Origin of the sequence: uncultured Veillonella sp., assembly GCF_963551295.1 — a bacterium.
GTDB lineage: Bacteria > Bacillota > Negativicutes > Veillonellales > Veillonellaceae > Veillonella.
The window spans coordinates 1-49,433 of record NZ_CAUVFT010000016.1 but is presented as its reverse complement, the minus strand read 5'-3'; the positions used below and the strand labels follow the sequence as shown (position 1 = coordinate 49,433).

General features: G+C 40.6%; 41 protein-coding genes, 1 rRNA gene and 1 other annotated feature. Of the genes, 40 read left to right on the top strand and 2 right to left on the bottom strand.

Annotated features, from left to right (window positions below):
• Positions 1-255 precede the first annotated feature (255 nt).
• The 23 genes from rrf to RYO55_RS05830 all read left to right on the top strand — a co-directional run bounded on the left by rrf (position 256) and on the right by RYO55_RS05830 (position 30,533).
• Positions 256-372 (top strand): 5S ribosomal RNA (gene rrf, locus RYO55_RS05940).
• Between the two features lie 478 nt (positions 373-850).
• On the top strand, positions 851-1,990 hold the full coding sequence (locus RYO55_RS05935; RefSeq protein ID WP_314984614.1) for an ATP-binding protein: 1,140 nt from the start codon (positions 851-853) through the stop codon (positions 1,988-1,990).
• Between the two features lie 4 nt (positions 1,991-1,994).
• Positions 1,995-2,594: a hypothetical protein gene (locus RYO55_RS05930; protein ID WP_314984613.1), complete on the top strand. Its 600-nt coding sequence runs from the start codon at positions 1,995-1,997 to the stop codon at positions 2,592-2,594.
• Between the two features lie 224 nt (positions 2,595-2,818).
• Positions 2,819-3,190 carry a CGGC domain-containing protein gene (locus RYO55_RS05925; RefSeq protein ID WP_303929361.1) on the top strand — a complete coding sequence of 124 codons (372 nt, stop codon included), beginning with the start codon at positions 2,819-2,821 and terminating at the stop codon, positions 3,188-3,190.
• Positions 3,191-3,374: 184 nt separating this feature from the next.
• Positions 3,375-4,547 carry a M48 family metallopeptidase gene (locus RYO55_RS05920; protein ID WP_314984611.1) on the top strand — a complete coding sequence of 391 codons (1,173 nt, stop codon included), beginning with the start codon at positions 3,375-3,377 and terminating at the stop codon, positions 4,545-4,547.
• Positions 4,548-5,186: 639 nt separating this feature from the next.
• Positions 5,187-5,798, top strand: a complete 612-nt coding sequence (locus tag RYO55_RS05915; protein WP_004694376.1) for a MotA/TolQ/ExbB proton channel family protein — start codon at positions 5,187-5,189, stop codon at positions 5,796-5,798.
• Positions 5,795-6,199, top strand: coding sequence for a biopolymer transporter ExbD (locus RYO55_RS05910; protein WP_105086776.1), 405 nt, complete (start codon positions 5,795-5,797; stop codon positions 6,197-6,199). Before RYO55_RS05915 ends, RYO55_RS05910 begins: the two co-directional genes overlap by 4 nt.
• A gap of 4 nt (positions 6,200-6,203) precedes the next feature.
• Positions 6,204-6,953 carry a TonB family protein gene (locus RYO55_RS05905; protein ID WP_314984610.1) on the top strand — a complete coding sequence of 250 codons (750 nt, stop codon included), beginning with the start codon at positions 6,204-6,206 and terminating at the stop codon, positions 6,951-6,953.
• Between the two features lie 130 nt (positions 6,954-7,083).
• Positions 7,084-9,534, top strand: coding sequence for a TonB-dependent receptor (locus RYO55_RS05900; protein ID WP_314984609.1), 2,451 nt, complete (start codon positions 7,084-7,086; stop codon positions 9,532-9,534).
• The gene (locus tag RYO55_RS05895; protein ID WP_314984606.1) at positions 9,534-10,556 is read left to right on the top strand and encodes an ABC transporter substrate-binding protein; all 1,023 of its coding nucleotides are present in this window, start codon (positions 9,534-9,536) and stop codon (positions 10,554-10,556) included. The genes RYO55_RS05900 and RYO55_RS05895 overlap by 1 nt, the downstream gene beginning before the upstream one ends.
• A 12-nt stretch (positions 10,557-10,568) precedes the next feature.
• On the top strand, positions 10,569-11,615 hold the full coding sequence (locus RYO55_RS05890) for an iron ABC transporter permease (RefSeq protein ID WP_314984604.1): 1,047 nt from the start codon (positions 10,569-10,571) through the stop codon (positions 11,613-11,615).
• Positions 11,615-12,376, top strand: coding sequence for an ABC transporter ATP-binding protein (locus RYO55_RS05885; RefSeq protein ID WP_314984603.1), 762 nt, complete (start codon positions 11,615-11,617; stop codon positions 12,374-12,376). Before RYO55_RS05890 ends, RYO55_RS05885 begins: the two co-directional genes overlap by 1 nt.
• An 18-nt stretch (positions 12,377-12,394) precedes the next feature.
• The gene (locus tag RYO55_RS05880; protein WP_314984601.1) at positions 12,395-14,338 is read left to right on the top strand and encodes a TonB-dependent receptor; all 1,944 of its coding nucleotides are present in this window, start codon (positions 12,395-12,397) and stop codon (positions 14,336-14,338) included.
• A 143-nt stretch (positions 14,339-14,481) separates the two neighbouring features.
• Positions 14,482-16,464 carry a TonB-dependent receptor gene (locus RYO55_RS05875; RefSeq protein WP_314984598.1) on the top strand — a complete coding sequence of 661 codons (1,983 nt, stop codon included), beginning with the start codon at positions 14,482-14,484 and terminating at the stop codon, positions 16,462-16,464.
• A 43-nt stretch (positions 16,465-16,507) separates the two neighbouring features.
• Positions 16,508-17,461, top strand: coding sequence for an ABC transporter substrate-binding protein (locus tag RYO55_RS05870; protein ID WP_314984596.1), 954 nt, complete (start codon positions 16,508-16,510; stop codon positions 17,459-17,461).
• Positions 17,454-18,491, top strand: coding sequence for an iron ABC transporter permease (locus RYO55_RS05865; RefSeq protein ID WP_295817566.1), 1,038 nt, complete (start codon positions 17,454-17,456; stop codon positions 18,489-18,491). Before RYO55_RS05870 ends, RYO55_RS05865 begins: the two co-directional genes overlap by 8 nt.
• Complete coding sequence (locus tag RYO55_RS05860) at positions 18,491-19,336, top strand: ABC transporter ATP-binding protein (protein WP_314984593.1); 846 nt, start codon at positions 18,491-18,493, stop codon at positions 19,334-19,336. Before RYO55_RS05865 ends, RYO55_RS05860 begins: the two co-directional genes overlap by 1 nt.
• Positions 19,337-19,420: 84 nt before the next feature.
• The gene (locus RYO55_RS05855) at positions 19,421-20,350 is read left to right on the top strand and encodes an AAA family ATPase (RefSeq protein WP_314984591.1); all 930 of its coding nucleotides are present in this window, start codon (positions 19,421-19,423) and stop codon (positions 20,348-20,350) included.
• Positions 20,351-20,352: 2 nt separating this feature from the next.
• Positions 20,353-22,368, top strand: a complete 2,016-nt coding sequence (locus RYO55_RS05850; RefSeq protein WP_314984589.1) for a VWA domain-containing protein — start codon at positions 20,353-20,355, stop codon at positions 22,366-22,368.
• Between the two features lie 3 nt (positions 22,369-22,371).
• On the top strand, positions 22,372-25,995 hold the full coding sequence (cobN, locus tag RYO55_RS05845; protein ID WP_314984587.1) for a cobaltochelatase subunit CobN: 3,624 nt from the start codon (positions 22,372-22,374) through the stop codon (positions 25,993-25,995).
• A 1-nt stretch (position 25,996) separates the two neighbouring features.
• Complete coding sequence (locus RYO55_RS05840) at positions 25,997-26,908, top strand: ABC transporter substrate-binding protein (RefSeq protein ID WP_314984585.1); 912 nt, start codon at positions 25,997-25,999, stop codon at positions 26,906-26,908.
• Positions 26,909-26,930: 22 nt separating this feature from the next.
• Positions 26,931-28,799: a TonB-dependent receptor gene (locus RYO55_RS05835; RefSeq protein WP_314984583.1), complete on the top strand. Its 1,869-nt coding sequence runs from the start codon at positions 26,931-26,933 to the stop codon at positions 28,797-28,799.
• 411 nt (positions 28,800-29,210) lie between these two features.
• A complete protein-coding gene (locus tag RYO55_RS05830) occupies positions 29,211-30,533 on the top strand; it encodes a pyridoxal phosphate-dependent aminotransferase (RefSeq protein WP_287517516.1) in 1,323 nt (440 codons plus the stop codon).
• A gap of 157 nt (positions 30,534-30,690) precedes the next feature.
• Here RYO55_RS05830 and RYO55_RS05825 read toward each other — a convergent pair whose 3' ends face one another.
• Positions 30,691-31,152, bottom strand: a complete 462-nt coding sequence (locus RYO55_RS05825) for a helix-turn-helix domain-containing protein (protein ID WP_314984582.1) — start codon at positions 31,150-31,152, stop codon at positions 30,691-30,693.
• Between the two features lie 388 nt (positions 31,153-31,540).
• Here RYO55_RS05825 and RYO55_RS05820 point away from each other — a divergent pair, with 388 nt between their 5' ends.
• The 14 genes from RYO55_RS05820 (at position 31,541) to RYO55_RS05755 (ending at position 45,146) form a co-directional block, all read left to right on the top strand.
• Complete coding sequence (locus RYO55_RS05820; protein ID WP_314984581.1) at positions 31,541-32,848, top strand: FAD-dependent oxidoreductase; 1,308 nt, start codon at positions 31,541-31,543, stop codon at positions 32,846-32,848.
• Positions 32,845-33,123: a ferredoxin family protein gene (locus RYO55_RS05815; protein WP_004694335.1), complete on the top strand. Its 279-nt coding sequence runs from the start codon at positions 32,845-32,847 to the stop codon at positions 33,121-33,123. Before RYO55_RS05820 ends, RYO55_RS05815 begins: the two co-directional genes overlap by 4 nt.
• 4 nt (positions 33,124-33,127) lie before the next feature.
• Positions 33,128-34,117, top strand: coding sequence for an electron transfer flavoprotein subunit beta/FixA family protein (locus tag RYO55_RS05810; RefSeq protein WP_314984580.1), 990 nt, complete (start codon positions 33,128-33,130; stop codon positions 34,115-34,117).
• Complete coding sequence (locus tag RYO55_RS05805; RefSeq protein ID WP_314984578.1) at positions 34,117-35,118, top strand: electron transfer flavoprotein subunit alpha/FixB family protein; 1,002 nt, start codon at positions 34,117-34,119, stop codon at positions 35,116-35,118. The genes RYO55_RS05810 and RYO55_RS05805 overlap by 1 nt, the downstream gene beginning before the upstream one ends.
• Before the next feature lie 270 nt (positions 35,119-35,388).
• Complete coding sequence (locus tag RYO55_RS05800) at positions 35,389-36,147, top strand: SDR family NAD(P)-dependent oxidoreductase (protein ID WP_314984575.1); 759 nt, start codon at positions 35,389-35,391, stop codon at positions 36,145-36,147.
• A gap of 114 nt (positions 36,148-36,261) precedes the next feature.
• Positions 36,262-37,023, top strand: coding sequence for an SDR family NAD(P)-dependent oxidoreductase (locus tag RYO55_RS05795; protein WP_314984573.1), 762 nt, complete (start codon positions 36,262-36,264; stop codon positions 37,021-37,023).
• Between the two features lie 268 nt (positions 37,024-37,291).
• On the top strand, positions 37,292-37,882 hold the full coding sequence (locus RYO55_RS05790) for a hypothetical protein (protein ID WP_314984571.1): 591 nt from the start codon (positions 37,292-37,294) through the stop codon (positions 37,880-37,882).
• A 232-nt stretch (positions 37,883-38,114) separates the two neighbouring features.
• The gene (locus RYO55_RS05785; RefSeq protein ID WP_314984569.1) at positions 38,115-39,065 is read left to right on the top strand and encodes an ABC transporter permease; all 951 of its coding nucleotides are present in this window, start codon (positions 38,115-38,117) and stop codon (positions 39,063-39,065) included.
• Entirely contained in the window at positions 39,058-39,867 is an 810-nt protein-coding gene (locus RYO55_RS05780) for an ABC transporter permease (RefSeq protein WP_008603309.1), read from the top strand. Before RYO55_RS05785 ends, RYO55_RS05780 begins: the two co-directional genes overlap by 8 nt.
• 66 nt (positions 39,868-39,933) lie before the next feature.
• Entirely contained in the window at positions 39,934-41,457 is a 1,524-nt protein-coding gene (locus RYO55_RS05775; RefSeq protein WP_311574665.1) for an ABC transporter substrate-binding protein, read from the top strand.
• Positions 41,450-42,217, top strand: a complete 768-nt coding sequence (locus RYO55_RS05770) for an ABC transporter ATP-binding protein (RefSeq protein WP_314984565.1) — start codon at positions 41,450-41,452, stop codon at positions 42,215-42,217. Before RYO55_RS05775 ends, RYO55_RS05770 begins: the two co-directional genes overlap by 8 nt.
• Position 42,218: 1 nt before the next feature.
• Positions 42,219-42,959, top strand: coding sequence for a dipeptide/oligopeptide/nickel ABC transporter ATP-binding protein (locus tag RYO55_RS05765; protein WP_314984563.1), 741 nt, complete (start codon positions 42,219-42,221; stop codon positions 42,957-42,959).
• A gap of 296 nt (positions 42,960-43,255) precedes the next feature.
• The gene (locus tag RYO55_RS05760; RefSeq protein WP_314984561.1) at positions 43,256-43,507 is read left to right on the top strand and encodes a hypothetical protein; all 252 of its coding nucleotides are present in this window, start codon (positions 43,256-43,258) and stop codon (positions 43,505-43,507) included.
• 358 nt (positions 43,508-43,865) lie between these two features.
• Positions 43,866-45,146 (top strand): hypothetical protein, encoded by a 1,281-nt coding sequence (locus tag RYO55_RS05755; RefSeq protein ID WP_314984559.1) that lies wholly within the window; start codon positions 43,866-43,868, stop codon positions 45,144-45,146.
• A gap of 107 nt (positions 45,147-45,253) precedes the next feature.
• Here RYO55_RS05755 and RYO55_RS05750 read toward each other — a convergent pair whose 3' ends face one another.
• The gene (locus RYO55_RS05750; protein WP_314984557.1) at positions 45,254-45,601 is read right to left on the bottom strand and encodes a hypothetical protein; all 348 of its coding nucleotides are present in this window, start codon (positions 45,599-45,601) and stop codon (positions 45,254-45,256) included.
• Positions 45,602-45,975: 374 nt separating this feature from the next.
• Between RYO55_RS05750 and RYO55_RS05745 the strand changes: the two genes are divergently transcribed.
• The 3 genes from RYO55_RS05745 to RYO55_RS05735 form a co-directional block, all read left to right on the top strand.
• A complete protein-coding gene (locus RYO55_RS05745; RefSeq protein ID WP_314984555.1) occupies positions 45,976-46,605 on the top strand; it encodes a hypothetical protein in 630 nt (209 codons plus the stop codon).
• Between the two features lie 495 nt (positions 46,606-47,100).
• Positions 47,101-47,508 carry a hypothetical protein gene (locus tag RYO55_RS05740; RefSeq protein WP_314984553.1) on the top strand — a complete coding sequence of 136 codons (408 nt, stop codon included), beginning with the start codon at positions 47,101-47,103 and terminating at the stop codon, positions 47,506-47,508.
• Positions 47,509-47,589: 81 nt separating this feature from the next.
• Positions 47,590-47,793, top strand: a binding site (T-box leader).
• Between the two features lie 154 nt (positions 47,794-47,947).
• Positions 47,948-49,433 (top strand): 2-isopropylmalate synthase (locus RYO55_RS05735; RefSeq protein ID WP_314984551.1); only part of this gene is annotated, 1,486 nt, incomplete at its 3' end.

Sequence of the window (49,433 nt, the reverse complement as noted above, 5' to 3'; positions counted from 1 at the left end):
AGCTGACTGGTACTAATCGATCGAGGGCTTTACTTAAGCAGCGTAACCAACTTGAAGGAGCAACGCGACGCACAAGTTGCGTGGAGTCGCTTACGTCGAAACGTCAGATTTCACGATGTGAAATCTACAGGCTTCGACGCAATCCTCCAGACGTGTACTTTGAGTATGGGACGCAACATACAACAAAACATTAAGCAGAATGTGCAACAAATATATATACTTCTATGTGGTTTTCAGAGTACAAACTCTGACAGATTCAGTGGCGATGGCTATGAGGATCCACCTGTTCCCATCTCGAACACAGTAGTTAAGCTCATAAACGCCGAAAGTACTTGGCTGGAGACGGCCTGGGAGGATAGGAAGCCGCTGATTGACGTAAAGGCACACCTGAGGGTGTGTCTTTTTTTGTGTATGGCTTTCTATCCTCCCAGGGTACCTGGTGAGCAGGGCAGTAGAAGATGGAGAAGCGAAGCGACGACAGATTCACTGCATCGCTTAGTTCGGAGCGTAAGATGGCCATGTAGCTATGCTACATAAGGCCATCCACAGCGACGAACACCCAGTATCCTGGAGGGAAGAGCCGTACATAAGAACTTGCTGATTGACTAAAAGAAAAAGGTCTACCTAAAGGTAGGCCTTTTTCTTTTTGCTAGTCTTCGACTAGCATACCTGCTAGAACCGTCTTCAGCCAAGGTTGTATTGTAGTACCTATGGTAGAGTCTGTATAGAAAACATAGAAAAGTTAGAGGGTATTATAGCAAAATATTTTTATAACATTGTTTAAAGATAAACCAATATTTTGCTTATCAGAATAATTAAATGGTATAATAAATAAAATGGAGGTAGTAATATGTTAATTAATTTTACTGTTTCAGGATTTTCATCCATAAAAGAAAAGCAAGAGTTAACTTTATGTGCTTTTAATAAGCAACGTATTAAAAATACTCGTTATGAGGATAATTATATTCTGGATAGTTTTAATCGAGCTACTAAATCTACCGTGATTTTTGGTAATAATGCAGTTGGTAAAACTAATATTTTATATGCAATTCATAGTTTGTTGGAAATGATTTGTACGGGGCGTTTACTTTCGAATTTAAAACTATTTAATTTTCAATCTGAATATATTTCGTATGAGATTGTTATAGAGACTAATGAAAAAATTATGTATACTTACGCTCTTGCTATTAATAGGGGAGAAGAAGTTGTATCTGAACAATTAAAACGAAATAATACAATTATATATGATTATAAAGAGTCTAAGTTAAGAAGCACTTTTCTTGATGAAAAAATTCTTGATATATATTCAATAACTTCTACATCTACAATTTTGTCAAAGATAAAAGATTTTATTAAGGATATTTATGATGAGTTTCTTACAAGTGTTATAGATATTATAGTAGTTCATGATTCATTTATTAATGTTGCCCTTAAAAATTTTGAACTTAACTATAATAAAAATGATAAATTAATAATTGAAAAAAATAAAAAATTAGTTCAATTAATTTTAGCTCAAGTTGATTCGACTATTACTGATATTGAATTTGTTGAGCGAACTAATGAAGAAGGAGAATTAAGATATGGCTTAATTATTTGCAGAAATATTGGAAATAATGAAGTAGCTAAATATTCTTTTGCATTTGAATCTAATGGTGTAAAGAAGATTAGTGCGATTATTATATCGTTATTAAAAGTATATATGGGGAAAACAATTATTATTGATGAGTTAGATTCCTCTATTAGTACTCGATCATTAATTCTTTTATTCAATAAAATAATTAATACATCACAAAATAAAAATGGACAATTAATAGTTACTACACATAACCTTAATCTTTTTGACCTAACTTTTTTTGCTCCTGAACAGTTATATGTAGTTTATAAGGATGAAAATTTAACAACAAAAATTAATTCTCTTGCAGATTTTAAATTGCGTAGTAATAAAAAAAATTTGGCAAGTGAATTTCTTAAGGGACAATTTGAGGGATAAAAATATGAGTAGAGTTAGACGTGCGCCAAAACAGTTAAGAAGTAGTGTAAAAATTCATATACTATGTGAAGGTGAAACAGAAGAAGCTCATCTTGGAAAAATATTATCTTCATATAGAAATGTTTCTATTGAATGTTTCGGCGGTGGGGGATATGGCCGTGCAGAATCAGAATTTGATAGGAATAGTCCTTTATATAGTGTTATTCTTATAGTAATGGATTTAGATAAAGCTCAACAAAAGACTGCTAATAGGCGTTTATTAAATCATCTAATCGATAAAATTCAAAAAAATGATAAGCGTCACTGTCTCTTCTTAACTGCACCTGATATTGAATATTGGGTGGCCTGTTGTATTAATAAACCTGATAAGTATCGGTTAGAAGATTTGGAGAGTATGGGATATAGAAAAGGATCTACTGTGAATGATTTTTTTAGGCAACAACATGGTTCATATGAGAATGCTTTAGCTATTGTAAATTCAACAAATGTATATTATTGCAAACCTTATCCAGGTGCTAATGTTTCATTAAAACCTGAGTACTTAATGCATAATCAAAGTAATCTAGCATCATTAATAAATTATATAAACTTATTAAATCAATAGTATTATAATATATAAATTTTCTGAAAGTCCCTATAATGGTGGATTTATTTTAATCTACTATTATAGGGGCAATTTTTATGTTTAATTCTATTTATAAGTATACTATTTCTGTAAATTTGAGGTTACCTATCTATAATTAGCATTTATCAACGTGCTTTGAGATACGTAATGTTCTTATAGATATGGTATACTTAAGTTTATACTATATTTTCATAGGAGGTCTTATGACTAAAAAAATTGCAGTCCTTGTGAATGAGGATACAATGCAGCGCTGTTCTTGCGGTGGTTGCTTAAAAGCATTTATGAATAAAGCAGATTCTTTTGAGCGTTATGCTGATGAGGATATTGAGTTGGTGGGGTTCACACATAGTGGTGGGGATCTTGCTAAGAAGATTGAGTCTTTTAAGAAAAAAGGCGTTACTACGGTACATCTTTCTACATGTACGCGTGGTAAGAATGAAAATTATGAAAGCATCGCAGAGCAGTGTGCTGAGGCAGGCTTTGATGTAGTAGGCTATACACATGGTGGCGCTGTTTCTAAAGATGGTAAAGAAGCGGTAGTACTTTCAGCTAAACCAGTAACGACAGATCAATAGTTAGCAATATTTGAATTAACCATAATAGATTGCACCATCTTATGATAGATGAATGATTGTTCCATTATTCATTCTATATTTATCATGAAGTAATATTATATAGGTAGTGTGGAAATTCTGGCGTTTTTTTACATTCTATATTGTTTTATTATATAGCTATATCATTGTTTAAGAGGTTGAGAGAATGAATAAGAAAATTACAGCGGCTACTTTATCTATTGCTATGGCAGTGACAATGGCACCTACTATGATGCAAACGGCTTCTGTTAATGCTGCGTCTGCTGCGGTACAATCTTTAGCTGGTGGTGCTATTGCTATGGCTTACGTATCTACTGCATTAAATAAAATGGATAATTCTGCAGAGGGGCAACAGGAGAGTTTGGCACGCACAAAAGAGAAAACTGGTTACTTAAACGATAGTGCAGCCCAAGAGCGTGTAAATCGTATTATGAAGACATTAGAGGCTACACCTAGTGTAAAGCGTTCTTATGTTGTATATGCGAATCCTGATGAGGAGTTTAATGCGTTTGCCACGCTTGGTCGTGTTATGTCCATTAACAAGGGTGCTCTAGATACACTGGATGATGATCAATTAGCCTATGTAATGGCTCATGAAATCTCTCATGGCGAGCATAAAGATATTATTAATGGTGCTAAGAAGCAAATCGGTCTTTCTACAGCGGTTGGCATTGCTGCTGGCGGTAGTGAAGGTGCGGCTATTTTATCTAATGTGGCAGGCAACTACTTATCCAATCAAGTGTTTACGATGAGTCAAGAAAAAGCCGCTGATGAGTTAGGCTTTAAGATTTTAAGTGAATCTCCATATAATGTAGGTGGTGCAGCTGGTTCTATGGCAGTACTACGCAACAAAGTAGGGGAACACTACCGTGAAGGGCTTTCACAAGTGGTAGCACCTAATAATCATCCAAAGTTGTCCGATCGGGTGAACAATAATATTTCTCGTATGTACACATATTCTGGGAATCATGTAAACGTATCGAATGGTACTGTGTACGTAAACGGTGATAATATCTATACTCCAGCAGGTAGTGGCCGCTACACAGGCGAAGAGCGTGCTTATTACATGGCTGGTAAATTAGCACGATTGTATCATAACAATCAAATTACGCCAGGTTCTGCATCCTATAGTGGTGACACTGTAACGGTAGCTGGTCAATCCATTGTTTCTACGCCAAATGCAGATGTAGCATTACAAGTGGCAACAAATCTTAACAATGCATTTGTAAAGCCTGCAGGTTCTGCTGTTAATGCGAAAAAACCAGTGAAGGTTAAACAAGAAAAACCTAAAAAGGTAAAAGAAAATAAAAATGTAAAAGCTGATAAAGCTAAAAAATAAATGAGAGTTATAAATGGCATATAATTTGCTTTAAGGATTTATGTTATTATAATCAGAATAATCAGAGGACTGAGCCCATGAAGGCTTAGTCCTCTTTTTATATGGATTGTAATTTTTATAGTTTGAGTATAAGTTTATATGTTAATAAGTTTATAAGATGTATTGAGGGATATACGAGTAAGAAATAGACCGTAAAGATATTGATAACCTTAGAGTATGAATATTGTTCATGTGTAAATAAATTATAGTCATAAAGCAATAATAGATTCATAAAAATACAGAGAATCTTTTGAGAATGGAAAGTGAATTGTAATGGGTTTATACCATAAAATATAAGAAATTATCTTGTTAAATATAGTTGTTATAGAAGGTTTTATTATATTTCTTGTAATATTTATGAATTGTTTATGCGATAACTTAGTGTTGTCTATATATGGTGGATAGATGTATATTTAAGGTGGATGAAATATGTGCTTAGAATAGAATCCTATAGAAATACCATAACGGTAGGGGGTATAGGGTTATTGTACTTATACATGCTTTATAGGATAATGTCAATGTTGGTGGTTAATCTAATAATATAGATGACCATTTTTTTGTTAAATAATACGTAATTTTATACATTATATGGAGGCTATGATGGAGTATACAATTCACCTATTTAATGCAGGTGGTTTCGTTATGTATCCACTTGTACTATTCATGTTAGCAGCATGTACTATTTTATTTGAACGTATTCGTACGTACAGAAACATCAATCATGAGTTACAACAGTTGTCCGATAGCATTGATGCAGGTCGTAATAGTAATAATTGGTCTACTCTAGAAAATTCTATAAAAAATAGTGATGACGCATTGAGTAGATTCGTGTCTCCTATCGTGGAGTCTGTATATAGTGCGGAAGGTTTAGAGAACCGTTTACATGATGTGGTAGGTTACATGGATGAACGTTTAAAACGTGGTCTTAACTGGCTTAGCATGATGGTAACAATGGCTCCATTACTTGGACTTTTGGGGACTGTTGTTGGTATGATTCGATCCTTCGCAGCCGTTGGAGGCGATATTGGTGCGCCTACTGTTATTACAGGCGGCGTATCTGAAGCATTGGTTGCCACTGCAACGGGGCTTTCAGTAGCTATCGTAGCATTAGCCATCCATAGTTGGTGTACAGATAAAGTAAATTCTGATATTGCAAAGTTAGAGCAAAAATTAGGTTCTATTATGGATTTATATATTAGGAGTCAACGATGAAACGTAGTTCAGTAGGCATACAAAAAGAACCTACCATCATGATTATACCTATGATTGATATCGTTTTCTTCTTGCTCGTATTTTTCATGATGAGTACGTTGTACATGAATACAGAGGAACAAATTCCTCTTAACTTACCGAAGGCTTCATCTTCTTCTGCTAAGACGATTGAGCCTATCACAATTTCATTAACAGCTACACATAAGATGTATCTTAATGAACGTGAGATTGTCCCTGATCAACTGGGCAATGAAATTCAAGATATTGTTGCAAAAGAACCTCAACAGGCATTTATTGTACGTGCCTCTGAGGATATTGCGTATAAGGATGTTATCAATATTTTAGATAATCTTAAAATTAGTGGTGCTCGGTTTGTTAGCGTAGCTACAGAACGGAAGTGATTCTATGGTAGACAAACGATATGGAATTCCTTTCGTAGCTGCATTGGTTATCAATATTGCGTACTGGGGGGTTGTAGGGAATTGGTTCGGCCATTTAAAACCGCCAGAAACACCGCATAAGGATCTGGTTATCAACCTCGATATGGGGCAGCAAGAACTTTCTCAAGAGAAGAAAGAGCCTGAGAAACTAAAGATTCATCCTGACGACAAACCCGTCGCAGGGGGCGGTAAAGCAGGAAGTGTGTTGCCTGATTTATCGGGAAAGCCTACAGAAGGCTTAAAAAATCTGAATCCTTACTTAGGTGGCAATGAGACGGCATCAGTCAATTTGAATGGTAATACTGATAATCCTGTTGGTAATCCAGGAAGTGGCAATGTACCAGGCCCTGGTGGTGGTAATGCTGGCAATGGTGGGCTTAGTGAAGAAGGTAATGGATCTAAAGGTGGTGACCCAGGTCCTGGCGATGTAGAACGTCGTGGGGGCTCTTACGATAGTTCAGGTTATATCGCTCGCGTTGAGAGTAATAAAGTGATGCCGCAACAGGCGGTGCGCCGTGGACTCAGTGGACGAGTTTCCTTTGAAATCACTTTTGATGCCGATGGCAACTTTGCTGGTGCGAATATGATCGGTAGTAGTGGCTCTAGCATTCTCGATAATGCTGCTGCTAGCCTCGTAGAGAGCTCTGGAGGTATAGAGAATACAACAGGTGAGCCAGTTACGATTGTGGTTAATGTAGATTATGGTTATAATTAATCTTCTATAGCTGATAATGTATGAATTATGTTTGTGTGTAGTTGTAATTCAGAAAATACAAGAAACGCATTTGTTAGAGGATTAGTTTTAATATTATTTTTATTGTGTATTTATTGTGTGTGGAGGGTTTATGACAAGTCATCGTATTTTATCTGCTGCTATTGCAGTAACGTTAGCGTTAGGTACGTATCAAGCATATGCGTATGATGAGAACTTCAAAGGCTATGAGGTTCATAATGTTTCGGTGAAAGCCGATGCGGCTAAGGATGAGTATGGTAATACTATTACTGAGCAATCTTATTACCGTACTGGTGGTGATGTAAAGGTTATCACTCGTGAAGAGATTGAAAAACGTCATTATCGCGATGTAACTGAAGCGATTAAACGCGTTCCAGGTGTTACATTCCAAAATCCTGGTTACCGTGGTGGTGAGTATGGCTACCAATTCTACAATAATGGTGTATCCATCAATGGTGACTCCCGCGTTGTAGTTTTGGTGGATGGTCGTCGTGTAGATAATATTACATCTGGTCGTTTAGGTGATAGCTCTGAAAGAGGATCTAAATCTACGGGTGTTAATATCGATGAAGTAACCAATATGGATGCTATTGATAAAATCGAAGTTATCAAAGGCCCTGGTGCTTCTCAATATGGTTCTGACGCTACAGGTGGTGTAATCAATATCATTACACGCCGTGGTAAAGGCAATTTCAGTGGTTCCGTTGATTTGGCCACAGGCAGCTGGAATAAGCATAGCTATAACTTGACTGTACAAGGTGCGGCAGGTAAGAATGCGTCCACTGGTTACTTTGTAACAGCTACTCGCACTATGTCTCAAGACTCAAAATACAAAGATGGTGATACTGGTGAAGTAGCTACACTTACTGGTTCTAAGTGGAAAGAAGAAGGCTTTAATGCGCGTATTGACCATGAGTTCAATAAGAAACAAAGCTTACAGTTTTCTATGAACTTCAAAAAAGGTCGCGATGGATATCCAATTTCTACGCCTAGTCGTAAATACTGGAACCAAGACGATTGGCGTCGTATCATTTCCAATGCTACTATTGGTCAATTTGATGCGAACAATAAATTGATTACAGATCCTAAATATATAACACCAAATAACCCTAAAGGGTATGCGCCAACTTTGTACGGCGATTCTAGAAATCCTGGCTACCATAATTTATTCGCTTTAGACGGTCATTATGGTTCTTATAGTAAGTTCAAAAACTTGGATACAGACTTAAAATTTACTTTTGATCGCCAAGGCCATATGGAAAGCTTTGTAAGATTGTATCGTTTAGATCATCGTTATGAAGGTCGCGATAAATTCTCCTGGTATCGTGGTACAAAAGCAGAAGCTCGTGAAGCTTATGCGAAGGCATTCCCTAATGGCGCAACTGTAGAGCAATTTAATGCTTGGGTTGATGCTAACTTGGCTCCATTCCCAGATCGTCGTGATGCATTGCGCCAATGGATTGCAGAGACTGGCGGTATGGCTGGTAGTCCAACTAGTTGGTACAAAGAAAATAAAACAGGTGCAGAGCTTCAATGGACTCGCCAACTTGATAAGCACGATATTATCGCTAACATCGATTATAGCCGTTCTAAGTTGAACTCCCGTTCTATTAAAAGTGCTGGTAATGTAGTATCCTCTGATATTCGCCGTGATACGTTATATGCGTACTTACAAGATAAAATCTACATTGGTAACAATGTGGAGTTAACACCAGCATTACGTTATGTACATTACAGTAGCATTCAAGGTAGTGGCAGTGGTGACTCCCAAGGGAAAGGTAGTGTAAGCGCCTTAACACCTAGCTTGCATGGTCAAGTTAAGTTTAACAAAAAGACTAGCATGTACGCTGGTTGGACTCGCATCTTGAGACCGCTTAAAACAGGCGACTACAGTGCGGTTGATGGGGTATTTAATACACCATTAGATGATGAAAAAGGTGATGCTTTCACATGGGGCCTATTACATACGTTTGGTAAAGGTAATAATACTACTGTAGCAGTTCATTATGATTACACGCGTATGAAAAATGCCATCGCTACATTGCCAATTTTGAACAATAGAACCGGCGACTTTGAAAAAACAGCAGTTAATGCAAAAGAAAACAAACAATCTTTCAATATTACAGTAGACCACAGATTAAATGAACATGTAACAATGAGTGCGTCTTATTCTCATATGAAAGATAAATGGTTATCTAAAGGTGGTTGGGTTCTTGATCCAAACTGGGGCTATAGCAATAGCGATGATATCAACGTGGCTATTAACAGCTTGCGTCCGCAAAACCACTATGCATTGAACATTTCCTATGATAACAAGCGTCTATATTCTGGTTTGTTGATTAACTGGTACACTGGCAATAGTGACTATGCATTCACTCATAGACGCTTCCTCATCGTGGACTGGAACCTTAACTATGATGTAACAAAAGATTTAACTGCGTACATCGTGGTCAATAACGTTCTTAACCGCGCTTATGAAACAAGCTATAGCGCTTATAATGGTCGTGGTAGTGCGGCTATGCCAGCACGTTCCTTCATGATTGGGGCGAAATATAAATTCTAATGATTAGATTCAGCGTATTAATACTATGTCTATTAATATGTGTAGGTTGTGGTCCTCAGCAGGTAACTGTTGAGGACCATCAGTCTACACCAGCACATATCGAATTGCAGCCACCGGTGACAATTGAATCCTTTGTACGTCGAGGTGAACCTTTTGAAAGTACCTATACGGCAGTGCCCGAGCGTGTGGTGGCGATGTGGCAAAACTCCATAGAAACTATCATTGCTCTTGGTGAAGGGGATCGTATCGTAGCGGGCATGGGGATTCCGGATCGCAAATACGTGCGACCAGAATACCGTGAGGCGTACGATACAATTCCATACAAGGATCTGAAATACGCCAATTTAGAAAGCGTATTGATGATGAAGCCTGATTTGTTGGTAGGTTGGAAGTCTACTTTCACAAATAAAATGTTACAAACACCTACATTTTGGCAGGCGAGACAAGCGAATGTATATATTGCAGAGTCCTCATTAGGTGCTCAATCGGCGCTCACCATGGATATGGAGTATAAATATATTCGAGATTTGGGGCGTATTTTTAATCGCAATATGGAAGCAGAGCGTCTCATTCAAGAGATGCAACAATCTGTGTCGTACACGGTAGCCCAAACGGCTAACGAAAAGTCACCAAAGGCACTGTTTATCGAGGTGGAAGGCAAGCATTTTCGATTGTATGGACATAAGACATTAGCCGGTAATATAGGAGATTCCTTGCATGCCGATGTAATTGACACGGAAACACCGACTATTAGTATGGAGGATGTAATTGAACAGAATCCGGACGTTATATTCTTGATTGTATCTGATGGTGAATATAGCCAAGCAGATGTGATTATGAACTATGTATTAATGCAGCCAGGTTTACAAGGGGTAAATGCGCTACGTAATAAGCGCGTTCATTTCTTGCCTCTGCTTGCTGTATATAGTCCTGGTATTCGTTTATCCGATGGTATCGACATAGTATCACGTGGGTTGTACCCTAATCTATATCCAGAAGGGGTACCAGATTTAATTCATTAATAAAGGAGCAGTATGCTAAAACGAATTGGATATACTGCTGGCGGATTTGTCCTCATAGGGGTGCTAGCAGTAGCCATTCTATGGGGACTTTCTGTTGGTACAGTACAGTTTTCACTTTCTCAAATTTTCAATATTGTCATAGATCAATTTTCTAGCCCATTGGCTATCGATGATCCTATGAATGGCCCAGAGCAGACCATTATTTGGTTACTACGTATGCCGCGGTTGTTGATGGCTGCCATTATTGGGGCAGGTCTTGCCGTATCTGGCGTTATCATGCAGGCCATCGTTAAGAATCCACTGGCAGATCCTTACATCCTGGGGATTTCCTCTGGCGCATCTCTCGGTGCTACGGTAGCTATTTTATTTGGTATAGGCGTTATGTTCGGTGAGAACTTCGTCGGCGTTATGGCCTTTATCGGGGCCATGGCGATTTCCTTCGGCGTGTTGTTTATCTCAAATTTAGGGGGCCGACCAAATTCGGTGAAATTGATTTTAGGGGGCTTGGCATTAAGCGCCGTATGTAGCTCCTTCTCTAGTTTTGTGGTTTATTTAGCGGACGATAAGGAAGGCATCCAAACCATTACATATTGGTTGATGGGTAGTTTTGCGGGCGCTAAATGGGATATGTTGCCCTTTATTGCCGTCGTTGTCCTCGTGAGCATCATCTTTTTCTGGTCTCAAAGCAGAATTTTAAACATGATGCTGCTTGGTGATGAGGTGGCTATTACCTTAGGTCGCGATTTGCATAGATATCGACAAGTTTACTTGATTATTAGCTCTCTTATCATTGGCTTTGTGGTGTACGCGGCGGGCATGATTGGCTTTGTAGGCCTCTTGATTCCTCACCTCGTGCGCATGACAATCGGGACGAATCACTGGACTTTGATTCCGTTCAGCGCATTAGGGGGCAGTATTTTCCTCGTCATTGCTGATGGCTTGTGCCGATGTATTATTCCTCACGCAGAATTGCCAATCGGCATTCTCATTTCTCTCATTGGGGCACCAACCTTTGTATACATGTTGGTGCGTAAGAACTACGGATTTGGAGGGGAATAATGAATATTCAAACAGATAATATCCAAGTCTCATTTGGTCCGAAAACGATCCTTTATGATATTTCCCTAGATATACGAAATAAGGAATTCGTTGGAATTATAGGTCCTAATGGGAGTGGTAAAAGTACGTTTTTAAAATGCTTATACCGAGTACTTCAACCTAACAATGGCAAGATTTTCTTTGATGGCACTGAAATGAGTTCTTTAAGCCATCGTGATACAGCCTTAAAAATAGCTGTAGTAGCGCAGCATAGTACGGTTAACTTTGATTTTTCCGTCCTTGAAATGGTTCTCATGGGCCGTTCCCCTTATAAAGGGCTACTCGATAGAGATCAAATTGATGACTATGAAATCGCCCGACATGCATTAGCTCAAGTAGGGCTTAGTGATTTTGAAAGTCGCAATTTTAATACCTTATCTGGTGGTGAGCAGCAGCGCGTTATCTTAGCACGTGCCTTGGCACAACGCACAGAATGCCTAGTGCTAGACGAGCCGACAAACCATCTAGATATTAAGTATCAGCTGGAATTGATGACGATTGTAAAACGCCTTGATGCAACCGTAGTGGCTGCTATTCACGATTTGAATCTAGCAGCCATCTATTGTGATCGTCTCATTGCGTTAAAAGACGGTTCCGTAGTGTGTACAGGGACCCCTCACAAAGTATTGACAGAGGAGACCATCCGACACATCTACGGCGTGTCCGCCACGGTACAAACATTACCAAATGGACGATTAAATATTATATATAATATGGAATAATTGAAAAAAGAGGCGTGGATGATGAAACGAATGAATAAACAAGTCTATGTAGCAGTGCTTATGGCATTAACTACTATGTCAATTAATAGTTATGCTGCAGATGTAACAATGAACAATAATGAGGAAGAAGTTACCATAAATGTTACCGCTAATCGTACATCGTTATTAGATTTAGATACACCAGTATCGACTTCTGTTATTACTCAAGAGGATATACAAAATAGCGGTGCTAAGACGGCTTTTGATGCGGTCGCTAATGTACCGGGTGTAACCATTAACTCCTTTAGTGCGTCTGGCGCAGATTTTGGTGGCATGGATAGCCGTACGAATATTCGTGGTCTCGATCGCGGTGCACTTGTTCTTGTAAACGGTGTACCTATGAACTTAAATGGTAAGAGCGGAATTGGCTCTATACCTACCAGTGCCATTGAGCGCATCGAAGTTGTAAAGGGGGCGGCCTCTACCTTATATGGCGCAGAAGCTTTAGGTGGCGTTATAAATATTATTACAAAAACGCCGTCAAAAGAGGGCGGTTCTGCTACGGTAGCTGTAGGTAATCGAGGCTCCAAGAGATTTGATATTTCTTATGGTACTGATCGATTCCTCGTTGGTATCGATAGAAAATACTGGGGGACTCAAGATCCATCTACACCGGTGCGGTATGACTATACAGGCCGCAAGGGTTATGATTACTACACTACGCGCAATAAAGGTAACTCCTTAGGTGTGTTCATGAGCGGTAAGCTTTCAGATAAGATAACCTTAAATTATACTCGTGCTGAAAGCCGGTCCTCCTTTGGTTTGATTAGTACAGAAAAAAATCCTGTGAGACAGGCTCGTCATTCTACGACATATCATTACAAGGATGACCGTAATAATGCATCTTTGATTTATAAGGATGATAATACGACGGGAACATTGTTTTATAATGACCGTACTATGCGTGGTGAAAGCCGTGTTCATAGTGCTAAACAGTTCAAGCCGACCGAAACCAGTTATGTAGCTCGTCAATATGGTATAGATGTACAACATGAATGGGACTTTAGAGGCGGTAAGGATTATTTGATTGCCGGTGTTACAGGTAAGCAAGAAACCTATCGTGCCACACAGGCCCCTGTGTATACACGGCCTCATCGTAATACCTATGCGGTGTACAGTAGTTATTCTCGTGAAATCAATCCCAAATGGACTGCCATTTTGGGCTTGCGTTATACAGCCATTAGTGATCCTATTAAGGACCAATATGTGTTAACGCCTCAGTTCCAATTGTTGCACACCATCAATAAAGCTTCCTCCATGTACTTAAATATAGGGAAAGCTTACACGATGCCTAGCTTGAGTGATTCATTCCGTAGCGTGAACCGCCAATACACAGCAGTAAGTGGTAAAAATCTTAAGCCTGAAGAGGGTTGGAATTATGAATTAGGTTATAAACGTCTTAATAAGAAGGATAGCTGGAAGGTGGACGTGTTCTATATGGACTTCAAGAACTTCTTCCAATGGCAACCTGATGTAAATGGTCGCCCAACCGTTCGCGTAAACGGTGGTAAATTCCACAATGTTGGGATTGAAGCTGAGTATAGTAGACATTTGTCAGATCGACTCAAAATGAGTGTAAGTGGTTCTTATTCTAATCCAAAACAAAAGGAAATGAATGAAACCTATTGGAAACAAGCGGCTCCTAAGTTACAGTTTACAACCGGCATTCATTATAAAAGCCCAACCTGGGAAGCTGGTACATCCTTTAGCTTTGTTACCAAACGTTTGCGCAATCGTGATGGCGGCTTGAATCCTAACATTGCTCTTTGGAATGCTTACGTTGGGTATCACTTTAACAAAGATGCTACATTACGCCTCGATGCACGCAATCTTTTGAATCGTCATAATGTGGTATCCAATGGAGATTATGAATACTGGGATGCACCATTCAATTATGAATTAAGTTATACACAAAAATTTTAATATGTATTAACGATACAATCCCCCGAGAATGCAGTAGCGGTAGGGGTATGGGTTTTGTGCGGGCCAAATAAATGTGTAATAATACAAATATGTAGTTTATATAATTGTGTGAATGTATATATGTGTTAAGTGAGGCATTTGGTATGAGACAACAAATTAAGCATCGTATATCTATACTTGTGGGTTTAGCATTGATAGGATTGTCTGTGAATGGATATGCAGCAGAGGTAAGTGCTGATAAGACTCCCACTATAGCTGCATCGAGTGAAACTAATGGAGTATCTGAAATCCATACTATCAATGTAACAGCAAATCGCATGGCTCTTTTAGATTTAGATACGCCGGCTGCGATGGATGTTATTACTCAAAAGGACTTAGCTAATAGCGGTGCTAAAAATGCATTTGATGCAGTTAATATGGTACCAGGCATTACGTCTTTTTCCTATGGTGCATCCGGTCTTGAATATGGGGCTATGGATAGCCGTGTGAATATCCGTGGCCTTGAACGGGGATCCTTGATTCTCATGAATGGGGTACCGATGAACCTCAATGGCAAGGGTGGCCTTAGTTCTATTCCGACTAGCTCTATTGAACGCATTGAAGTATTAAAAGGTGCAGCCTCTGCTTTATATGGCGCTGATGCTATGAGTGGTGTTATCAATGTAATTACTAAGACTCCAAGTAAAGAAGGGGGCTCTGCTACGGTAGGTTTTGGTAATATGGGTCGCCAAACTTATAAAATTAACTATGGCACGCCTCGCTTCTTAATTGGTGTGGAACGTAACTTCTTTGGTGCTCAAGATCCAGAAACCCCTATCCGCTCCGATATCGGTGCTTATGCTAGAGGTTATGAATATTATACAGCTCGTAACAAAGGGAATTCCTTAGGCGTATTTATGAGCGGTAAATTAAATGATAAGTTGACTTTGAACTTTAGTCGCTTTGAAGGTAATTCTTCTTTTGGACAGTTGAGTACAGAAACGAATCCTATTAAGCAAAAGCTTCACTCTACAACATATGCTTATAAAGATACTAAAAATAATGCGTCTTTAGTTTATAAAGATGGCAATACTACAGGTACAATCTTCTACAATGATAGAGATTTGTATGGTAAAAGTCGCATACATAGCAAAAAGACATATACGTTGAGTGATAACAACTATATTGCTCGACAATATGGTTTCGATGTGCAACATGAATGGGACTTCCGCGATGGCAAGGACTATTTCATTGCAGGTGTACTTGGTAAACGAGAAACATATCGCACTACATCTGGTCCATACTATGGAAATCCACATCGCAATAGTTATGCCATTTATGGTACATACTCCTATCAAATCAATCCTAAATGGACTAGTATTTTAGGCTTGCGTTATTCGGATATTAAAGACCCTGTGAAAAATCAACGCGTATTAATTCCTCAGTTCCAATTACAACATCGTATTAACAAGGAATCATCCATGTACATAAATATTGGTAAAGCCTTTAGAATGCCGAACTTAAGCGATACTTTCAAGAAAATTAATAAAGGCTATGCCTCTGTTAGTGGACGTAATTTGAAACCTGAAGAAGGTTGGAATTACGAATTAGGCTATAAACACATTACTAACAAAGATAGCTGGAAAGTAGCGCTCTTCTATATGGACTTCAAAAACTTCTTCTCCTGGAAACCGGATAGCAACGGCAAAAATACGATTCGCGTAAATGGTGGTCGCTATAGAAATGTCGGTATCGAAGCCCAATATGGTCGTAAATTAACAGATCACTTAAAAATGACTGTGGGTGCATCGTATTCTAATCCAAAACAACGAGAAATCGATAAGACCTATTGGAAACAAGCTAACCCTAAATTGCAATTTACAGGGGGTATCCATTATAATAGCTCAACCTGGACTGCAGGTACTAGCATCAACTTTGTCACAAAACGGATGAAGAACCGCGATGGCGGTACAAACCCAAATCTTATAGCTTGGAATGCATACGTAGGCTATCAGTTCAATGAAAACTCATCCTTGCGGCTAGATGCACGTAACTTGTTAAACCGTCATAATGTTATTTCCAACGGCGACTGGGAATACTGGGATGAACCATTTAATTACCAACTCAGCTATACTCAAAAATTCTAGTCTTTATGTAATCACTAATTAGAACTATACAAGGAGTATCATCATGAACAAGAAAATTGGATTTTTCATATGTTTGATGATACTCCTTTGTGTATGTATAGCGGGTTGTGGACCTCAATCGGAGGCAAATGTAACGCCATATACTCGTTATGTTGACAGTCATGATGGCGTTCAAGTTGCTGTTCCAGAGCATCCAAAACGGATTTTATCACTGTCTTCTGCGGTCGACACAATTTTATTAGGACTTATAGAACCAGAACGTTTAGTAGGCATTAATAAATTGTCTACCTATGAGGAATATTCGCTAGAGGCAAAGCGCGCAAAGCTGGTAAAACCAGTGTTGAGTTCGTATCCTTTGGAGAAAATCATAGCCTTGAAACCGGATCTCGTTATAGCGCCAGATTATATATCGGCTGATGTTATCTATGGCTTACGGCACATGGGTATAGCCACTGTTGTGGTACCTACCCCTTCTACGGTGGACGGAGTGATTCAGAATGTGATGGATATTGCTCATATTATCGGCGAAGATGAAAAGGGTAGCTTTTACATTCGGAAGATTCATCGTGAAATAGATGAAATAAAGCACCTAGCAGAATCTATTCCAATTGAGCAGCGCAAGACGGTTCTCTTTGTATCATCTATGGACGGATATACGGGAACAGGAAGCCTTTTTGATGATATGTGTCACTATATGAGTATCTATAATGCACCTGATCGGATTGGCTTACCACCGCACATACCCTTCGGGGAGGAGCGGGTATTAGCCATGAATCCAGACTATATCTTTATTCCTTCCTATAAGGGAATGGATAAGAATTTGGCGGATAGATATTTAAAAAATCCAGCCTTTCAAAATCTACCTGCTATCAAGGAAAATCACGTTAAGCCCTTACCGGCAGCGTACTTATATACTATGAATCAGCATATTGGCGAAGCGATGCTAGCCATTATGTATACTGTGTATCCTCAATTAGAAAGGAATTCTCATGACTAAACAGACACAACGCATCATGGCGATCACTCTGATTGGGGTATTGCTATGTATCGTGAGCTTATTGGCACTCCATGTAGGGACCATTATGATTCCTATTGGAGGGGGCGTCCAAAGTATTTTGAATGGTATGGGCATACCAGTGAGTTTTACTGAACCTATTTCTGCTGAACAAGAGGCGGTACTGTGGTTTATCCGCATGCCGCGCCTCATCATTGGACTGCTCGTAGGCGGTGCCTTGGCAATCGCTGGCGCCGTTATGCAAGGCGTTTTCTCAAACCCTTTGGCGGATCCAGGTATTATGGGCGTATCCGCAGGGGCATCTCTCGGCGCCGTTATTGCCATTGCTCTTGGCGTGACATCTCTCGGGATGTTTTACATGCCTGCTTTTGCCTTTGTAGGGGCCTTTGTATCCGTTGGGATTACGATTCTCTTAACGTGGCGTAATAACAAACTCGACACGACTACATTGTTGCTAGCAGGGGTTGCTGTTAGTATGCTTCTCGGTGCTTTTACATCGGGCATTTTGACTATGATTAATGAATACCGCTTGCGTGAATTCCTATTTTGGATGGTGGGTGGCCTCGATTATCGTCGATGGGACCACGTTCTACTAGCGGTGGGTCCTATCATGACGGGCAGCGTTATATTAATGATGCTCGGTCGTCACCTGAATGTACTCGTTCTCGGCGATACAGAGGCGCGTGCCTTGGGGTTGCCTGTTATGGTGTACCGCATGTTATTCCTGTTTTTGGCATCTGTCGTTACTGCTACTGCGGTGTGCGTCAGTGGTTCTATTGGCTTTGTAGGTCTTGTGGTACCACATATTGTGCGTATCTTAGTAGGGCCAGATCATCGAATACTATTGCCTATGGCGGCCGTTGGAGGCGCATTATTCCTCGTATTCTGTGATACATTAGGTCGCGTTATTGCTCAGCCAGTTGAAATTCGCGTAGGTATCATGACGGCTCTCTTAGGGGCACCGTATTTTCTATATTTACTTCATCGCTTGCGTCGTAAAGGAGGAGCCTAATGAAACTAGATGTTCAATCTCTATCTGTCACATTAGGAGATATAACTATTGTAAAAGAGGCATCCTTTGCTATTGACCGAGGCGAGTTCGTAGGCATTATCGGCCCTAATGGCTCTGGTAAGACAACAATGTTAAAAGCATTGCGTGGCCTTTATCCTACATCTGGTGGAGATATTTTCTGGGATGGTAAAAGCATCACTTCTTTGAGCGACAAGGAAATCGCTCATCATGTGGCGTATATGCAGCAGTCCGTCAATGTTTCCTTTGATTATGAAGCCATCGATATTGTGATGACTGCCCGCTATCCGTATTTGAAATGGTGGCAACAAGAGGGCCCTGAAGATAAGGTCATTGTAGAAAATGCCATGAAAGAGGTGGGCGTGTATCACTTGCGGCATCGGTCCGTACAATCTTTGAGCGGCGGTGAGCGACAACGGGTATTCTTGGCTAAGGCATTAGCACAACAAACAGAGGTGTTGTTACTCGATGAACCGACGGCGGCGCTCGATTTAGTGTACGCCGATGATATTTTCCATGAAGGTCGCCGGTTATGTGACGAAGGAAAAACGATTCTAATCGTCGTTCATGACTTAGAATTAGCTGCTAAATATTGCACTAAGCTCGTCTTGATAAGCGATGGTCGCATCGTTGATGTAGGAACGCCGCGAGAGGTGCTCACTGCAGATAATTTGAAAGCTGCTTTCCATCTGTCCGCAGCGGTTTACGACGATCCATATTTCAAGCAACAACGTATCTTTGTGTTCCCAAAAGGAACTACAGATATTGGGGACTATAAACAAACAGAGACTAGTGGGGAAATGTCAATTGACCCTCAACTGAAATAGACATATAGTTACCTATGTATAGGTCAGTAAATTTCCAGTTTATCTTGATATATTTGTATTGCTATTCCTAGCGAGGTCAGGCTTATGTTATATCCATTTACTGCTATTGTTGGTCAAGATGAAATGAAATTGGCTCTTTTGCTAAATGCCATCAATCCGTCCATTGGCGGTGTGTTAATTGAGGGCGAAAAGGGCACTGCAAAGTCTACGGCTGTACGTGCATTGCCAAGCCTGTTACCTCCGATGGAAACAGGGGCTGATGCGATGACCGTAGTAGAATTACCTATAAATGCTACGGAAGATCGCGTTGTAGGGTCTATTAATTTAGAAAAGGCCTTGCAAGAGGGGGTAAAAGCTTTTGAACCGGGGATTTTACACGCAGCACATCAAAATATTCTCTATGTAGATGAGGTGAATCTATTAGATGACCACATTGTAGATATTTTGCTAGACGTGGCCGCTATGGGGGTAAACACCGTAGAGCGGGAAGGGGTAAGCCATTCTCATCCTTCTCGATTCATCCTCGTTGGAACTATGAACCCTGAAGAGGGGGACCTCAGACCCCAGCTATTAGATCGATTTGGGTTGTCCGTCATGGTCTATGGTGAACAGGATCCAGCACAACGGATGGAGGTGATTAAGCGACGTCTTGCATTTGGCGATGCTCCAGAAACGTTTATAGCGTCTTATGAGGCATCGGAGCGAGCATTACATGAGCGTCTGCTACAAGCTCGCAACTTATTGCCAACCATTATTCCCTCCGATGATATTCTCCTTAAGATAGCAAGCATCAGTGTCGGCGTTGGCGTTGATGGCCATCGTTCAGATATTACGATGATGCACACCGCTCGCGCTCATGCAGCCTTTCACGGTCGCTCACAAATCGTAGATGACGACATTAAGGTGGCTGCAAGATTGACGTTAAAACATCGCATGCGGAGATTGCCTTTTGAAGAACAAGGTCACGACGAAGACCGCATCGATACAGCAGTATCTGCGGTAATCGAGGGCTAGCTATGGATACATCTGTACAAGAGGCGCTCAAAATAGGCCTTGTAAACGACCAGATACATAGCATCGTCATTTCTGGGGGGACTGGTGTCGGTAAAAGTTTTATGGTTCGCCAGTGCCTCGAGATATGGCATATTCCCTATCGTGTTATACCGGTTTATATAGATAGCTCGCAACTTCAAGAAAGCATCGATTTTGAAGCCTCTCTCGAGCAAGGCCAGATAATCATGTCCTCTAGTCTATTAGATGACGATAATACGCGATGCTGGCTCATCGATGATGGTCATGTGCTATCCCCAGAAGTGCGTCATGCCGTATTAACAGAGGTAAAACGCCGACAAATCTTGCTGATTATGACTGTAAATCATGAGGATAGAGCCTTAACTGATGCGGAATGGGAACTTGTAGACGTACATGTATCTATGGAACCAGCTTCATTGGAGTCTAGGGTGGCGGTATTACAACAAACTCGAGATGGAATCTCTTGCGCTGATACTGTGTCAGCCTCCATAGAAGAGGACTCACCTGAGGATGTAGTCAGTTTAATCGATCATAAGCGGATTTCATCTATTGCCGTTCCTGATGCAATGATTTCATTAGCCATTTCCTATGCACTCCAAGCTCGTACTGTAGGTCATGGTGCAGAGTTTGTATTGCTTCAAGTTATGAAATCACTGGCGCTTCTTGATGGTGTTTCTTACTGTAAGCCCATTCATGCAGAGAGGGCCGCTCTTTATGTACTGCCTCATCGGATGAAGCGTGATGACACAACCACATCACAGCCTTCACAAGGGGAGAATGGAAATAGTAAAACGGATAGAAATCAACTGGAAAATAGGGCCGAACATGCATCGGACCAAGCTGATGAAGATGCACAATATGAAGCGGACCAAAATGATTCTATGGGCAATGAAGCAGCTCCTAAGGATTCAAACGCTAATGATGGGGACACTCATTCTGCTATGAATAGTGCAGAAGATGCATCTTCTCAGCAAGACGATTCAAGTGAAGCTGATGGGGCTAATGAGTCCAATGACTTAGCTACGACACAGAAGAAATCCAGTGATTCCGATCCTATGAACGTAGGTGGAGACGACTCACAACACTTATCCTCTTTATGTTTGCCCGATACGGTTGCCCGTATAGCTAACCAATTATTCCAATGGAAACTAGAATCCTCTAAAACAGTAGACCGTCAGTATCGCAAGGGCTCAGGTCGTCGCCTCATGACCAAAACAAAGGACACTAGAGGGCGTATGATTCGAGCTTACCAAGATGAACATGCGCTACAGGACTTAGCGCTGGTCGATACATTGCGTGCAGCAGCACCATACCAACGATTGCGGACTGCTACTAAAACGGAACAAGAAAAACTATCTAGTCAGTCCCAGCAATTAAAGCATCAAGGCGGCAAGGGATTATCTATAGTGATAAAACCTCAGGATTATCGCCGAAAAGCCCGTGAAATGCGCATTGGCGCATACCAGCTCTTCGTAGTAGATGCCAGTGGGTCTATGGCGGCGCGTCATCGCATGGAGGCCACTAAAGCGGCTATTCTCAGTCTCTTGCGAGATTCTTATATCCACCGTGATTCGGTAGGGCTCATTGCATTCCGCAAGGAGTCGGCAGAGGTGTTATTGCCTTTCACGCGCAGCGTAGAGCGAGCAGAACGACTGTTAGCCTCTATGCCTACAGGTGGTAAGACGCCATTAGCTCAAGGTTTACGGATGGCCTATATCCTGTGCGATAGATTGTTGCGTGCCCATCGGGCGGAACGAATTCAGATTATATGTATCACCGATGGTCGAGCTACGTCGGGTGATTCTGAGGACCCTGTAGCAGAGTCCAAGCAATGGGCTCGTATCCTTGGTACTTTGCCTGTAGATTGTATCGTTATCGATACGGAAACAGGCTTTATCAAACTTGGATTGGCTAAGGAATTATGTAAATTGATGAATGGCAGTTATTATGCCATGGATACTATTACGGCAGAGCGTATTTTGCGAGTATCTCGGAGGTAGATCATGAGTCGACTCATGTATATTTCTAACTTAGGAAAACAAATCCAATATATAGAAAAGGCTGTTGCTACCTACCCTGAATTGATACAAGGCGAGGTGGATATTTGCAATATGAAAAAGCCGCCTCGCTGGGACAGTGATTTTGAAAGTCGCCTTCGTGCTGCCGATGTAGTACTCGTAACAAACATGGGGGTTGGCTTAGACTCGCCATTCTTAGAACGCCTTGAACGATGGCTATATGCGCATCATCCAAAATACTGGATCGATGTGGTAGAGCCTAAGAAAACGGATATTCTGTATCGTAATATAGATGAGGATAAACGGATTCGTCTTGAAAGTTATCGTCGTACTAGTGGCATCATGAACTATGTGCGGCTCATTAACGGTGCTTTCAGTACAAAACCAATTTCTGAATGGGAAGAACCTGACCGAATTCCGTGGCAAGCCATTATGGGGAGAGCAGGCAATATCTACGAGACCTACGATGAGTTTATGGATGCCGAAGGGAACCCAGCTTGGCCGTCCATCGCGGTGTACTTTTACCGTGACGAGTGGATTATGGGGGATATTTATTATCAACAGGCCTTATTTGAAGAAATTTATAAACATCAGTACAATCCGATTATCTTTTATGGGCAATACGGTTCGAATCCTCGCGTAGGCATTCCGAATATGAAATTGTCCATGAACCATCTTTTTGGGAAGGATGTATTCCCTTTTGACGTGCTTATCAATACTTGTAAATTCTCCTTCCAGTCCTTAGGGGCTCAAACCTTGGAGGAGTTAAAATTACAGGATGTACCTATCATTCAAGGGTATACCATATACATGGATGAGAAATCCTGGGCTGAGAATCCTCAAGGAGTTACGCCGTTAGATGTGAATTTATCCATATCACAGCCTGAGTTAGATGGCGTTATTCAAGGCGGTGTAGTGGCTTGTCAGACCTTTGATGAGCGTGGTCACTATGTGTATTTACCTGTGAAAGAGCGCATTGCGGCCGTCGTTCAGCGAGCTATTAAATGGTCTAAGTTGCGTTATATTCCTGTATCTGAGCGAAAAGTAGCCATTATTTTACACAACTATCCGCCTAAGAATTCTAATATTGGTTCTGCAGCAGGCCTTGATACACCTGAGTCGGTGCTACGATTATTAGAACAGATGAAAGAGGAAGGTTATACGATAGATTCTGTGCCTGATACGAGTGCAGATTTAATGGACATTGTTACATCCCACATGACAAACGACCGCTCCATGCTTACCGATGAGTTGCTAGCCTCGGCTGAAGGTCGCTTGAGCAGTAAGGATTACAAAGCATACTTTGAAACACTGCCAGCAGATACGCAACAAGCTATGGTTACATCTTGGGGGGAGGCCCCAGGAGATGTATTTGTCTACGATGATGAAGTCATCATTCCAGGTTTTTCCAATGGCAATCTGTGGATTACGGTGCAACCACCGCGCGGGTTCGGGGAGAATGTATCTGCCATTTATCACGATCCTTGTTTACCTCCACCGCATCAATATTTGGCCTTTTACCACTGGGTTCGGAATGTCTTTCAAGCTGATGCGGTCATTCATGTAGGCACACATGGCTCCTTAGAATGGCTACCAGGTAAGGGGGCTGGTCTCAGTGCTAGTTGTTATCCTGAAATCGGTATTTCTAGTTTGCCGAATATCTACCCGTACTGGACAACCATCATTGGGGAAGGTATACAAGCAAAACGGCGTAGCTCTGCTTGCTTAGTCGGTCACTTATCGCCACCGATGACGACGGCGGGGCTCTACGATGAATTTGAAGAGCTAGAAGCTTTACTAGATGAGCATAGTCATTTTGAACAGGAGCATCCTGAGAGTGTAGCTGACATAGGCGAAGAGATTCGCGAAAAGGCCCTGGCCTGTCATCTTATCGATGAAGAAAAGGGGCCTACTATGGTGGTGGACGATATTATTACAGAAGTTCACGAAAAGCTAAGTGATTTGAAACATATGCAAATGCGCAATGGTTTACATATCTTGGGTCAAGGTCCTGAGGGGACAGATTTAGAAGAATTTATTACTGCTATCATACGGACCCCTCAAGGGGATATTGCATCAGCTCTTGAAACGCTAGCCGCTGAGTTAGGGTATGATTGGTCGTATCTAGAAAAACATGCTGGCGAAATCAATGATGACGGAATTCGTAATAATGTGATTATCGATCGAATTTGGCAGGAATTACGAGCGTTTGTGTCTAATATTATACATAAACCAGATTATAAGGCGCCTCAAAGTTTAGAGCCTTTGGTAGATGCCATAATTCGTGAGTATATACCTAAATTAGGTCAAACCAAAAATGAGCTTAGCTCTATCTCTAAAGCGTTACAAGGAACCTATGTTGAACCTGGCCCCGGTGGAGCCCCATCGAGTGGTCAAGTCGATGTATTATCTACGGGTCGTAACTTTTATGGTTTAGATGAAAGAGCCTTGCCTACAAAGATAGCCTACCAATTAGGTATAGAGCTTGCAGATCAAGTTATGGCTGATTATATTTTAAATGAACAGCGCTATCCTGAGACGATAGGGATTATCTTATGGGCTAGTAGCAACTCTAGAAGTCATGGTCAGTGTTTAGGTGAATTCCTCTATTTGTTGGGGGTTCGCCCTAAATGGCAATCTAACGGTCGTATTTCAGGTCTCGAGGCCATTCCATTAGATGAATTACAACGCCCTCGTATCGACGTGATGGGCCGCATCAGTGGTCTTATTCGAGATATGATGCCTACTGCCATTAGTTGGCTCGACAAGGCCGTTGAAATGGTGGCAGAATTAGATGAGTCCTTGGAAGACAACTACGTGAAAAAGCATATTCATGATGATGTGGATTGGCTTGTTGAACAAGGTGAAGATCCTATGCTAGCCACTAAAAAGGCGCGCCTTCGTATCTTTGGTGACCCACCACAAGCCTATGGCACGGGTGTGGGTGCCCTGATTGAAGGGAAAAACTGGGAGTCCTTAAGCGACATTGCACAAGTTTACAGCAAGTGGAGTAGCTTTCACCTGCACAAGGACATTCCTCAGGATATGAGGCTATTCCAACGGCGATTAACTACGATGGATGTAACCATTAAGAACGAAGATAATCGGGAAACGCACATTTTGAGTGCTGATGATTATTATAGCTATCATGGTGGTCTCATTGCGGCGGTGCGAAATGCAAAAGGTAGTGCCCCTCGTGCCTATGTGGGGGATAGTACAGATCGCAGCCGCGTCGTGATGCGGTCCTTATCAGATGAGTTTCGCCGCGTTGTACAAGGGGAAACGCAGAATCCGAAATTCATTCAGGCCATGATGAACCATGGTTACAAAGGGGCATCGGATATGTCTAATGTGGTTTCTCATAGTTTTGGCTGGGATGTTACCAGTGATGTGGTGCCTGACTGGGTTTATGAGGGGTATGCTAAGAAATATGCCTTAGACAAAGTGGTGCAAGACTGGATGCGCAATGTAAACCCTTGGGCCTTACAGCGGATTGCAGAAATTTTGTTAGAAGCTGCTCAACGTGGCTATTGGGATGCAGCTCCAGATATGCTGGAGGAATTGCAGTCTCTATATATTTCCATGGAAGGTGTTATAGAAGGTCGTTAATATGAAACAAAGAATATCTATTATATGTACCATATTAATGATGGTACTTCTGGTGGTCGGCTGTGGTCCTACGCAAACAGGGACTACGGGCACCACACATCAAGTTACAGATGGAGCAGGGGTAGCCGTTACGGTGCCTAACGAGCCGAAGCGCATCGTTCCCATCGCTGCGAGCACAGAGGATATCGTGTTATCTTTGGTTGATCCGAGCCGAGTGGCAGCTGTTGGCACGGTGCCTAACAATGTGCCTGACGAGTCTGCCAAGGTCGGGACGCATGTGAAAGCAACTGCTGAATCTATGCTGTCTGTACAACCTGATCTAGTGTTAGTTCCAAATTGGATATCTCCAGATGCGATTGGGGAAATGCGAAATATGCAGATTCCCGTTTACGTCTACAAGACTCCGACTACGGTAGAAGAAGCAAAGGCTGTTATCCATGAAATTGCAGGACTTTTACATGCATCGGATGAAAAGATGATAGCTAGTATGGATGCAGATTTGAAAACTGTCGAAGAATTAGCAAATAAACATACCGGTGAACGCCCTGTAGTGGCATTTTATACGCAATTTGGTCTAACCGGGGGCAAAGGGTCAACCTTTGATGATATGACTAAATATTTGAAGGTCACCAATGCGGCTGCCCAATTAGGATTAGGCCCTTTTGATAATGGAACGCGAGAGGATTTAATTAAAGCGAATCCGGATATTATTATTATTCCATCTGTGTCTTACACTTCGGATGGTACTACACCGGCAACGGCAGAACAACTCTATTCTGATCCTGCTCTGCAAGGGGTTAAGGCCATCGCCAATCGCCGTGTGTTCCTCGTAGATTCCTTGCAGGTCATGAGTTATTCCCAATTTATGACACGGGCAATGGTTTCTATGGCACAATATATATATGGTATGTAGGTTAATGTGTGTGGAGGTTTTTATGAAAGTATCAAGAATGCAACGATTATCTATGTACGTAGGGTTAGCCCTCGTATTTGGTAGCACTTTGAGTGCACCAAATGTATTAGCTGTTGAGGGTGGGGATGCGAAAGAATCGCATACCATTGTTGTTACCGCAACTCGTAGTGAACAACAGCTTTCAGAAGTGCCAGCTAGTGTAGGCGTAGTAACAGGTGACGATATTCGTGAGCGCCATGCTACGAATATGAACGAAGCCTTGAACATCGTACCGGGCGTAGATATTAATACGTATGGTGGTGGCGTAGGTTACACGAACTCCAATGTGTTCCGCATCAATGGTTCCGACCAAGTATTATACTTGGTAGACGGCATTAATATGGGCGCAGCTGGTGTAAACCCGCCGATGACTATTTTGAAAGATATGTCTAGTATTGATCGCGTTGAAGTACAACGTGGAGCAGGTTCTACTTTGTATGGTTCCGGTGCTATCGGTGGTGTAGTAAACGTAATCACTGCAAAACCTGAGCAAGGTGTACAAACTAAACTTCGCGTGATGGGTGGTAGCAATGATTTAGAGCAATACGCAATTACCAATGAAGGTAGCAAAAATGATTGGTACTGGCGTGTAGGCGTACAAAAAGATATCATTGGGTCCTACAAAGATGGTCATGGCGTGCGCATTCCTCAACATGGCAACAGCCATACTGCATCCTTCATGGTGGGCAATACAATAAATGATAAGAACGATGTAAAAATAGCTTACGACACATATCGTGGTGATGTAATGTACTCCGACCATTTGGGTGCTCTTAATCACATTCGTTATGGTAATGAAGCGAATGACTCCTTACGTGCGATTTGGAACAATAAAATCAGCAATCGTTGGAGCCATCAATTATACTTGATGAACAATCATTATAAAACAACATATGATGGGTACTTAACGGATGTGAAGACTCGTGGTATTGGTGATCAAGTTACGTATAAAGCAAAAGACCATACTGTAGTAGGCGGCTTTGACTGGCGTCAAGATAAAGTGGTTAACATGGGCGGCGTGAAGCTTACGAACGCATCTTACTTTATTCAAGATGAATGGAAATTTGCTCCTAAGTGGACTGTAACGCCTGGTATCCGCGTTGACCACCATTCCTCTTTCGGTACTCATACATCTCCATCCATCAGCCTCGGCTATGATGTAAATGAGAAGACAAATGTGTATGCTGCGTATAAAGAGTACTTCTTGGCACCTACACCATACCAATTATTTGATGGTTTCAATGGCAACCGCAATTTGAAACCGGAAACAGGTCATGAATTTGATTTAGGTGTACACCACAAATTCGGTAAAACATGGAATAGTAATCTTAGCTTCTTCAGCCGTAGTACGAAGGATAAAATCGGTTGGGTTATGACTGATCCGGCAAACTTCACAGGTCAATATCGCAATTTTGACACTGAAAAAGCTCGTGGCATCAATGCGGATGTGCGTAAACAATTGACTAATCACTTGTCCGCACGTCTTGGCTATACGTATACTCATATCGATGCAACACCAACTCGCAAAGCAAACCGTGATGGATATGTACCAAAACATGCTGTTAACGCAGGCCTTGATTACAACGATGCTAAATGGGATGCTCATTTGGATATTCGTGGTATTATCAATCGTCCTGGTACAGCAGATAATGTATTCCCACGTAAAACGTATTGGTTGGCTGATATCAGCGCTAACTATCGCATACGCGAAAATGTTACTGTATTTGGTCGTATCAATAATATCTTTGATACATACTATGCGGAACAATCTAACGTTCGTTGGGGCAACCCTGGTGACTGGTGGCCAGGTCAAGGTCGCAACTTCCGTCTAGGTGTAGAAGTGACTATCTAATAGATATAACTACTGCAATGGTTCGATTATAAAGCTATACTAATAATTGACAATTACGTCGTAGTTATTTGTATAGCTTCAAAAAGTAATCTATATCATGGTGAAAGAGCCTCTCGTGGGGCTCTTTCATTTTTATTATAGTTTTTGATGGTATATTGAGACCGCACTAAGTACCATGAGAGTTATTTTCAATAACCGATAAATTAAGTATAGGTAAATAAGTATATGTTATAAAACTATAGATTTTCTATAGTAAAAGCTCTATAATATTATGTATCTATCTATAGGTATTCATAGTTTATGTTTTGTGATGTACTTGTATATTTGCTTGTATAGTAAGTGTTTTGTTACTTTCACAGTTATCAAAACCTTCCAATGGAGAAGGTTGATTTTTAGAGGAGTTGGATCGAAATGAAACAACCAGAATTATCGCCGTATATGATGGCTCGGAAGCCGTCTGGCATTCGCCTAGGACAAATTAAATTCTTGGAACGTAAGAACCCACCTATCTTGGTGAATGGTTCTATTGGCAATGTAATGCGTCCTATGCATCCCGCCATGCAGCGTAGGTTGTTTGATTTGGGCGGTGTAAATAGCCCATTCCATAATGGGATTGTGCCATATGTACCAACTACGGGCACTGATGAGTGTCGAGAAGCGTTTCTCCACATTTTGCGCAGCCAAGGCTTTGATACAACAGGGCTTGATGTACTTGTAACAGACGGTGCATCCATGGCGATGGAAATTATCATGCTCGGCGTATGTGGTGGTGCTGGCGAAGAAGAACGTCCTCTTTTGATGTTCAATCCTTCTTATACAAACTATGATGCAGTAGGTCTTCGCATTGGTCGTAAAACGGTTACTGTAGAACGGGAGCTCAATGAAAATGGTGAGTTCGAATTGCCCTCTGTAGAGACTGTTGAGCAACGCATTATCGAGACAAAACCTGGGGCGTTGCTTATCATTCCTTATGATAATCCTACAGGTCAATTATTTAGCAAAGAAACGCTTATTGAATATACTAAATTGTGCGTTAAACATAATTTATGGATTATCTCTGACGAAGCGTACCGTGAATTGGCTTATGAAAAAGGGAAAGAAACATCTAGCATTTGGGCCTTAACCGATAAAGATGTGCCTGGCATCGAAGGCCGCCGTATCAGCCTTGAAACGGCTAGCAAGGTTTGGAATGCTTGTGGACTTCGCATTGGAGCTATCATTACGGATAATAAATTATGTTATGAAAAATCTGTTGCGGAATATACGGCAAACCTCAGCGCTAATACATTGGGCCAATATATTTTTGGTGCTTTGAAACATGAGTCCTATGCGCAATTGCACAACTGGTATGAGCAACAACGCGACTACTATCGTCAAATGATCTTTGAACTCCACAAAGGTTTTAAAGAGGCAGAACCGGACTTTATCGTGTCTCGCCCTGAAGCGTCTATTTACTTTGTAATCGACGTGAGAAAGGTTGCAAAACCTGGCTTTGATGGTGTAGAATTTGCTTCTTGGTGTGCCGAACACGGTGCAGTAAGCCTTGATGACGGCAAGGAATATACACTTCTCATGGCACCGCTCAATGGTTTCTATAGCGGTAAAAACGGCAATGATAACCCTGGTAAAACACAATTGCGTGTGTCTTTCTGTGAAAACCCAGATTTATTGCGCTTGGCTCCTGAATTATTATCTAAACTATTTAGAGCTTACGAAGCACAACGAAATGTATAAAAGTAAAGAGTGCCCTCCCAAATGGGAAGGCACTCTTTTTAAGTTATGAGTTGTATATATACTATAAGTGGTATAGTATCACATAAAAAAGAGCTATAATTTTGAATATTATAGCTCTTTTCGTTTTTCCCTAGATATGGTAAGTAGGGAAGGGCTTTTATTTACTTTCTTCATTATGCTGCGGTCCCTTAGTACGTATTTCGACTGCCAGTTGCTCGCTAGGTATGGAGCTTTCATCAATTGATGGATATGATGTGTCTTCTAAGATAACCGTTTCTAATAATTTGTCAATTTCGTCAGACTGTATGGATACTTCTTTGTTGTACCATTCGCCAAATTCGTGAATAACCTCTTCGTTGCGACGAAAATAGGTATATTGGTCGATTTTGCGCGATTCCACAAGTTCAGCATTCTCTAAGATGCTCATAAATGTAGAAATAGAAGATTGCGATACACCGCAGCGCTTTTGGATACTCTTAACGCTCACACTATGAGGGAAATCGATAAGAGTGTTAGAGTGTACTTGTACACCGAATTCTTTCTCTGGGTGTTTTAGCCACAATATAATATCTAACCGATGCGGATTTGATAATGCTTTCAAGATTTTTAACGGGTCCATAGGGCCTCCTCTTAATTAAAAAATAACGAGTTCCCAACCTTGACCGTGGACTTGCATTATGCGGTCGTATTATACGCGTCTTGCTCCGTATAGGGTTTTTGCTACCTTTATCATACGCTACTTTTACCATGAAAGCTAGACTTACTTATAAAATTCACGAATTGATGAATTTTATTGCACTCATCTAGAAGGGAAAGTATACATTAGTATTAATATATAATGAGTATATATACAACATGTATAGACTATTATAATATATTTCTGAAAAATATAGAATATATTCATCTTTCTGTGATAATTTTTAAAGGTATTTTGGTTCTAAATAGAGAAATATATATACTATATGAACTTATGTAAGTCTAAGCTTTCATTTAAAGGAGCTGAGTATATGGCAATTGATCGCAATGAAACATTTGATGTTATCGTTGTTGGCGCAGGGCCAGCGGGTTCTGCGGCAGCATTACGCTTAGCGGAGCAGAGGGTAAAAGTTTTACTCATCGAACGTGGCACCGCACCAGGCGCTAAAAACATGATGGGGGGACGTATCTATACACATTCTTTGGAACGTCTTGTTCCGGACTTTAGAGACCGTGCGCCGTTGGAACGAAAGGTGACAAAAGAGCGTATTTCTATTGGTACAGGCAATGAAATGACCACTATCGAGTACAGTTACCAAGATGGTGAACCTAATGAAGAATCCTACGTAGTATTGCGTGCTAAATTTGATAAATGGTTAGCAGAAGAGGCGGAGAAAAAAGGGGCTCTCCTTGTGTCTAATGTACAGGTAACTGAGCTTATTACCGAAGGTGAAGGAAAACGTCGCCGCGTAATAGGTGTTCGCTGTCATGATGACGAAGTATATGCAAAACTAGTTATCATCGCAGAAGGTTCTAATACATTATTATTGGAAGAAGCTGGTCTTACAGGTCCTACAGATCCAAAAACAATGGCTGTAGGGGTGAAAGAAGTATATAAACTCAAAAAAGAGGATCTTGAAAATCGTCTCATGCTATCTGGCGATGAGGGGATGGCGTGGCTTACTTTGGGCGATATGACCGATGGCTTATTGGGCGGTGGCTTTATTTACACGAATAAAGACAGTCTTTCCGTAGGTATGGTTGTAGGCCTTGAAGATATCGGCAAAGCCAATAAATCGGTAGATGACATGTTGTTAGCTTTCACCAATCATCCAAGAATCGCACCATTATTAAAAAATGGCCAATTGAAGGAGCATAGTGCGCATCTCGTACCTGAAGGCGGGTTTAAAGCTCTGCCTACATTGGGTGGTAATGGGTATGTTATCGTCGGTGATGCGGCGCGCATGTGTATGAATCTTGGTTATACCATTCGTGGGATGGACCTTGCCATCGAATCTGGCATGTGTGCAGCCGATGCGGTTAATGTAGCCTTGCGCGATGAAAACATGGAGCGCGTTGCTAAATTGTATGAACGTCAAATCAAGAATTCTTGGTTATATAAGGATATGAAGCTTTATAAAAATATGCCTGCCTTCCTCGCATCAAATCCTCGCATATTCAAAGAGTATCCAGCTCTTGTGAATCATGTGATGCGCGATGTATTCACTGTAAATGGTGATGGTGCAGTCCCAATGATGAAGAAATTGATGGGTAGTGTAAGTGATGTTGGTTTAGTTACCTTGATTCGTGATGCTTGGAAAGGGGTGCGTTCCCTATGAAATTAGAAGAGCGCTTGGGCGCCAATAAATACTATGTAGATGAAACGTCTCCTCATATCATTGTGGATGGCGCCGGCTTTAGCTTGGAAGAGAAAATGAAACTCGTAAACGGCTGTCCTGCCGGTCTATATACATTACAAGAAAATGGTGATTTAGCTTTTGATTTCGCTGGGTGTCTTGAGTGCGGCACCTGCCGTGTTCTCTGTGGCGAAACAATCGTAAAAACCTGGAAATATCCGCGTAACGCTAAGGGCGTAGAATTTAGACAGGGGTGAGTGTATGGAGTTATTAGTATGTATCAAACAGGTTCCAGATACATCTGAGATTAAGCTGGATCCGGAAACGAATAATCTCATCCGCACAGGTCTGCCTAGTATTGTAAACCCTTACGATATGCATGCTTTAGAGGCAGCTCTTGCGGTAAAAGACCAATATGAAGGTAGTCGTGTAACCGTTGTCACTATGGGGCCTCCTCAAGCTGAGGCGGCACTTCGCGAGTGTTTGTCTCTCGGTGCAGACGATGCGGTGCTTATTACAGACCGTGCTTTCGGCGGTGCTGATACATTGGCTACAAGCTATACGATTGCCTCTGCCATTCGTCATATTCAACGTACCATGAATCGCGAGTTCCAAATGATTTTCTGCGGCAAGCAGGCTATCGATGGAGATACAGCGCAAGTAGGCCCTCAAATTGCGGAGGAACTAGGCATGGCGCAAGCTACCTATGCTTGTGAGTTGACCGTAAATCAGGCGGCTCAAAAGGCGATTGTAAAACGAGAGCATGAAAATGGTTATGAAGTGATTGAGGCTCCATTACCACTATTGGTAACAGCTACGGCTGAACTCAATGAGCCTCGTCAACCAGGTCTCTGGAGCTCGATTTACGCTAAACGATATACGATTACGCATATTACATTGCGAGATATGCCTAATATTGATGAAAGCCGTATTGGTCTCAATGGCTCTCCTACGCGCGTTCGTAAGGTATACCAACCACCGCTTCGGGGAAAGGTAGAGATGCTTTCATCTGTGGAGGAAGGGGCTAAAAAGGTTCTTGAATTGGCCTATAATATCAAGCCAGAAAAGTTTTCTCATCTATTGGTGCCGAGCGAAGACCCTGTGGATGAGCCTGTAGATAACAACGATGAGGGCGTGGATGTAAAAGATCCTGTGCAGCGGGCTGCCACTGTTGAAAGTGTATCCTCTAGTGAGTTTAAGGCTTTAGCGGCCATTAAAGGTGAAGAAGGTTCCAAAGGAGGTAATCGATAATGGGAGTGACAAATTTTGATGAATATAGAGATGTCTTTGTCGTAGCGGATACCATCGACGACGTAGTGCATCCGGTTACGTACGAACTTATCGGTCAAGCTCGTCGAATCGCTAAGGAATTGGGCCAACTCGTTCAAGTTATGCTTCTTGGTGAGCATGTTCAATCCGAGGCGGAGGAACTCGTGGCACATGGTGCCGATATTGTTCATGTTTTTGAAAGCCCTCTTTTGAAATACTATACAACAGATGGCTATACAAAGGTTTTGACAGATTTCTTTGAAGACCATAAACCTAATATTCTTTTGATTGGCGCTACGAACAATGGTCGTGACCTTGCTCCGCGTATGTCTGGTCGCATGAAAAATGGTGTCGTAGCTGACTGTACCATTTTGACGGTAGATACTACAGAAGGTCTTGTAGAATGGACGCGTCCTGCTTTGGGTGGCAATATTTTAGCTGAAATTATTTCTCCAAATCATCGTCCACAAATGGGCTCTGTCCGTCCTAATGTATTTAAAAAGCCGGAACGCATTGCAGATAGCTGGGGCCGTATTCAAATTGAACCATTCGACCTTAAACCTGAAGATATTCGCATGAAGCGTCTCGATTTCATTCCGTTCAGCAAAGATGGTTACAACATCCAAGAGGCGGATATCATCGTGGCCGGCGGTCGCGGCATGGGTTCTAAGGAGAACTTCGATAAGCTCTACGAACTTGCCGATGCTATCGGCGGTGTTGTAGGTGCTACACGTCCCCTTGTAGAAAAGGGCTGGATCGAATTGCCATACCAAGTAGGTCAAACAGGTAAAACTGTAAGCCCTAAACTATACTTGGCATTCGGTATCTCTGGTGCTATTCAACACGTGAGCGGTATCTCTGGTGCTGACACAATCGTAGCTATCAATAACGATCCAAATGCAGAAATCTTCCAACATGCTAACTATGGGATCGTGGGGGATTGCATGGAAGTGTTAAATGATATGTTGGCGCATTTGAAATAAAAGACGTAGTATTTGAGCTCTACTTATCAGACTAAATAAGACATAGGGATACCTATCCTCAGCCTTCATGGGTACGCGTAGCGCCCAAGGCGGCTTCGAATAGGTATCCCTATTTATTTTCTTATGATACGGTAGAGCTCAAATGGTGTTGCATTAAATACAGATACGCAACATATCATTTTTGGAATAGGGGCGTGGCCTAGAGTCTATTACGTATTAAAGTGGTATAATTAGGCTATAGATATAGTTCGGATTGATAAGGAGGTTCTTATGGCTCGTAATGTTTTTGTTACTGGTGCAACGTCTGGTATTGGTCTTTGTATTGTCGAGGCGTATGCAAAGTATGGCGATAATGTTTTGATTTCTGGCCGTCGCGCTGAGGTGTTGGCTGAGGTACAGGCTCGTTTATCTAAGGAATATGGCATGCGTGTTGAGACGTTAGTTCTTGATGTGCGTAGTCGTGAGGATGTTGAAAGCAAGGTTCCAGCAGCAATTGAAGCGTTTGGTGGCGTTGATGTCCTCGTAAATAATGCAGGTCTTGCGCAAGGTTTAGATCCTTTCCAAGATAGTGTTGTTGATGATGCGGTGACCATGATTGATACAAATGTGAAAGGCCTTTTATATGTAACAAAGGTTGTACTTCCTTATATGATTGATAAAAACGCAGGACATATCGTAAATATGGGCTCTACTGCTGGTATATATGCATATCCAGGTGGCGCTGTTTACTGTGCTACAAAGGCGGCCGTTAAGATGTTGAGCGATGGTATTCGTATGGATACGATTGCTACGGATATTAAGGTCACAACCATTCAACCGGGCATTGTAGAGACTCCGTTTAGTGAAGTTCGCTTTCACGGTGATGCGGAAAGAGCTAAAGCCGTCTACGCCGGCATCGATGCCATCCAACCTGAGGATGTGGCGGATGTTGTACTATACGTAACAAACCAACCTAAACGCTTGCAAATTTCTGATGTTACCATTATGGCTAACCAACAAGCAGCTGGGTTTATGGTACATAAGAAATAAGACATCGGTGTAGTTTAATGTGAAAGCTGAGTAAAGGACTCGTATTTTGACTAAGGAGGCAAAGCAAGTGCAATAAAGCCGGATAATCTTATTTATAAAGGAAAGGCATAAAAAATGAAAAAATATATCGTTATTACAGGAGCAAGTTCAGGCATAGGAGCAGCTACGGCAAAAGCTTTCGCACGTCGCGGTGAAAATTTGATTATTATTGCACGTAGGGTGGAACTATTACAAAGTTTAAAAGATGAGATTGCTAACATTTCGCCTGATTCAGACGTTATTGTGAAACCTTGTGATCTCTCGCGTAGCGAAAACATTTTAGAACTTTGGGAAGATCTTAAAGGCTATGAGTTAAAGGCACTTATCAATAATGCGGGATTTGGCGATTTTGGGTTCATGGGAGAACATGATATTCAAAAAATGGTAAGAATGATAGATTTAAATGTAACTGCACTTGCAGTACTTTCCAGTTTATTCGTGCGAGATTATAAATATAAGCAAACGCAGTTGATAAATGTTTCCTCTGTGGGGGGCTATTTTTTAGCTCCGAGTGTAGTACCGTATTGTGGTACAAAATTTTTTGTAAGTGCTTTTACAGAGGGGTTGCATCATGAGCTTGCACTAGATGGGGATGTTAAAATGCAGGCTAAAATTTTCGCACCTGCGGCGACTAAAAGCGAGTTCTGCGATGTAGCTTCAGGTAAAAACGGGTTTGATTACGATGCTTCATTTGAAAAGTATCATAGTAGTGAACAGACCGCAGACTTTTTGCTTACCCTTTATGATAGCGATGCATGTGTTGGCGAGGTGGATTTAACTAGCTTTGAGTTTAAGCTCAGCGGGCCAAAATTTAATTACTTAGCTGCTGCTAAATAGTAGATAGAGTTGGATATATATAGATATACATACTTCTTGTTAGCGTCTCACTATCCATTTTGAATATATGTTTGTATAGTAGCTAATATAGAACTTAAGGTTTTATATCAGAAATAACTACTTGAAAGTTCTTATCATTTAGGGTATAATTATAAAAATAAGTTTTGATAAAGAATATTTTGTAAAATGTATTTTTTATATTATAATATTCTTAATACATGTGTTGTGTTTGTACAGATGTTTTTGTAAGAGAGCGGAGATTATAGTAATGTTGAAGAAATTTGTATTGATGGCAGTTGCTTGTGCTTGTGTAGGTTCTTATACTGTTGCTGGTGCTCAAGGTACTCTTGATGTAAAACCTGATCTACCTAAACCTATGGTTATGCAAGAAGGCACGGAGCCTATGGTTGGTATGCCAAGCCCGTTTCATGAGTTTGCTACTGTGGATGAAGCGGCTAAATATATGAACATTACACCTCAAATGCCTAAGGTATTACCTGTGGGTTACAACATTGAGTCTGTGAGTACTATTGATAAGGATGTATTGCAAGTGGTTTATGTTTACCAAGCTGGTGAAGATGCTACTCGTAATCAAGCGGCAGGCAAACGCATCGTCCATCGCATAGCCAATGAAATAAAAGAAGATATCAGCGGCGATTATAACGATTTTCGTGTAACAGCTAATGAAAAAGTAAACGGCACAAAGGTTGTTTTCAAAGGCGGTAATAAAATGGTATATCTCATAGGTTGGACAAAAGACGGACAAACTCATGGGATGTACTTCGAACGCCCTGTAACTCGTGACATGGCTAAAGCAATCGTTGCTAATACGGTAGCCCCAAAACAACATACAAAATAATATAAAAGTCCAGGCCTAATGGGATAGGCATGCGAGCTGTAGTGAAGCACTCGCATGGACACTGTAAGGGTTTTATATAGAACGGCTCCTCGTATGAGGGGCCGTTTTAGTATATATGCTAAAATTTCATAATGAGAATCATTCTAATATACATATAGGGGTATGTCTAAAAATTTGAATAACTGTTAAAATAAAATATAACTGTTTTGTGATAAAGAAGGCAGGTGATGTATTGTATCGATTAATACTACAGCGTTTGGCAAGTATTGTAGGTATTTTATTGGTTGTTACCATCGGTACATTTGTATTGATAAAATTATCTCCTATTGATCCCGTGTCGATGAAGTTTAATCTTCTAGGAGCTACACCAGATCCAGTTGTAGTTGCACAGACACGAGAGCAGTTGGGGCTCAATGATCCTTGGTGGCAGCAATACCTACGTTGGTTAGGTCAAATTATACAAGGGGACTTTGGTGAGTCCATTCTGTACGCTTTACCAGTGGCGACCATTCTTGGCGGTGCCTTGCCAAATACCTTGGGGCTAGTATCCTTAGCTCTTGTTATGGGGATAGTGGTGACCATACCGCTCGGTATGTTATCTGCAAAGTATCAAGACTCATGGATTGATCATGGGGTTCGTCTCGTTACATTTCTAGCATTAGCAATCCCTGGGTTCTGGGTCGGTTTATTATTACTGTACTTATTCGGTGTTAAATTACAGCTAGTGTCGGTAACAAATACCAATGGCTTTTCTGCCTATGTCCTGCCCGCGGTAACCCTTGCTTTATGGATATGTGGTCTCTACATTCGTCGATTGCGTAATGCTATTTTAGAAGTGTCGCGACAGCCCTTTGTACAGGGGGCGCGAGCATTAGGCTTTCCAGAATGGATGGTCTACACCCGTTACATATTCCCTCATGTGGGACTTATGTTGTTGCCTATGATGGGGGTAACTATGGGCGCTATGCTAGGTGGCTCTGCCGTTATTGAAACGGTATTCTCTATAAAAGGTATTGGTTATATGATGGTGCAGGGCATTATGGCTCGCGATTATGTATTGATGCAAGGTTATATCATCTGGATTACCTTGGTGTTCATCGTGATTAATATCATCATTGATGTATTGAGTGTTTGGCTGAATCCGAAGCGAAGAGCCGCTATAAAAGGAGGCTCTTATGAATAGACAAAAGCCCTATACTTTATACGCTATGTTGGTATTAGCAGCTCTGTGGATCGTATTTTTCTTATGCGCTCCCTATATAGCACCCTTTGATCCTGAAACGACGAGTATCGCGGACCGCTTACAAGACATTAGTAGTACCCATCTATTAGGTACTGACCAACTCGGTCGTGATGTGTGGTCTCGTATTCTGTACGGTGGTAAAGCCTCTTTAGGGATTGCTTTCACCATCATTGGCATTAGTGGGGCCATCGGTATCGCTATTGGTGGATTAGCAGGGTTCTCTACACCTCGCGTTGACCGTTGGTTATCTCGTTTAATCGATTTAGTACTTGGCTTCCCGAATATGGTTATCGCCATTGCTTTCATCGGTATTATGGGCCCTAGTATAACGAATGTAATTATTTCCTTGTGCATTACGAAATGGGCAGAGTACGCCCGTATCACGAGGGGCCTCGTACAGATTGAACGCCACGCGGAGTATATTACCTTTGCTCGTATGTCAGGTGCTTCAAATCTACGCATTTTGTGGCGCTATATTCTGCCGAATGTATTGCCACCGTTGGTGATTGTTATTATTCAACATCTAGGGGATGCCATCATTTTGGTAGCCAGTTTTTCGCTCATCGGCATCGGTGTGCAACCGCCGGATCCGGAGTGGGGCGCTATCTTGTTGAGCTCCCGAGATTTTCTACAAACGGCACCGTGGCTGTTAATTTATCCGGGGCTCGCTATTTTTATTACCGTTGTTTTATTTAACTATATTGGCGATGCGTTGCGCGATGCCCTCGATGTATCTCGTTAACCGTTCTGTGTTTAGATTTTTTATGGTGAAAGCCTCGACGAGGCAATGTATTTTAAAGGAGATATTATGAAACGTTGGTTGTTAGCATGTTTGTCCATGCTATGCATGGTAGCTCTCTTGGTCGGCTGTGGCAATGATACTGCTAAAGACGGTAAACAAGGGAAGCATATGAATGTTGGTTTGTATTGGTTTGGTGAAACATTAGACCCAACTCACGAATGGGATGCGTGGACATTGACTCGTATCGGTGCAGGTGAAAACTTAGCCGTTGTAACACCGGATATGAAATTTGCCCCACAATTGGCAGATTCTTGGGAAAATGTAGACCCTACAACATGGAAATTCCACATCCGTGAAAACGTTAAATTCCACAATGGTACTCCGATGACGCCTCAAAAGGTAAAAGAGTCCATCGAGTATACGATGAAACAAAGTGCTCGTTCCGCTAAAGCAGTTAAAATAGAATCCATCACAGTAGATGGTCAAAACTTGATTATTAAGACTACAGAACCTAATGGTTCCTTGTTGTCCAGCTTGACTGAACCTGCTTTCGTTATCATGGATACTGCAGATCTTAAAGACGTAGCATCTAAACCAGTTCTTACAGGCCCTTATAAAATCACTGCTTTCAAAAAAGGTGAAACAATTGAACTTGCAGCCTTCGCAGATTACTGGGGCGGCAAACCAGGTCTTGATTCTGTAACTGTAAAAGATATCGAAGACAATAACAAACGCGCTATGGCGTTGCAATCTAAAGACGTAGACGTAATTCAAAAAGTGGACTCTGCTAACCGCAGCTTGTTCAAAGACGGTTTCAATATTCAAGACGTTGCTGGCGTTCGTGTGTTTATGTTGAAAGCAAACCACACAGAAGCATCTCCATTACATGATAAAGCTGTACGTTCCGCTATTGCTCATATCATTAACTATGATTCCATGGCTAAAATCATCGGCAATGGCTCTACACCAGGGGCGGCACCATTCCCTCCATCTGCCAATTTAGGTTATGATGCGATTGCTAATAAACCGATGACAGATGTAGCAAAAGCTGACCAAATCTTGACTCAAGCTGGTTACGCTAAGAATGCAAACGGCATGTATGCAAAAGATGGCAAAGAATTAGCGATTACTATTGCTATTTGGGGTAAAGACACAAGCTTATACGAAGAAATTCAACAAGAATTGAAAAAAGCAGGTATTGCTGTAACTCTTAAGAAATTACAAAGCCCTGATGAAGTAGATACACTTGGTACAGATGGTTTTGATTTAGTAGAACGCAATGTAGTTACTATGTCTACAAATGATCCTTACTGGTTCCTCAGCTTGTTCTACAAAACTGGTGCGAAAGCAAATGTTGGTGGCTACTCTAACCCTCAAGTAGATGCGTTAATCGACCAATTGTCTGTAACATTTGATCAAAACGAACGCTCTAATATTGCTAAACAAGCACAACAAATCTTAGTTGATGACGTAGCAGATATTTATTTGTTGTATCCAAGTGCAACGGTTGTATCTACTACAAAAGTTAAAAATGTACCAGTACATCCAATCGATTACTACTTATTAACAAAGGATTCTACTATTGAATAAATCTGATTGTATCGTATTTGATAAGGTTACAATTTCATACGGTGCGGAGCAAGCGGTGCGCGATGTATCCTTCTCCGTGCCCAATGGTGAGGTCTTTGCTATCGTTGGTGAAAGTGGCTCTGGTAAATCTACGTTAGTTCGTGCCGCCTTTGGTATGTTGAAACAAGCTAACATTAGCGGCCAAATTTTGCTAAACGGCACCGATGTTTCTACATTGAGTGATAGCGATTGGCGACAATTGCGGGGTGCGAAGATTTCCATGATCTTTCAAAATCCCAGCGCCTATCTAAACCCAAATCGAACCGTAGAAAATCACTTCAAAGATTTATTCCGTGCCCATGGTGAAAGCTATGATGTAAGCCGCGTTATAGATATGCTTAATCTCGTTCACTTAACCGATGGAGAGCGTATCTTGCAGTCCTATCCGTTTCAGTTGAGCGGTGGTATGCAACAACGGTTAGCAATAGCCTTAAGCCTCATCTTGAAGCCTGGTATCGTATTTGCTGACGAACCGACTAGTGCTTTAGATATGCTCGTGCAAGCCTCTGTATTGGATCTTATGAAAGAGGTAACACAGGCTCTTGGGGCAACGGTGATTATTGTAACCCATAATATCAAGGCGGCCGCACGCATTGCCAATAGCATCGGTGTTATGAATAAGGGACAACTCGTTGAAGTGGGATCCACCACAGAGGTTATGGCCCATCCGAAGGATGAGTATACTCGTATTTTGTTAGATTCCGTAATGAAAGTGGTGTAGTATGATTCAACTCGAGAATATATGTAAACAATATACGAACCATAATCATACGGTCCGCGCCGTTGATAACGTATCCTTTTCTGTAGAGGAGAATGAACGGGTAGGTATTGCTGGTGGTAGTGGTTCCGGTAAAAGTACTCTGCTTAGACTGATTGCCTTATTGGAAAAGCCTACCTCTGGGAGTCTGCGACTCTTTGGTGAGGAAATCCATTCCATTCAAAATCATACAGAAATATATCGCTCTATGCAGATGATGTTTCAAAATCCCTTGGCGGTAATTCCACCGCGGATGAACTTAGAAGCATTTCTCTTAGAGCCATATATCAACTATGGTCTCATGGATGTGACTGCAGCAAAGGACGATATCCGTAAGTGGATTCAACATGTAGACCTACCTGAAACGATCGTTAACAAATACCCGCATGAGGTCAGCGGCGGTCAATTGCAACGCGTTGTATTAGCACGAATTATGCTGATGAACCCAAAACTGGTACTCTTTGATGAGCCTACATCAGCCCTTGATGCGGTGAACCAAAAGTTAGTGCTAGACCTCCTACAAAAAATCTATACGGAACAACCCTTCGGCTACGTATTCGTCAGCCATGACATCGGCCTATTACAAGCCGTAACAGACAGAATCATCGTCATGAAAGATGGACAAATAGTAGAAACTATCGAGTCAACTCGATTGAAAGAAGCGGTACATCCATATACACAAGCACTGGTGGATGCAAGTGTGTAAAAAGCAAAGAGCCCCTGTTTGGAACAGGGGCCTTTTGCTATATATTTATTATTTAAGTACGTAAGTGTTGGTAAAGCAATTGCAATAACTTATATAAGAGGTCAAAATATTTTGTTACTATATGAGAATTGGCTTAGTTGTAGTTCTTCTAATAGTGAGTCCAGTATAGATTAGTTACATATGCTTATTTAATATTATAAAAAAGTGGTTATATTGTAGGCGATGTCTTCAGCGAAGAAGCGGCTCGTGATGTTGTAGAAAACTACACTGATATCATCGCAGTAGGTCGTGGTACTTTGGTAGATCCTGAATTTGGTCATAAAATTATGACTGGAAAAGGCGATACTATCGTTCGCAAAGTAACACCGGAACATGTGCCAAATATGCACCTAACATCAGGTCTATTCGAAGCCTTCACACGCACTGACTCCTTGGGCTTGTCACCATTACCAGCTGCAGAATCCATCTATGACCAACACAGAGGTACATACGATAACCATCCACTAGCAATTCCATACGCTGAACAATTGAAAGCAAACATCAACTAAATTAGCAAAAATTTAGCTGATAACTTCATAAATAACTTCGTAAAAAAACACAGATTGTTAAGTTTGTTAAGTAAAATTTTTAGTTAAATAATCGAATCACAATACATAAAACTATACACCCATATACGACTTGTGAAAGTAAGTTTGTAAACGAAAGCCCCTCTTTAATAGACATAGATTTAAGTTCTTTTAACCTTAAATCATAATGCATTAGGAGGGGCTGTTTTAATTTAACCAAGTTTTATAATAGTATACTTACTATAAAAATAAATATACTATTTTTGATATAATAATATTATCTATGTAATTTTTTATAAATCAATATGCTTAACTAATGCTATTATTGGATGGTGGTTATATGTTATATGATGAAAAAGATTTACGTGTATTTGATAATTCAGACTCTCGAAACTATTTTAAAGAAATATTGCAGTCGTATTATAGTCAGAATTATCGAGCGACGATAGTTTTATTATATTCATTTGTGATTTATGATTTATTTATTAAGTTACAAACTATGGCGGATGAAGGTGATAGTAAAGCAAGGCAACAATTAGAAAAAGTTAATGGTATGATAAGTTCAGATGAAAAATATTCAAAAGTAGAGCGTGAAATCATTGATTTTTTTAAAGATAATTGTTCTTTGTATTTTGGAAGGTTCATAGAGGATATTGAATATCTTAGAAATTGCCGAAATAAATGTGCGCATTTGAAAGTAAATGATAATTCTTTATATGTTCCTAATGACTATCATGCCAAAATGATGATTTGTTCAATGTATGATCATGTTTTTTCTGTGAAAGCTCCATTTATTATGGATTTATTTGAGATTGCAAAACATGATGTTGAGAAGTTTACTGAGCAGATAATATTTGATTCAGATGGATTGGATGAATCAATAAGAAAAAAAATTACAGATAAATATTTAAAGAGAATGACTAATGTTTCATTAAAAAAATCATATAAAACATTTCTTAAACTTCTATATAATACAGACGATGAGGAGTGTATTAGAAATATACTTGGAGTATATACTTTCTTATTTTCTATGACCGCTTATTTGATAGAAGAAGGTCGAATAGCTCTACTCCGAGAGCAGGCAATATTGGATGAATTCTCTAAAATCAGTATTGATGAATTAGAAAACACTTCTGTTCGTGCTGAAATTTTAGTTTCTATGGTATTAAAATATTCTATTATAATGGAAATTGTTAGAGAAAATGAGGAAGTATTTGAATATTTGAAAAATCGTGTCTTAACTCCAACTGGTTTAGCGGAGTATCGTGCTTTCTACCCTCAGGATCTAAGGTCTGAGTACGGATTTTTTAAGGATACTTCATCTCTTCATAAGAATAAATATATTAAAGAGATTTTTGAAACAGTTAAATCTTGTGAAGATTTTAATTTGACAGAATTTGCTAAGATTATGGTTAAAGCTGTTCCAACATATTCTGGATATGATGATGCGGATTGCTTTATGTCTTTTTTAAAAATTCATGTAGAGGAATTTAATGCTTCAGATCTTCAAGAAATTATGGAGATATATAATAACAATGACCAATGTTATAATCGTGGTAGACATACGGGTGATATGGAAATAATTGCCCCTTATCTTGCCAAAGAGGAACTACCATTCTAATTATCTAAATAATATCAATTTCAATATCAAAACCGTATTTTCAATTTAATAAAACTTCTAAATAAAAAGACATCAACTGTAGGTTGATGTCTTTTCGTATTATTTGATTATTCAATTTCTGCTTTCAAATCGATAATATTTTTTGCGGCTACGCAGGCAGGGCAGTCACAGAATTCAGCGCCTTCAGCTTTGATGTCTTTAGCGTGTTGTAATAGGTTAGCCGCACCTTCTTTTCCAAGGATTTGTGTAGCGCGTTCAGAGCCTGCAAAGTCGATTGTTTCGTCGATAAGTGCAATATTTTGTTCTGCTACGGATACGAGTTGTTTTGTAAGTTCTTTTTGCTCAGGTGTACCTTCAGCATCAATCCAAGACTGAGCGAACTCTTTTACTTTAGGGTTGCTTTGTGGTGCATCTAATAAAGCTTGTACGAGTTGTGTTAATTGTGTATGTGTCATGATGATCTCCTTGATATAATTAGTAAATATGAGTTTGGAAAGATGCACTTACTATCATATGAGCACCTGTTCCTTTTATTAAGTTCATTATAGCACTTACAATGATTTTGAATAGTAGAATGATTTGCGATAGATACTATCAAATAGGATAGATTTGTGATGATAACTGGTTTAAATTTTTGAAAAAATTTTAGATTGTGAAAGTAAATTCTGTTGGAGTATATCGGATAGCGTCTATTAGATTGAGTGCCCCTAAGTGTCTTGTCTGAGTACAAGCGAGTGAGTATCTTAGACATAGTTTATTGTCATAATAAACTACCTTTTAATGATATAATTTACTTAATAGATGTAGTTTGTTTGCAGGGGAATATATCATGAAAAAGGTTGTATGTGTGTTAGCTACGTTAGCTTTTATAGGTTCCATCAATGTTGTCTCTGCAGATGACTTGGTGCGGTTTCGCCTTAATGGCAACTCTATATATGATCAGCCCTATGGTGACAGAAATGAGTTTCCATGTCCTGACGGCCTAGGTAGTTGTACTATAACTGATAGCGATTATAAAAGCACTCGTAAAGGTCAATCGCTAGAGTTGTTTGATACTGTATATGAGGCTAAGCAACATTTGAACTTTAAACCGCAGTTGCCGATGGGGGTAGAGGGACTCCGACCTATACATGTATCTATTGTGGATCACGATGTATTACAAGTCGTCTATGCCTATCATGAGCTTTTAAAAGGAACATATTTTGACCGTGTAGATGATATGCCGAAATATATTAAGTATCGTGTATCGACTCTATCAGGTAATATTGCAGGCGATTATAAGGATTACTTACCTCAGAAAACAGCTATTGTAAATGGGATGACGGTAACCTATCGAATGGTAGATGACGCCATTTACTTAGCATCTTGGGAACATGAGGGGCAGAACCATGTGTTCTTATTTAATGAACCAGTTTCTGTTGAGCGGGCTAAAGAAATGATTAACAGTGTAGAATATTGAAAAAACACTTTAAGTATAGTATATTCTAGATAGGCAATTGATAGTTGTGCAATTAACTACAAAATCCCTCGGAGCTGCAACTCCGAGGGATTTTTTACATTATATATGAAAATGAAGTTATCCATAGTGACAATATTTTACTTTTTATGGTAGAATATCAATAGAGCAAAGTGTTGATTAAATGCACTAAAGAAGCCCTTGCAAAGGATGGCGGTCCTAGCAAGGGCTTTTTTGTCAGATCGTGGTGACAAACCAAGGTTAGTTACCAATAATCGATAGTAGCCAATCTAACCATTTGCAAATATAATAACTTATTACATTTGCCATGATAGCTACAAGAATCGTTGAGAGCGTGTTGATTTAAATGCACCTCCTTTCCGTTACCTGATTTGGAAAGGAATTGGTAACACTTATAGTATAGCAAAATATACTTTACACAAATAGCGATATACAGTCCTCTTTGTTGTGCTTGAGATTAAAAATAACGGAGTTTTTATGAACTTAGAAAATTACAAGATTTCAAAGCTACCATATATAGAAAATGGTAGTAATGAAATTATGGAAAAGTACCAAATACGTGCGCAATATGAAACGGAACCGCCTCATGGTGATGCTATATATTCTATTTCTATAAAGGGAAAAACATTGCCATTTTGGATTTATGGTAGAGATGTTACCTTTATAGGTAGTAGTATGGTTATGGTGGAGTCTGTAAAATGTAAAACATGGAATCCAATTCAAACTATAATTATTGATTTAAAGCGTGAAGTATATGCTAACTTAAAGGAATGGTATACAGATATTTCCTTTGTTAATGAATGCATTGAGCTAACGAACCAAGTGGTAAAGAAGAAGAAACTCATTAAGAATGATTTTGATGATTTAGAGTGGACTAACTACTAACGATGAGTTTTATGAAATCATATTCATTTTATTTTAATTGACATAAGTCTATAGAATACAGTACAATACCCTTATATCTTAAATCAAGCGATGAACGGGTATAAAGGTTTACAAATCCTGCTTTCAGAGAGTTGCCGGCTGGTGCGAGGCAATAGAGGTTGTACGCTGACACTCTCCCGTGAGCTTTGATGGCGAATACAGCAGTAGTCATTGACGGTGGTTCCGTTATACCCGAAACAAGTCCCAATTAGGGTGGTACCGTGTTATGAATATAACGCCCCTTTGAGCAACGACAGTTGTTCTGAGGGGCTTTTTTATTTGTGAAAGTCTAGTAAATCACTGATTATATATGGTGTCGACATTGGCGATGTTACAAACTTTCACTATGGATAGATATAATAAAGTGTTATGTTTTATGAGGATAGAAAAGGTGGCTATTATGGAACAGAATCGCGTATATTTCTTTGATACAACCCTTCGTGATGGGGAACAAACACCAGGTGTATCTTTACAAACTCCTGAAAAAATTGAAATTGCGAAAGGCCTAGTACGTCTAGGCATCGACGTAATCGAGGCTGGATTCCCAGCGGCATCCCCTGGAGATTTTGAAGCGGTACAAACGATTGCACGCGAAGTCAAAGGTGCAACAATTTGTGCGTTGGCTCGTGCTAATGAAAAGGACGTACAAAAAGCGATTGATGCGTTGAAAGATGCGGAACGTAGCCGTTTACATGTATTCATTGCTATTTCCGAACTTCATATGGAATATAAATTAAAAATGACTCGCCAAGAGGTATTGGATAAGGTTAAATCCGTATTGGCATATGCAAAAGGTAAGGTTGATGAAATCGAGTTCTCCGGTGAAGACGCGGCACGCTCTGATTTAGATTTCGCATGCCAAGTATTTGGTGTTGCAATTGCTGGTGGCGCTACAATTATTAACGTACCAGATACAGTAGGTTATATGAACCCTAATGAGTTCGGTGATAAAATCCGCTACATCAAAGAACATACATCAGGAATTGAAAATGCAATTATCTCTGTTCACTGCCATGATGACTTAGGCCTTGCCAATGCGAATACATTAGCCGCTATTAAAGCAGGTGCACGCCAAGTAGAAGGCACAATTAATGGTCTGGGTGAACGGGCTGGTAACGTAGCGATTGAAGAAGTGGTAATGGCTCTTAAAACACGCCATGATTATTTCGATGACCTTCAAGTGAACATCGATACAAAACAATTTACGAAAGTATCTAAACTTGTGAGCCGTTTAACAGGTGTTGTAGTTCCTCCAAATAAAGCAATCGTTGGTTCTAACGCCTTTGCTCATGAGTCCGGTATCCATCAACATGGTATGATGAGCAATCCTGAAACGTATGAAATCATGACTCCTGAGTCCGTAGGTGCTGAAAAAACAGACCTTGTATTGGGCAAACATTCTGGCCGTCATGCCTTCGCTGATCATTTGGCAAAACTTGGTTTCCAATCTTTCGCTGAGGAAAAAATCAACGATCTCTTCGCTAAGTTTAAAGAGTTGGCAGACCGCAAAAAACAAGTATACGATGATGATATCGTAGCCCTCGTAGTAGACAATCTTCACCACAAAAAAGCATTTGAGCTTGTAGCTCAATACTACAAATTGGGTGAAAAAGGCTACGCATATGCCGATGTTCGTCTCATGACTCCAGATGGTGAAAGAGCGGATGCTGCCGTAGGTGACGGTCCAGTAGATGCGTCCCTTAAAGCGGTTGAACGTGTGGTTGGCTTGCCAATCAGCTTAAAAGACTACCAAATCCGTGCTATCACAGCCGGTAAAGATGCCCTTGGGGAAGCAACCCTTAAGGTAGAATACAACGGTCGCTTGTACCATGGTCGTGGTATCAGCACCGATATCGTTAAATCAAGTGTAAATGCATATATCAATG

Coding starts and splice junctions, on each gene's coding strand:
- RYO55_RS05935 (WP_314984614.1), top strand. CDS start 851: ATGTTAATTAATTTTACTGTTTCAGGATTTTCATCCATAAAAGAAAAG.
- RYO55_RS05930 (WP_314984613.1), top strand. CDS start 1,995: ATGAGTAGAGTTAGACGTGCGCCAAAACAGTTAAGAAGTAGTGTAAAA.
- RYO55_RS05925 (WP_303929361.1), top strand. CDS start 2,819: ATGACTAAAAAAATTGCAGTCCTTGTGAATGAGGATACAATGCAGCGC.
- RYO55_RS05920 (WP_314984611.1), top strand. CDS start 3,375: ATGAATAAGAAAATTACAGCGGCTACTTTATCTATTGCTATGGCAGTG.
- RYO55_RS05915 (WP_004694376.1), top strand. CDS start 5,187: ATGGAGTATACAATTCACCTATTTAATGCAGGTGGTTTCGTTATGTAT.
- RYO55_RS05910 (WP_105086776.1), top strand. CDS start 5,795: ATGAAACGTAGTTCAGTAGGCATACAAAAAGAACCTACCATCATGATT.
- RYO55_RS05905 (WP_314984610.1), top strand. CDS start 6,204: ATGGTAGACAAACGATATGGAATTCCTTTCGTAGCTGCATTGGTTATC.
- RYO55_RS05900 (WP_314984609.1), top strand. CDS start 7,084: ATGACAAGTCATCGTATTTTATCTGCTGCTATTGCAGTAACGTTAGCG.
- RYO55_RS05895 (WP_314984606.1), top strand. CDS start 9,534: ATGATTAGATTCAGCGTATTAATACTATGTCTATTAATATGTGTAGGT.
- RYO55_RS05890 (WP_314984604.1), top strand. CDS start 10,569: ATGCTAAAACGAATTGGATATACTGCTGGCGGATTTGTCCTCATAGGG.
- RYO55_RS05885 (WP_314984603.1), top strand. CDS start 11,615: ATGAATATTCAAACAGATAATATCCAAGTCTCATTTGGTCCGAAAACG.
- RYO55_RS05880 (WP_314984601.1), top strand. CDS start 12,395: ATGATGAAACGAATGAATAAACAAGTCTATGTAGCAGTGCTTATGGCA.
- RYO55_RS05875 (WP_314984598.1), top strand. CDS start 14,482: ATGAGACAACAAATTAAGCATCGTATATCTATACTTGTGGGTTTAGCA.
- RYO55_RS05870 (WP_314984596.1), top strand. CDS start 16,508: ATGAACAAGAAAATTGGATTTTTCATATGTTTGATGATACTCCTTTGT.
- RYO55_RS05865 (WP_295817566.1), top strand. CDS start 17,454: ATGACTAAACAGACACAACGCATCATGGCGATCACTCTGATTGGGGTA.
- RYO55_RS05860 (WP_314984593.1), top strand. CDS start 18,491: ATGAAACTAGATGTTCAATCTCTATCTGTCACATTAGGAGATATAACT.
- RYO55_RS05855 (WP_314984591.1), top strand. CDS start 19,421: ATGTTATATCCATTTACTGCTATTGTTGGTCAAGATGAAATGAAATTG.
- RYO55_RS05850 (WP_314984589.1), top strand. CDS start 20,353: ATGGATACATCTGTACAAGAGGCGCTCAAAATAGGCCTTGTAAACGAC.
- cobN (WP_314984587.1), top strand. CDS start 22,372: ATGAGTCGACTCATGTATATTTCTAACTTAGGAAAACAAATCCAATAT.
- RYO55_RS05840 (WP_314984585.1), top strand. CDS start 25,997: ATGAAACAAAGAATATCTATTATATGTACCATATTAATGATGGTACTT.
- RYO55_RS05835 (WP_314984583.1), top strand. CDS start 26,931: ATGAAAGTATCAAGAATGCAACGATTATCTATGTACGTAGGGTTAGCC.
- RYO55_RS05830 (WP_287517516.1), top strand. CDS start 29,211: ATGAAACAACCAGAATTATCGCCGTATATGATGGCTCGGAAGCCGTCT.
- RYO55_RS05825 (WP_314984582.1), bottom strand. CDS start 31,152: ATGGACCCGTTAAAAATCTTGAAAGCATTATCAAATCCGCATCGGTTA.
- RYO55_RS05820 (WP_314984581.1), top strand. CDS start 31,541: ATGGCAATTGATCGCAATGAAACATTTGATGTTATCGTTGTTGGCGCA.
- RYO55_RS05815 (WP_004694335.1), top strand. CDS start 32,845: ATGAAATTAGAAGAGCGCTTGGGCGCCAATAAATACTATGTAGATGAA.
- RYO55_RS05810 (WP_314984580.1), top strand. CDS start 33,128: ATGGAGTTATTAGTATGTATCAAACAGGTTCCAGATACATCTGAGATT.
- RYO55_RS05805 (WP_314984578.1), top strand. CDS start 34,117: ATGGGAGTGACAAATTTTGATGAATATAGAGATGTCTTTGTCGTAGCG.
- RYO55_RS05800 (WP_314984575.1), top strand. CDS start 35,389: ATGGCTCGTAATGTTTTTGTTACTGGTGCAACGTCTGGTATTGGTCTT.
- RYO55_RS05795 (WP_314984573.1), top strand. CDS start 36,262: ATGAAAAAATATATCGTTATTACAGGAGCAAGTTCAGGCATAGGAGCA.
- RYO55_RS05790 (WP_314984571.1), top strand. CDS start 37,292: ATGTTGAAGAAATTTGTATTGATGGCAGTTGCTTGTGCTTGTGTAGGT.
- RYO55_RS05780 (WP_008603309.1), top strand. CDS start 39,058: ATGAATAGACAAAAGCCCTATACTTTATACGCTATGTTGGTATTAGCA.
- RYO55_RS05775 (WP_311574665.1), top strand. CDS start 39,934: ATGAAACGTTGGTTGTTAGCATGTTTGTCCATGCTATGCATGGTAGCT.
- RYO55_RS05765 (WP_314984563.1), top strand. CDS start 42,219: ATGATTCAACTCGAGAATATATGTAAACAATATACGAACCATAATCAT.
- RYO55_RS05755 (WP_314984559.1), top strand. CDS start 43,866: ATGTTATATGATGAAAAAGATTTACGTGTATTTGATAATTCAGACTCT.
- RYO55_RS05750 (WP_314984557.1), bottom strand. CDS start 45,601: ATGACACATACACAATTAACACAACTCGTACAAGCTTTATTAGATGCA.
- RYO55_RS05745 (WP_314984555.1), top strand. CDS start 45,976: ATGAAAAAGGTTGTATGTGTGTTAGCTACGTTAGCTTTTATAGGTTCC.
- RYO55_RS05740 (WP_314984553.1), top strand. CDS start 47,101: ATGAACTTAGAAAATTACAAGATTTCAAAGCTACCATATATAGAAAAT.